The organism is Streptomyces sp. GMY02 (assembly GCF_019056675.1).
GTDB lineage: Bacteria > Actinomycetota > Actinomycetes > Streptomycetales > Streptomycetaceae > Streptomyces > Streptomyces odonnellii.
Genome location: NZ_CP077658.1, coordinates 8,108,475 through 8,166,145 on the forward strand (window position 1 = coordinate 8,108,475; position 57,671 = coordinate 8,166,145).

At 73.4% G+C, this 57,671-nt stretch carries 12 protein-coding genes (2 of these 12 cut by a window edge); 7 read left to right on the forward strand and 5 right to left on the reverse strand.

The genetic code is table 11. The annotated features are described in order from the left end of the window. The 3 genes in view from KQY30_RS34540 to KQY30_RS34550 are tightly spaced (at most 50 nt apart) and all read left to right on the forward strand, a layout consistent with a single transcriptional unit that may run on beyond the window. On the forward strand, positions 1-290 hold the end of the coding sequence (locus KQY30_RS34540) for an alpha/beta fold hydrolase (RefSeq protein ID WP_217310429.1). The gene continues 520 nt to the left of window position 1, outside the view; only the last 290 of its 810 coding nucleotides appear in the window; its start codon lies beyond the left edge, outside the window; its stop codon occupies positions 288-290. Next, positions 287-1,768 (forward strand): glycosyltransferase, encoded by a 1,482-nt coding sequence (locus KQY30_RS34545; RefSeq protein ID WP_217310430.1) that lies wholly within the window; start codon positions 287-289, stop codon positions 1,766-1,768. The genes KQY30_RS34540 and KQY30_RS34545 overlap by 4 nt, the downstream gene beginning before the upstream one ends. A 50-nt stretch (positions 1,769-1,818) precedes the next feature. Then, on the forward strand, positions 1,819-3,717 hold the full coding sequence (locus KQY30_RS34550) for an ABC transporter ATP-binding protein (protein ID WP_217310431.1): 1,899 nt from the start codon (positions 1,819-1,821) through the stop codon (positions 3,715-3,717). Between the two features lie 96 nt (positions 3,718-3,813). On the opposite strand, the gene KQY30_RS34555 is transcribed toward KQY30_RS34550, so the two are convergent. The 5 genes from KQY30_RS34555 to KQY30_RS34575 form a co-directional block, all read right to left on the reverse strand. Beyond that, positions 3,814-4,614 (reverse strand): SGNH/GDSL hydrolase family protein, encoded by an 801-nt coding sequence (locus KQY30_RS34555; protein WP_254407467.1) that lies wholly within the window; start codon positions 4,612-4,614, stop codon positions 3,814-3,816. Between the two features lie 85 nt (positions 4,615-4,699). Beyond that, entirely contained in the window at positions 4,700-5,395 is a 696-nt protein-coding gene (locus tag KQY30_RS34560; protein WP_254407468.1) for a 4'-phosphopantetheinyl transferase, read from the reverse strand. After that, positions 5,392-6,243, reverse strand: coding sequence for a metallophosphoesterase (locus tag KQY30_RS34565; RefSeq protein ID WP_217310433.1), 852 nt, complete (start codon positions 6,241-6,243; stop codon positions 5,392-5,394). Before KQY30_RS34565 ends, KQY30_RS34560 begins: the two co-directional genes overlap by 4 nt. 138 nt (positions 6,244-6,381) lie before the next feature. After that, positions 6,382-8,268 carry an ABC transporter ATP-binding protein gene (locus tag KQY30_RS34570; protein WP_217310434.1) on the reverse strand — a complete coding sequence of 629 codons (1,887 nt, stop codon included), beginning with the start codon at positions 8,266-8,268 and terminating at the stop codon, positions 6,382-6,384. Further along, complete coding sequence (locus KQY30_RS34575; RefSeq protein WP_217310435.1) at positions 8,246-10,000, reverse strand: ABC transporter ATP-binding protein; 1,755 nt, start codon at positions 9,998-10,000, stop codon at positions 8,246-8,248. Before KQY30_RS34575 ends, KQY30_RS34570 begins: the two co-directional genes overlap by 23 nt. Positions 10,001-10,274: 274 nt before the next feature. Here KQY30_RS34575 and KQY30_RS34580 point away from each other — a divergent pair, with 274 nt between their 5' ends. The 4 genes from KQY30_RS34580 to KQY30_RS34595 all read left to right on the forward strand — a co-directional run. Beyond that, a complete protein-coding gene (locus tag KQY30_RS34580; protein WP_046501325.1) occupies positions 10,275-11,309 on the forward strand; it encodes a GDP-mannose 4,6-dehydratase in 1,035 nt (344 codons plus the stop codon). A 199-nt stretch (positions 11,310-11,508) separates the two neighbouring features. Next, the gene (locus KQY30_RS34585) at positions 11,509-40,149 is read left to right on the forward strand and encodes a type I polyketide synthase (RefSeq protein WP_217310436.1); all 28,641 of its coding nucleotides are present in this window, start codon (positions 11,509-11,511) and stop codon (positions 40,147-40,149) included. Between the two features lie 28 nt (positions 40,150-40,177). Then, positions 40,178-56,806 carry a type I polyketide synthase gene (locus tag KQY30_RS34590; protein ID WP_254407469.1) on the forward strand — a complete coding sequence of 5,543 codons (16,629 nt, stop codon included), beginning with the start codon at positions 40,178-40,180 and terminating at the stop codon, positions 56,804-56,806. Positions 56,807-56,913: 107 nt separating this feature from the next. Continuing rightward, positions 56,914-57,671, forward strand: partial view of a type I polyketide synthase gene (locus KQY30_RS34595; protein ID WP_217310438.1) — the beginning only. It continues 5,428 nt past the right edge of the window; only the first 758 of its 6,186 coding nucleotides appear in the window; its start codon is at positions 56,914-56,916; its stop codon lies beyond the right edge, outside the window.

The window sequence follows — 57,671 nt, forward strand, 5'->3', positions numbered from 1 at the left end:
CCCGGGGCGCGAGCCGGATCCTCCGTACCACCACGCTCGCCGAGGACATCCCGGCCGGGCGGGTCATCGGCGACGACCTCGGTGCGCTCGGCTGTCCGGTGCTGGCGATCTTCGGCGACGAGTCCGGGCTCAGCGCCCAGGTGCCCGGCCTGGAGGCCAAGCTGGCGTCCTGCCGTACGGTCGTCCTCACCGAGCAGGGGCACTCCGTACTGGTCGAGCGGACCGAGGAGACCCGGGAACTGATCCTGGACTGGGTACGGGAACACACTCTGGCCGGTGCGGTGCTGTGACCCGTTTCCTACTGGTCGTCCCGCCGCTCGTCGGGCATGTCAACCCGCTGGTCGGGGTCGCGGACGAGCTGGTACGGCGCGGCCACGAGGTGGCGTGGGCCGGTCACGCCGGCCAGATCAGGCGGCTGGCGGGCGCGGAGGCCACGGTGTACGACTGCGTGGTGCCCGGCGGCGGACTGAGCCGGCCGCCGGGGCTGACCGGGCCCGCCGCGTTCCGCTTCCTGTGGGCGGAGTTCTTCGTACCGCTCGCGGACGCGATGGCGCCGGGTGTCGAGGCGGCGATCGACTCGTTCCGGCCGGACCTCGTCCTCACCGACCAGCACGCCGTGGCGGGCGCGCTGGTCGCCGAGCGGCGCGGGATCGTCCATGTCACCTCCGCGACCACCTCGGCCGAACTCGTCGACCCGCTGGGCGGGATGCCGAAGGTGGGGGCCTGGCTCCACGAGCTGCTGGGCGGACTGCGCTCGCGGATCGGTGATCCCGCGCGCACGGGCGATCCCCGGTTCTCGCCGCACGGCGTCATCGCGTTCACCGGACGCGAGCTGCTCGGCGACGCGCCGCTGCCGCACGAGCGGACGTATCTGGTCGGCCCGGCCATCGCGCCGCGCGCGGACCGCTCGGACTTCCCCTGGGACGAGCTGGATCCCGCGCGCTCCACGGTGCTCGTCTCGCTCGGTACGGCCAACGCGGACGCGGGCGGACGGTTCCTGGCCGAGGCGGTCACGGCGCTGGACCGCCTGCGTGACCGGGTGCAGGGCGTGGTGGTCGACCCGGGCCACACGCTGGCGTCGGTGCCGCCGGGCGTACTGGTCCGTGAGCACGTTCCCCAACTCGACCTGCTGGCACGGGTGGACGCCGTCGTCTGCCACGCCGGTCACAACACGGTCTGTGAGTCGCTCTGGCACGGCCTGCCTCTGGTCCTCGCCCCGATCCGCGACGACCAGCCCATCGTCGCCGGCCAGGTCGTTGACGCGGGCGCGGGTGTACGGGTCCGCTTCGGCCGAGTGGACGCGGAGCGGCTGGCCGCGGCGATCGAAACGGTCCTGGACCCGGCGGGCAGCCACCGCTCGGCGGCCGAGGCGATCGGCCGCTCACTGCGCGAGGCGGGCGGCCAGTCGGCCGCCGCCGACCACTTGGAACGGACAGCGGGGGAGGCCTTGGTCCTGGTGAGCGCGCGGAACGCGGCGCCGGTGGCACCCGAACAAGGCTCGGTACGACCGGAGTCCGCCCCTGTACGAGCCGAACCCGCCCCCGTACGGGGCGAACCCGTACCTGCGCGAGCCGAACACGTGCCTGTGCGGGCCGAGTCCGGGGTGGTCCGTGCCGAACCCGCCTCCGTACGAGCTGAACCTGCCAACGTGCGGGCCGAGTCCGGCGTGGTCCGTGCCGAAACCGCCGCTGTACGACCGGAGTCCGCGCCCGCTGTCGGACCCGGACCCGTGCCCGTACCGGCCGAACCCGCCCCCTCTTCCCGCTGAACCGCCCCGCCCCGCCGGAACATCTGCCCGCGACCCCCGGGATCCTCTCCATGACGACCGCTCCCCCACCCACCGCGGTACCCCCCACCGCCCCCGACGCGCCGCCCGAGACCGTCGCACCGCTGCGAGTCCTGCTTCGCTACGCGCGGCCCCATCGGGCCGTGCTGAGTGCGACCCTGCTGCTCGTGCTCGCGGCCAGTGCCGCCGGGCTGGTGCAGCCGCTGGTGGCTCAGCATGTGCTCGACGGGCTCAGTGACGGGCGCGGGGTGCTCGGGCCGGTGATCCTGCTCGCGGCGCTCGTGGTGCTCGGCGCCGGGCTCACCGGGCTCCAGTCGTGGTGGCAGCAGCGGACCTCGGAACGCGTGGTCCGGCAGATCCGCCGCGACCTGGTGTTCCGGCTGATCCGGCTGCGCGTGCCCGAGCTGGACCGCCGCCCGCCCGGCGACCTCATCGCCCGGGTGACCTCCGACAGCGCCCTGGTGCAGAACGCCGCCACCGAGGGCCTGGTGATGGTCGCCAACGGCGTGCTCAGCATCCTCGGCGCGGTGGTCCTGATGGGCGTGGTGCATCTCGGACTGCTCGGGGTGACCGCCGGTGTCCTGCTCGCCGTCGCCCTGGTCATGATGCTCGTCCTGCCCCGGATCCGGGAGGCGGTCGCCCGCTCGCAGGAGTCGGTCGGCGCCGTGGGCGCCGCGCTGGACCGTACGCTCGGCGCCGCCAGGACCGTGAAGGCCAACGGCGCGGAGGGCAGGGAGACCGCTCTCGCCGGCGAGGCGATCGAGGGCGCCTATCGCGCGGGCCTCACCGGCGCCCGCTATGTGGCGATGGTCAAGGTCCTGTCGGGGGTGTCCATCCAGGCCGCGTTCCTCGCCGTGCTCGGTGTCGGCGGCGCGCTGGTCGCCTCCGGCGGACTCGACGCGTCCGCGCTGATAGCCTTCCTGCTGTACGTCTTCTATCTGGCCAGCCCGGTCGGCTCGCTGGTCGCCGGGCTGAGCATGCTGCAACAGGGGCTCGGCGCCGTCGGCCGTATCGAGCAGGTCAAGCACATGCCGGTCGAGGACGACGTCGACACCGACACCGCCACCGACACCGGTAGCAACGCCGACACCGGCACCGGCAGTGAGCAGCAGGTCGAGGGAGCGCGTCCGTCCGCCGCGCCGCCGGTCGAGTTCCGCGACGTACGGTTCTCGTACCCCGGCCGGGCGCCCGCCCTGCGCGGCATCTCGTACACCGTGCCCGGCGGCACCCAGACCGCGCTGGTCGGACTCTCCGGCGCGGGCAAGACCACCATGTTCGCGCTGCTGCAACGCTTCCACGAGCCGGACTCCGGCCGGATCCTCATCGACGGCGTCGACATCGCCACCCTCCCCCGCGCCGAGGTGCGCCGGCGCATCGCGTATGTGGAGCAGGAGTCGCCCGTCATGGCGGGCACGATCGAGGACAACCTCCGTTACGCGGCCACCGGGGCCTCGGACGGGGAGATCGCCGAGGTCCTGCGGCTGACCAGGCTCGACACTCTGATCGACCGCCTTCCCGACGGGCTGCGCACCGCCGTCGGCAACCGCGGGGTGACCCTCTCCGGCGGTGAGCGGCAGCGGCTGGCGATCGCGCGGGCCCTGCTGCGCCGGCCCGAGGTGCTGCTGCTCGACGAGGCCACCGCCCAGCTCGACGCGAGCAATGAACGGGCACTGCGGGAGGCGGTGGACCAGGTGGCCCGGCGCTGCACGGTGATCCTGATCGCGCACCGGCTGTCCACGGTGACCGAGGCGGACCAGATCGTGGTGCTCGAACACGGTCTGGTGCGTGCCGCGGGAACCCACCGGGAACTGGTGGAGGCCGATGTGCTCTACCGCGAACTCGCCGCCTCCCAGATGCTCGTCAATGAGCCGGACGAATCGAGCGCCGACAGCGGCGGAATCGGCGGCGAACTCGTCGAAGCACCACACTGACCGCCGGTCGGCGTAAAACAGCGAGGGCGTTCCGCCGAAGTGGCGGAACGCCCTCACCTTGAGCTATGCGCTATTCGTTGAGGCCGGTGCTTCCGGTCAGCCGACGAGCGATTTCAGCGCCGCGAGATACCCGTCGCGGTGCCCCGCCGTATTCGGGTGGTAGGACTCATTGATCTTGTCCCATTCCAGGCTGGTCACCCACGGGGTGCCACCCGAGCAGAGCGTGTGCGGGTCGAATATCGGCCGGGCGTCCAGGAATGTGAAACCGGCCTCGGCCGCACGGGCGGACATGATGCTCGCCAGAGTGTCGGCGGCCGAGTTCATGGCCGAGCGCTCGGTGTCGCTCAATCCGAAAATTCCGCAGTTGCCGCGAATGGTGTAGAGCCGCGGATAACCGATGACGACGACTCTCGCGTTGGGCGCCTTGGCCCGTACCGCCGCGTAGGTCTGCGCGAGCGCCGGGGAGAGGTAGGCCTGCGCGGCCTGCTTCGCCAGCTCGACGCCGTTGACGCAGTCCCGGTCGTCGATGGTGAGGATGCAGTTCGCCAGGACATCGACGAAACCGACATCGTTGCCGCCGACCTGGAGCGTCACCAGCGTGGTGTCCGCCGTCAGTTGGGGGATCTGCGTACTGATCACATCAGCCGTGGTGGCGCCGGAGCACGACGCCTCCACGAACGCGACCGACGGGTGCTGGGCCGCCCAGAGCCGGGGGTAGGCCAGCGGGCCGCGGCGGCATTCGGCGTTCGGATCGTCGTACGTCCGGGTGCCGGGGGCGACGGCGTACGAGTCGCCGAGCGCCACGTACTTGCCGTCCGCGGCCTGTGCCGAGGTCGAAACCGTGACCGCCGCGACCAATGCCAGCAGGACGGTGAAAAGTGCCTTCAATGAACGCACGGAAATACGTCTCCAATGGTGGGGGCATGGACCCGTCATGGATAGCAGTCCAGAGCGTCATTTTGTTGGCGTGTTCATGAAAAGGTTATGACGTCTCAAGGGGCGCCTCAAGAGGCACATGGATAGCGGTCGCCACCAGCCCGCGTCCGGCGGTCCAGCGTCCCGAGAATTCATCGTGCCGGCGGTTTCCCACCACAGGACCCGGTACGAGAAGCCGTGCCGTAAAAGTCCGTTCGACCGGATTGATGTCGATGTCCGCCTCGGAGAAATCGAGTTCGCGGCCCATGAGCGGATACCACACCTTGAAAACGGTCTCCTTGGCGCTGAAAATCAGCCGGTCCCAGCTCACCTCGGGATGACGCTCCGTCAGCTTCGCTATCCGCTCCGCCTCGTACGGCAGCGTGACGACCTCCAGCACGCCCTCCGGCAGCGGCGCGTCGGGCTCCGCGTCGATGCCCAGCGCCGCCGTGGCGTCCTCGCCCGCCGACCGGGCCACCACCGCCGCGCGGTAGCCGTCGCAGTGGGTCATGCTGCCGACGATGCCTTCCGGCCACTGCGGCGCGCCCCGCTTGTTGGGCAGCAGCGGTACGGGCGGCTGCCCCAGCCGGTGCAGCGCCTGCCGGGCCAGGAACCGTACGGTGGTGAACTCCCGCTGCCGCTTGGGCACCGCCCGCGCCACATGGGCCCGCTCCTGCGGGAACAGCGCGTCAGCGGCCCCGGCCGCCATATCGTCGTACGCCGCCTCGGCCGCCACCGAGGCGGGCAGGATCTCCCCGATCACCAGGCACCCTCTCGGCCGGCCGGCACCGGCAGGATCTGCCGCAGCGGCTCCCGGGGCGGGCGTTTGCGCCACTCGCGCGGATAGCCCACCGACACCTCCTCGAAGCGGACACCGTCGTACCAGGTGACCCGGGGGATGTGCAGATGCCCGTACACCACCGTCGCGGCCCGGAACCGTACATGCCAGTCGGCGGTCAGTTCGGTGCCGCACCACTGCGCGAACTCCGGGTAGCGCAGGACCCGGGTGGGCTCGCGGACCAGCGGGAAGTGGTTGACGAGGACCGTACGCAGTGCCGGGTCCACGGCCGCGAGCCGGCGCTCGGTCTCCGCGACCCTGGCCCGGCACCAGGCGTCCCTTCCGTCGTACGGGTCCGGGTGCAGGAAGTGCTCGTCGGTGCAGACGATGCCCGCCTCGGTCGCCACCTTCAGCGACTCCTCCATGGTGGTCGCGCCGGGCGCCAGGAACGAGTAGTCGTACAGCACGAACAGCGGCGCCACCGCCACCGGACCGCCCGCGCCCCGCCACACCGGGTACGGGTCCTCGGGCGTGGAGATCCCCAGCTCCCGGCACAGCTCGACGAGATGGAGATAGCGCTTCTCGCCGCGCAGATCGCACGGGTCCTGGGGATGTGTCCACAGCTCGTGGTTGCCGGGAGCCCACACCACCCGGGCGAACCGGTCGCTGAGCAGCCGCAGCGCCCACTCGACATCGGCGTACTTCTCGGCGACATCGCCGGCGACGATCAGCCAGTCCTCGTCGGAGTCCGGCCGCAGCGCCTCGACCAGCGCGCGGTTCTCGTCGTACACGACATGCAGATCACTGACGGCAAGGAGCCTTCCGTCGGACACAGCACCGTCCCCCTCGTTGGTGTTCCCATCGGTCTTCGGGCGCCGGACCGGCCGGGCCGGCGCGCCCACCCTGCGAGATTACGCGGAAACACATGACGCGGCCCGGGATGCCGTGTTGCGGGCAGATGTCGGGCGGGGTCAGCCGCCGGCGGGCAGCGCGGCGGTACGCGGAGCCGCAGCGCGGGCCGAGTGCAGCCGGGCGTAGAGGCCCTGACGCCTGATCAGCTCGTCATGCGTGCCGCGCTCGGCGATCCGCCCCGACTCCATGACGACGATGAGATCCGCGTCCCGGATCGTGGACAGCCGGTGGGCGATCACAAAGCTGGTCCGGCCCGCGCGCAGGGTGTTCATGGCTCGCTGGATGAGGACCTCGGTGCGGGTGTCGACCGAACTCGTCGCCTCGTCGAGCACCAGGACCGCCGGGTCGGCGAGAAACGCCCGGGCGACCGTGATGAGCTGTTTCTCACCGGCGCTGACGCTCGACGACTCGTCGTCCAGCACGGTGTCGTAGCCGTCGGGCAGCGTACGGATGAAACGGTCCGCGCAGGTCGCGCGGGCGGCGGCGACGATCTCGTCACGGGTCGCGCCCTCGTGCCCGTACGCGATGTTCTCGGCGATCGTGCCGCCGAAGAGCCAGGTGTCCTGGAGCACCAGACCGAACCGCGACCGTAGATCATCCCGGGTCATCGACGCGGTGTCCGTACCGTCCAGCAGGATCCGGCCCCCGTCGACCTCGTAGAAGCGCATGAGGAGATTGCCGAGGGTGGTCTTGCCCGCGCCGGTCGGGCCGACGATCGCGACCGTACTGCCCGGCTCCACCGTCAGCGACAGATCCTCGATCAGCGGGGTCTCGGGGGAGTAGCGGAACGACACCCGGTCGAACCGCACCCGGCCCCTGACCTCGCCGGGCGTGGCCGGGCGTACGGGATCGGGGTCCTGCTCCTCCGCGTCGAGCAGGGCGAACACCCGGGCCGCGGAGGCGATGCCGGACTGGAGCCGGCCGGCCACACTCGCCACCTGGACGATCGGCTGGCTGAACTGCCGGGAGTACAGGATGAAGGCCTGGACGTCGCCCAGGGTCAGGGCGCCGCTGACGACCTTCCACGCGCCCACCACGGACACCACCACAAAGCCGAGGTTGGCGATGAACATCATGGCGGGCTCGATGGAGCCGGCGGCGAACTGGGCCTTCGCGCCCGCCCGGTACAGCGCCTCGTTCTGCGCGTCGAAGTCCCGCTCGGCCTCCTCGCGCCGGCCGAAGCCCTTGACCAGCGAGTGGCCCGTGAAGATCTCCTCGACATGCGCGTTCATCGAGCCGGTGGCGGCCCACTGATCCGCGAACCGGGGCTGGGCGCGCTTGCTGATCCAGGCCGCGAGCACCGCCGACACCGGCACGCTCGCCACCATGATCAGCGCCAGCGACGGGGAGAGGACCAGCATCAGGATCAGCATCGTCCCGATCGAGAGGACCGAGGTGATCAGCTCGGCGAGGGTCTGCTGAAGGGTCTGCTGGAGATTGTCGACATCGTTGGTCGTACGGCTCAGCACCTCGCCCGCCGGATGCCGGTCGAAGTAACTCAGCGGCAGCTTCCCGAGCTTCTCCTCCGCCCGCTCCCGGAGTCCGAAGACCACCCGCTGGACGACGGCCGCGACCAGCCGGCCCTGCACGAGCATGAAGAGCGAGGCCGCGACATACAGCGCGAGCAGGATCAGCAGCAGATCGCCGACGCGGCCGAAGTCCACCCCTGCCGCAGCGTTCTGACCGTCCGTCAGGAATCCTTCGACGATCAGGTCGGTGGCTTTGCCGAGCAGCAGCGGGCCGAAGGCGTTGCAGCCGATCCCGGCGATGCCCATGAGGAGAGCCATCGCGACACGGGAACGGTGCGGCCGGAGCAGTCCGAGGAGCCGACGGCCCGCCCCGGTGGGCTCCGGCGCCCCGGTGGACTCCGACGGGGCGGTGGACTCCGGCGGGACGGGGCCGGCCGGCGGGGAGTCCGGCTGGTCAGGGCTGTCCGGCGAGACCATGGACGGCCTCCTCCTCGGTGAGCTGGGAGAGCGCTATCTCGCGGTAGGTCGAACTGTCGCGCAGCAGCGCGTCATGGGTGCCGGTGGCGACGACGCGCCCCGCGTCGAGCACCACGATCCGGTCGGCGTGCCGCACCGTGGCGACACGCTGGGCGACGGTCAGCACGGCCGCCCCCGCCGTCTCGGGCGCCAGGGCGGTACGGAGCGCGGCGTCCGTGGCGTAGTCGAGCGCCGAGAAACAGTCGTCGAAGAGATAGACCGCAGGCCGGCGCAGCAGGGTGCGGGCGATGGCCAGCCGCTGGCGCTGGCCGCCGGAGACATTCGTACCGCCCCGGGCGACCGGTGCGCCGAGTCCGCCGGGCATGGCCTCGACGAAGTCCGCGGCCTGAGCGGTACGGAGGGCCTGCCACAGCTCCTCGTCGGTGGCGTCCGGATTCCCGAAACGCAGATTGCTGGCGACGGTCCCGGAGAACAGATACGCCCTCTGCGGTACGAACCCCACCGCGCGGCTCAGCACTCCGGGGTCCAGCTCCCGTACATCGGTGCCCTGGACCCGTACCGAGCCCCCGGTGACATCCATCAGCCGCAGGACCAGATTGAGCAGGGTCGTCTTGCCGCTGCCGGTGCTGCCGAGGATCGCCACGCTCTCGCCGGGCTCCGCGCGCAGATCGATCCCGTGGAGTATCGGCTTCTCGGCGCCCGGGTAGCGGAACTCGGCCCCCCGGATGTCGAGTCCGCCGGCCGGGCCCGAGGGCCGTACCGGAACGGCGGGCGGGAGCACGCTCGTCGGGGTCGCCACGATCTCCTGGATCCGCTCGGCGGACACCTTCGCGCGCGGCACCGACAGAAACACGAACGCGATCATCACGACCGACATCAGGATCAGCGAGAGATAGCTCAGGAACGCGCTGAGCGCGCCGATCCCCATCGTGCCGCTGTCGATCCGGTGGGCGCCGACCCACAGGATCGCCACCATGAAGCCGTTCATCAGCAGCAGGACCACCGGGAGCATCGACGCGATCAGCCGGCCCACCCGCCGTGACACATCGAAGAGTTCGGTATTCGTCCGGGTGAACCGCGCGCGCTCATGGGCGTCCCTGACGAAGGAGCGCACCACCCGCACCCCGGTGATCTGCTCGCGCAGCAGCCGGTTCAGCCGGTCGAGACATGTCTGCATCCGTTCGTAGAACAGCCCCATACGGGCCAGGAGCAGACCGAACGCGGCCCCGACGACCACCACCAGGACCACCAGGATCACCGCCAGCGGAACGTCCTGCTGGAGCGCCAGCACCACGCTGCCCAGGCACATCAGGGGCGCCGACACCACGATCCCGAACCCGGACTGGGCCAGCGTCTGCACCTGCTGCACATCGTGGACCGTGCGGGCCATCAGCGACGGCGTACCGAAGCCGCCCACCTCGCGGGCGGAGAAGTCCAGCACCCGGCGGAAGACCACCGAGCGGATGTCGCGCCCCATCGCCATCGCCGTACGGGCGCCCAGCGACACCGCGCCGACCGCCGCCGCGATCTGTACGACCGCCACCGCCACCATGACCGCGCCGGCCCGGGTGATGAAGCCGCTGTCCCCGGCGACCACCCCGCGGTCGATCAGCGCGGCACCGAGTGTCGGCAGCAGCAGGGTGCCGAGGATCTGCACGAGTTGCAGAAGAACCAGCAGGGCCGCCGACCGCCGATAGGGACGCACATGAGTTCGCAGAAGTCCGAACAGCACGGAAAGACACTCCGGTTGACAGAGCCGGCCCGGACGCCGACGCACACAGTGCACCGCATCCGGGGCCCGAAAATCCCTAGTGTTACCGGCGATCCGTCTTCGCCGCGGTACCCGCACTCGGGAATTCCCTAGTAAGCCCGGGTTTTCTTGACACCGGTGGCGGCGGCTTGCGAGCGTGCCGGTGTCTATCGTCCGGACAGAAGCGTATTCGATGCGAGGTCGTCGACCGAGCTCTGCGTTTGGGCGGTCTCTCCGTGGTCGAGAAGAGGTAGGTATGTCCAAGCGAGCGCTGATCACCGGAATTACCGGGCAGGACGGTTCTTATCTGGCCGAGCATCTGCTGTCCCGGGGCTATCAGGTCTGGGGATTGATCCGCGGTCAGGCCAACCCGCGGAAGTCCCGCGTCAGCAGGCTCGTATCCGAACTGTCGTTTGTGGACGGCGATCTGATGGACCAGGGCAGCCTGGTCTCGGCCGTCGACACCGTGCAGCCGGACGAGGTCTACAACCTCGGCGCGATCTCCTTCGTCCCCATGTCGTGGCAGCAGGCGGAGCTGGTCACCGAGGTCAACGGCATGGGCGTGCTGCGGGTCCTCGAAGCCATCCGGATGGTGAGCGGCCTCAACAGCTCGCGCACCGCCTCCGGCAGCGGCCAGATCCGCTTCTACCAGGCGTCGTCCTCGGAGATGTTCGGCAAGGCGGCCGAGACCCCGCAGCGCGAGACGACGCTCTTCCACCCGCGCAGCCCGTACGGCGTCGCCAAGGCGTACGGCCATTTCATCACCCGTAACTACCGCGAGTCCTTCGGGATGTACGCGGTCTCCGGCATGCTCTTCAACCACGAGTCGCCGCGCCGCGGTTCGGAGTTCGTGACCCGGAAGATCTCCCTCGCGGTCGCCCGGATCAAGCTCGGGCTCCAGGACAAGCTCCACCTCGGGAACCTCGACGCGGTCCGCGACTGGGGCTTCGCCGGCGACTACGTACGCGCCATGCACCTGATGCTCCAGCCGGACGAGCCGGACGACTACGTGATCGGCAGCGGCACCATGCACTCGGTCAGGGACGCGGTACGGATCGCCTTCGAGCATGTCGATCTGAACTGGCAGGACTATGTCGTCATCGACCCCGAACTGGTGCGTCCCGCCGAAGTCGAGGTGCTCTGCGCGGACAGCGACCACGCCCGTACCAAACTGGGCTGGAAGCCCACCGTCGACTTCTCGGAACTCATGCGGATGATGGTGGACGCCGACCTCAACCAGGTCTCCCGCGAACACGAATACGGAGACCTTCTGCTGGCTTCCAACTGGTAGCGGAACTCGCGGGGCCGGGGAAACTAGGGATTTCCCCGCCACGGTTCCCACGACACTCGCCACATGGCTTTCCTGAATCGGCTGCAAAGCCATGTGGCTTTCTTCTTGCCGCAAGCATGACGCCGCAATGCACAACGAGCGCGAGATGTCCGGCGTGATTCATGTTCGGCCGCTGGCTGTCGAGATGGGTTGAGTTGAGATGGACAACGAACAGAAGCTCCGGGACTACCTCAAGCTTGCGACCGCCGATCTCCGAAGGACGCGGCAGCGGGTCACCGAACTGGAGACGGCCGCTCAGGAGCCGATCGCCATCATCGGGATGACCTGCCGCTACCCCGGCGGGGTCAGCAGCCCGGAGGACCTGTGGCGCATGGTCGAGGCCGGCGGGAACGGCATCTCGGCGTTCCCCGCCGACCGGGGCTGGGACACCGAGGCACTGGCCGGCTCGGCGACCGCCTCCGGCGGATTCCTCCATGACGCGCCCGACTTCGACGCCGAATTCTTCGGCATCTCGCCGCGCGAGGCCGTGGCCATGGACCCGCAGCAGCGGATCGTCCTCGAATCCGCCTGGGAGGCCTTCGAGCGCGCCGGGATCGACCCGGCCTCCGTCAAGGGCAGCCAGACCGGTGTCTTCATGGGCGCCATGGCCCAGGACTACCGGGTCGGGCCCGCCGACGGCGCCGAGGGATTCCAGCTCACCGGCAACACCGGCAGCGTCCTGTCCGGCCGTATCTCCTACACCTTCGGTACGGTCGGACCCGCCGTCACCGTCGACACCGCCTGCTCCTCCTCCCTGGTGGCCGTCCATCTCGCCACCCAGGCGCTGCGCTCCGGCGAATGCTCCCTGGCACTCGCCGGCGGTGTCACCGTGATGTCGAGTCCCGGGACCTTCATCGAGATGGGCCGTCAGGGCGGACTCTCCGCCGACGGGCGCTGCCGCTCCTTCGGCGACTCCGCCGACGGCACCGGCTGGGCCGAGGGCGTCGGTGTCCTCGTCCTGGAGCGGCTCTCCGACGCCCGGCGCAACGGGCACGAGATCCTGGCCGTCGTACGCGGCAGCGCCGTCAACCAGGACGGCGCCTCCAACGGCCTGACCGCGCCCAACGGCCCGTCCCAGCAGGACGTCATCCACCAGGCCCTGATCAACTCCCGCCTCTCGGCGGGGCAGATCGACGCGGTCGAGGCCCATGGCACCGGCACCACCCTCGGCGACCCCGTCGAGGCACAGGCGCTGCTCGCCACCTACGGCCAGGGCCGCGACCGGGACCGCCCGCTGCTGCTGGGCTCCGTCAAGTCGAACATCAGCCACACCCAGGCCGCCGCCGGGGTCGCCGGTGTGATCAAGATGGTCATGGCGATGCGGCACGGAGTGCTGCCCAGGACCCTGCTCGCCGACGAGCCCTCCTCGCACGTCGACTGGGACCAGGGCGCGGTCCGCCTGCTGAGCGAGAACACCGCCTGGCCCGAGACGGGAGAGCCCCGGCGGGCCGCCGTCTCCTCCTTCGGCATCAGCGGCACCAACGCGCACACCATCATCGAACAGGCCCCGCCCGCCCCCGAGAGCACCGACGAGGGCGAGGACCCGGCGGAGCCCCCGTACACCGCGGAGCCCGGCACCGTACCCCTGCTGCTCTCGGGACGGACCAGGGACGCGCTGCGCGCCCAGGCCGCCGCACTGCTGGCGGCGCTGGAGGCCGCCCCCGCGACCGGCGTCCTCGACACCGCCCACTCGCTGGCCACCACCCGGGCCGGCTTCGAACACCGCGCGGTGCTCCTCGCCGACGACCGGCCCACCGCGCTCGCCGGACTGGCCGCGCTCGCCGAGGACCGCGTCCCGGCCGGCCTCGTCCAGGGCACCGCTCGGGGCGACGGCAAACTCGCGTTCCTCTTCACCGGCCAGGGCTCGCAGCGCCTCGGCATGGGCCGTGAACTCCACGCCCGCTTCCCGGTGTTCGCCCAGGCCCTGGACGAAGTGATCGACGCGCTCGACCCGCTGCTCGACCGGCCGCTGCGCGAGGTCCTCTGGGGCGAGGACGCCGACGAGCTGAACCGTACGGAGTACGCGCAGCCCGCGCTCTTCGCCGTCGAGACCGCCCTCTACCGCCTTGTCGAGTCCTGGGGCCTCAAGCCCGACTACCTCACCGGCCACTCGGTCGGCGAGATCACCGCCGCCCATGTCGCCGGAGTCCTCTCGCTCGCCGACGCCGCCGCGCTCGTCGCCGCCCGCGGCCGGCTGATGGGGGCCCTGCCCGCGGGCGGCGCCATGATCGCCGTACAGGCCACCGAGGACGAGGTCGCCCCGCTGCTCGACGGACACGAGGACACCGTGTCCGTCGCCGCCGTCAACGGCCCCTCCGCGCTCGTCCTCGCCGGCGAGGAGGACGCCGTCACCCGCATCGCGGCACGCCTGGCGGAGGACGGCCGCAAGACCAGGCGGCTCCGTGTCTCGCACGCCTTCCACTCCCCGCTGATGGAGCCGGTGCTCGACGAGTTCCGCGCCGTCGTCGCGGGCCTGACCCTCCAGGCCCCGCTCCTGCCGTTCGTCTCCAATGTCACCGGCGAGCCCGCGACGGTCGCCCAGGTCACCTCCGCCGACTACTGGGTGGAGCATGTCCGCAGGGCCGTACGGTACGCGGACGGCGTCGCCTGGCTGCTCGGCCACGGCGTCACCGACTTCCTCGAACTCGGCCCCGACGGCGTGCTCTCCGCGATGACCCAGGATTGCGTCGAGGCCGCGGACACCGCCGGGGACCCGGTCGTGCTTCCCGCGCTGCGCGCAGGCCGCCGCGAGATCCACACCCTCACCGCGGCCCTGGCCGGACTCCAGGTGCGCGGGGCCGCCGTCCGCTGGGACGCGTACTTCGCCGCCACCGGAGCGCGCCGTACCGACCTGCCCACCTACGCCTTCCAGCGCCGCAGGTACTGGCCCAAGGGAGTCCAGGGCCACACCGCCGACCTGCGGGCCGCGGGGCTCGGCGCCGCCCACCACCCGCTGCTCTCCGCCGCCGTCTCCCTCGCCGGCTCCGAGGGCGTCCTGCTCACCGGCCGGCTCTCGCTCCGGTCCCACCCCTGGCTCGCCGACCATGCCGTGGGCGGCACCACCCTGCTCCCCGGCACCGCCTTCCTCGAACTCGCCGTGCGCGCCGGGGACGAGGTCGGCTGCGACCGTGTCGAGGAACTCACCCTGGCCGCCCCGCTGGTCCTCCCCGAGCACGGCGGTGTGCAGGTCCAGCTCTGGGCGGGCAGCCCCGACGACTCCGGCCGCCGCACCGTCCATGTCTACTCCCGCCCCGACGACGGCGACGACACCGCCGCATGGACCCCGCACGCCACCGGTGTGCTCGCGCTGAGCGAGGCGAGCACCGGGTTCGACGCCTCCGTCTGGCCCCCGGCCGGAGCCGAACCGGTCGACACCGACGGGCTGTACGAGCGGCTCGCCGACGACGGATTCGCGTACGGCCCGGTCTTCCGCGGTCTGCGCTCCGTCTGGCGGCGCGACGGCGAGGTGTACGCCGAGGTCGCCCTGCCCGAGGGCGGCGAGGCCGACGCCGAGGCCTTCGGGCTGCACCCCGCGCTGCTCGACGCGGCCCTGCACGCCTCGTCCTTCATAGAACTCGGCGCGGAGAGCCGGGGCGGGCTGCCCTTCTCCTGGGAGGGCGTCTCGCTGTACGCGACGGGCGCCACCGCGCTGCGGGTACGGCTCGCCCCGGTTGCCGAGGACGCGGTCTCCCTCACCGTGGTCGACCCCGCCGGCGAGCCCGTCGTCTCCGTGGACTCGCTGGTGCTGCGTCCTGTCGCGGGACAGCCGCTCGGGGGCGCCGCCCGGGACGCGCTGTTCGCGCTGGACTGGGTGGCGCCGAGGAGCACCGCGCCCGCGCCCGCGTCGATCGCCCTCGTGGGCCCCGACGCGTTCGGACTCGCCGGGGACCCGGCGCTCGCGGCGGCCGGGAACCACCAGGACCTGGTGTCACTGGCCGCGCAGAGCACGGTCCCCGAAACCGTCCTGATGACCCTCTCCGGCGAGCCCGGCGCCGCCGCGGCCCACACCCTGACGGCGGACGCCCTCGCGGCGGCGCGGACCTGGCTCGCCGAGGAGCGGTTCGCCGGATCCCGGCTGGTCTTCGTGACGCGCGGCGCGGTCGGCGGGCACGACCCGGCGGCGGCCGCCGTCTGGGGCCTGGTGCGCTCCGCGCAGTCCGAACACCCGGGCGCCTTCCGGCTCCTGGACCTGGATCCCGAGGGAACGGCCGGGCTGCCGCCGGCGGCCCTCGCCTCTGACGAACCCCAACTGATCGTCCGCGGCGGTGAGATCCGCGCCGGACGCCTGGTCCGCAGGGTCCCCGGCGACACCCCGGCCGCCCCCGTCCGGTACGGCGACGGCAGGGTTCTGATCACCGGCGGTACGGGCGGTCTCGGCGCGGTCCTCGCCCGGCATCTCGTCGCCGAGCACGGCGTACGGAAGCTCCTGCTGGTCAGCCGCCGGGGGCCCGCCGCCGAGGGCGCCGGTGAACTCGTCGCCGAACTGACCGCGCAGGGCGCCGATGTGGCCGTCGCCGCCTGCGACGCGGCGGACCGCGAGGCCCTGGCGGACCTGCTCGCCGCGCACACCGTCTCCGCCGTCGTGCACACCGCGGGCGTCCTGGACGACGGAGTGATCGGCTCGCTCACCCCGGAGCGGCTGGACACCGTGCTGCGCCCCAAGGCCGACGCGGCCTGGCATCTGCACGAACTGACCCGTGATCTCGGCCTGACCGCCTTTGTCCTCTTCTCCTCCCTCGCCGGAGTCCTCGGCAGCGCGGGACAGGGCAACTACGCGGCAGGCAACGCCTTCCTGGACGCCCTGGCCGAGCGCCGCCGGGCCGAAGGGCTGCCCGGCACCTCGCTGGCCTGGGGCCCCTGGGACCGTACCGGCGGTATGACCGGCACCCTCGCCGACACCGAGGCCGAGCGGCTGGCCCGCTCCGGGGTCCCGCCGCTGTCCGTGGAGCAGGGCACGGCGCTGTTCGACACGGCGCTGGCGACCGGCGAGGCCGCCCTCGTCCCCGTACGGCTCGATCTGCCGGCCCTGCGCGCCGCGGGCGAGGTCCCCCCGGTGCTGCGGTCGTTGATCCGTACCCGCTCCCGCAGGGCCGCGGTCTCCGGCTCCGCCACCGCGGGCGGTCTGGTCCAGCGGCTCGGCCGGCTCGACGAGACCGACCGCGCCGATCTGCTGCTCGACCTGGTCCGCGGACAGGTCGCCCTCGTCCTCGGCCACGCCGGCGGCGAGGACATCGACGCGGGCCGCGCCTTCCGCGAGCTGGGCTTCGACTCCCTCACGGCGGTCGAACTGCGCAACCGGCTCACCACCGTGACCGGGCTCCGGCTGCCCGCCACCCTGGTCTTCGACTACCCGACCGTACGCCACCTCGCCACCTACATCCTGGACGAACTGCTCGGCGCGGACAGCGCGTCGGCCGCCCCCGCGCCGGCGCGCAGCGCCGCCGTGGCCGACGACCCGATCGTGGTCGTGGGCATGGCCTGCCGCTATCCGGGCGGGGTGGAGTCGCCGGAGGACCTGTGGCGGCTGGTCACCGAGGGCACGGACGCGATCTCCGGCTTCCCCGCCAACCGCGGCTGGGACCTGGACTCCCTCTACCACCCGGACCCGGACCACTCCGGTACGGCGTACACCCGCTCCGGCGGATTCCTGCACGAGGCGGGCGAGTTCGACCCCGGGTTCTTCGGGATGAGCCCGCGCGAGGCACTGGCGACGGACTCGCAGCAGCGGCTGCTGCTGGAGGCGTCCTGGGAGGCCGTCGAGCGGGCCGGTGTGGATCCGCTGTCGCTGCGCGGCAGCGCGACGGGCGTGTTCGCCGGGGTGATGTACAGCGACTACAGCGCGGTCCTCGCGAGCCCCGAGTTCGAGGGCTTCCAGGGCAGCGGCAGCTCACCGAGCCTGGCCTCCGGCCGGGTCTCGTACACCCTGGGCCTGGAGGGCCCGGCCGTGACCGTCGACACGGCGTGCTCGTCGTCGCTGGTCGCCATGCACTGGGCGATGCAGGCGCTGCGCAGCGGTGAGTGCTCGCTGGCACTGGCCGGCGGGGTGACCGTCATGTCGACACCGTCGGTGTTCGTGGACTTCTCGCGGCAGCGCGGGCTCTCGCCCGACGGCCGCTGCAAGGCCTTCTCCGACGCGGCCGACGGGGTCGGCTGGGCCGAGGGCGTCGGCATGCTCGTCCTGGAGCGGCTCTCCGACGCCCGGCGCAACGGGCACGAGATCCTGGCCGTGGTGCGCGGCAGCGCCGTCAACCAGGACGGCGCGTCGAACGGCCTCACCGCCCCCAACGGTCCCTCCCAGCAGCGGGTCATCCGGCAGGCTCTCGCGTCCGGCGGGCTGACGCCGGAGGAGGTCGACGCGGTCGAGGCCCATGGCACGGGCACCACCCTCGGCGACCCCATCGAGGCACAGGCACTGCTCGCCGCGTACGGGCGTGACCGCGACCCGGAGCGGCCGCTGCTCCTCGGCTCGGTCAAGTCCAACATCGGGCACACCCAGGCGGCGGCCGGTGTCGCGGGCGTCATCAAGATGATCATGGCGATGCGGTACGGCACGCTGCCCAGGACCCTGCACGCCGGGATTCCCTCCTCGCACGTCGACTGGTCCGAGGGCGCGGTGGAACTGCTGACCGAGCAGACGCCCTGGCCCGAGACCGGCCGCCCGCGCCGCGCCGGGATCTCCTCCTTCGGCATCAGCGGCACCAATGTCCACACCATCATCGAGCAGGCCCCGGGGACCGCGCGGGCAAAGACCCCCGCGCCCGCCGGACCGCGCCCCGCCGCCGTTCCGTGGCTGATCTCCGGCCGTACCCGGGACGCCCTGCGCGGCCAGGCGGCGCGGCTGCTCTCGTACGTACGGGAGCGCCCCGGACTCGACCTGCTCGACGGTGCCTTCTCGCTCGCCACCACCCGCTCGCAGTTCGACCAGCGCGCCGCCGTCGTCGCCACCGACCGCGACACCCTGCTCAGGTCACTGGCCGCGCTGGCCACCGACCGCCCCGACGCCGCGCTCGTCGAGGGCGAGGCGGCCGGGCGCGGCAGGACGGCGTTCCTGTTCACCGGCCAGGGCAGCCAGCGGCCCGCCATGGGACGCGAACTGTACGAGCGCCACCCGGTGTTCGCCGAGGCGCTCGACGAGATCGCCGCCGTACTCGATCCACTGCTGGACCGCCCGCTGCGCGAGGTGCTGTTCGCCGCTCCGGACACCGCTGAGGCGGCACTGCTCGACGAGACCGGCTGGACCCAGCCGGCCCTGTTCGCGGTCGAGGTCGCGCTGTTCCGGCTCGTACGGTCCTGGGGTGTCAGGCCGGACTACGTGGCGGGCCACTCGATCGGTGAACTCGCCGCCGCCCATGCCTCGGGCGTGCTGTCGCTCGCCGACGCCTGCGCCCTGGTCGCGGCCCGCGCCAGGCTGATGCAGGCACTGCCCTCCGGCGGCGCGATGGTCGCCGTACAGGCGGGCGAGGAGGAGATCACCCCGCTGCTGGCCGGACTGTCCGAGCAGGTGTCGGTCGCCGCCGTCAACGGCCCGGAGTCCGTCGTCCTCTCCGGGGACGAGGACGCCGTCCTGGAGCTCGCCGCCTCCTTCAAGGCCCAGGGGCGCAAGACCAAGCGCCTGCGGGTGAGCCATGCCTTCCACTCGCCGCGCATGGCCGGGATGCTCGACGCGTTCCGTGACGTCGCCGCAGGACTCACCTACTCCGCGCCCGAGATCCCCCTGATCTCGAATCTGACCGGCGCTCTCGCCACCGCCGAGCAGGTCGGCTCCCCGGAGTACTGGACCGCCCATGTCCGGGAAGCGGTCCGCTTCGCCGACTGCGTGAGGACCCTGCGCGACGCGGGCGTGACCACTTTCCTGGAGCTGGGCCCCGGCGGGGCGCTCTCCGCGATGGCACGGGACACCCTCGGCGACTCCGACGACGCGGCGCTCGTCCCGCTGCTCCGGGCCGACCGTACGGAGGAAGTCGCCGTCACCACCGCGCTGGCCCTGCTCCAGACACACGGGGCCGCACCGGACTGGCGGGCCTACTTCGCGGACAGCGGCGCCCGCCGGGTGGACCTGCCGACGTACGCCTTCCAGCACGAGTTCTACTGGCCGCAGCTCAACCGGCCGGGCCTCGCCGGGATCCCGGCGGACCCCGGGGACCAGCGCCTGTGGGCCGCCGTGGAGCGCGGCGACGCCGACGAACTCGCCACGATCCTCGGCCTCGGCGAGCAGGAGCACGACTCGCTCGGCTCCCTGCTGCCCGCGCTGACCTCCTGGCGGCGCGGCGCGAAGGAGAAGACCCTCCTCGACTCCCTGCGCTACCGCGCCGAATGGACCGCGCTGCGCAGGCCCGCCGCCCCCGTCCTGGACGGCACCTGGCTCCTCGTCACCACCGACGCCGTCGACGAGACCCTCTGCGACGAGCTGACCGGCGCGCTCGGCGCGCACGGCGCCCGCGTACGCCGGCTGGTCCTCGACGCCTCCTGCGCCGACCGGGCCGTCCTCGCCGAACGGCTGCTCGCCGTCGAGGAGTACGACGGCACGGCCAGCGTGCTGTCCGTCCTGCCGCTCGACGAGCGGCCGAGCGCCGCGCACCCGCCGCTCACCGACGGTCTCGCCCTGACGGTCGCGCTCGTCCAGGCACTGGGCGACACCTCCGCGCGGGGCCGGCTCTGGACCGCCACCCGGGGTGCCGTGTCCACCGGGCCCGGCGACCCGCTCACCCACCCCGCCCAGGCCACCGCCTGGGGCCTCGGCAGGACCGTCGCGCTGGAATACCCCCGGCTGTGGGGCGGCCTGGTCGACCTGCCGGAGACCTTCGACCAGCGGGCCGCGCAGCGCCTGGCCGGACTGCTCGCCACCAAGGACGCCCCCGACGGCGAGGACCAGGTGGCGCTGCGCGCCTCGGGCGTCAGCGGCCGCAGGCTCGTCCGCCACGCCGTCGAAGAGCTGCCCGCCGCCCGCGAGTTCACCGCACGCGGCACCGTCCTCGTCACCGGCGGCACCGGCGGCCTCGGCGCCGAGGTGGGCCGCTGGCTGGCCCGTTCCGGCGCCGAGCACCTCGTACTGATCAGCAGGCGCGGCCCGGACGCGCCCGGCGCGGCGGAACTCCGCGCCGAACTGGAGGAACTGGGCGCCCGCGTCACCATCACCGCCTGCGACGCCGCCGACCGCGACGCGCTCGCCGCCGTACTCGCCGCCGTCCCCGACGGACTCCCGCTCACCGGAGTGGTGCACACCGCGGGCGTCGGCCAGTACGGGCCGCTGGCCGACACGGGACTCGCCGAATTCGCGGACCTGACCTCGGCGAAACTCGCCGGGGCCGCCCATCTCGACGCCCTCCTCGGCGACCGGGACCTCGACTTCTTCGTCCTCTTCGGCTCCATCGCCGGAGTCTGGGGCAGCGGCGGCCAGAGCGCCTACGGAGCGGCCAACGCCTATCTCGACGCGCTCGCCGAGCACCGCCGCGCCCGCGGTCTCACCGCCACCTCGGTGGCCTGGGGCCCCTGGGCCGAAGCCGGTATGGCCGCCGACGAGTCCGTCTCCGGCACCTTCAGGCGCCAGGGCCTCGGCTTCCTGGAGCCCGGCCCCGCCCTCACCGAACTGCGCCGCGCCGTCCTGGCCCAGGACACCACCGTCACGGTCGCCGACATCGACTGGGACCGCTACGCACCGGTCTTCACCTCCGCCCGACCCAGCGCCCTGCTCGCCGGTCTGCCCGAGGTACGGGCACTCGCCGAGGCCGCCGGGGACCGGGCCGCCGACACCGGCAGCGCCTCGGAGTTCGCCATCCGGGTACGCGCCCTGGCCGAGCCCGAGCAGACCCGCCTCCTCACCGATCTCGTACGGTCCGAGGCCGCGGCCGTCCTGGGCCACAGCTCCGCCGACGGTGTCCCGGAGTCCCGTGCCTTCCGCGACATCGGCTTCGACTCGCTCACCGCCGTCGAACTGCGCAAGCGCCTGGCCGGAGTCACCGGTCTCACCCTGCCCAGCACCATGGTCTTCGACTACCCGACCCCCGTGGAGCTGGCGCACTATCTGCGGGCCGAGATCCTCGGCGCCGTCCTGGAGGTGGCGGGCCCCGTCGCCACCGGCGCCGCCGACGACGAACCCATCGCCATCATCGGCATGAGCTGCCGCTTCCCCGGCGGGGCGGGCTCGCCCGAGCAGCTCTGGGACCTGGTCGTGCGGGGTGGAGACGCGGTCAGCGAGTTCCCGGTCAACCGCGGCTGGGACGCCGAGGCGCTCTTCGACCCGGACCCGGACCGGCAGGGCCGTACGTACTCGACACGCGGCGGATTCCTGCACGAGGCCGACGCGTTCGACCCCGCCTTCTTCGGTATCTCCCCGCGCGAGGCCCTGGTGATGGACCCCCAGCAGCGGCTGCTGCTGGAGACCACCTGGGAGACCTTCGAGCGCGCCGGAATCGACCCGGCGGCCGTACGGGGCAGCCTCACCGGCACCTTCATCGGCTCCAGCTACCAGGAGTACGGGCTCGGCGCGGGCGACGGCGCCGAGGGCCACATGGTCACCGGCAGCAGCCCCAGCGTCCTGTCGGGCCGGCTCTCCTATGTCTTCGGTCTGGAGGGCCCCGCCGTCACCGTCGACACGGCCTGCTCGTCGTCGCTGGTCGCCCTGCACCTCGCCTGCCAGTCCCTGCGCAACGGCGAGTCCACGATGGCCGTCGCGGGCGGCGCCACGATCATGACGACTCCCGCGCCCTTTGTCGCCTTCAGCAGGCAGCGGGCCCTCGCCCAGGACGGCCGCTGCAAGGCCTTCTCCGACGACGCGGACGGCATGACCCTCGCCGAGGGCATCGGCATTTTGCTGGTCGAGCGTCTCTCCGACGCCCGGCGCAACGGACACCCGGTCCTCGCGGTGATCCGGGGCTCGGCGATCAACCAGGACGGCGCGTCCAACGGTCTGACCGCCCCCAACGGCCCGTCCCAGCAGCGGGTCATCCGCCAGGCCCTCGCCAACGCCGGACTGTCGCCCGACGAGGTGGACGCCCTGGAGGCGCACGGCACCGGCACCCCCCTCGGCGACCCCATCGAGGCCCAGGCGCTGATGGCCACGTACGGCAGGGAGCGCGACCCCGAGCACGCCCTGCTGCTCGGCTCGGTCAAGTCGAACATCGGGCACGCCCAGTCCGCCGCCGGTGTCGCCAGTGTGATCAAGATGGTGATGGCGCTGCGGAACGGTGTTCTGCCGAGGACGCTGCATGCGGAGGTTCCGTCGTCGCATGTGGACTGGTCGTCGGGTGCGGTGCGGCTGCTGTCGGAGGCGGTGGAGTGGCCGGACACGGGCCGTCCGCGCCGCTGCGCGGTCTCGTCCTTCGGCATCAGCGGAACGAACGCCCACACCCTGCTCGAACAGGCCCCGGAGGACGAAGAGCCGGCGGAGTCCGCGCCCGCCGTCGAGCCGGTGCCGGTGGCGGGCGGCGCGCTGCCCTGGGTCGTATCGGGCCGGAGCGGTGCGGCCCTGCGCGAACAGGCCGCGCGGCTCCTCTCGTACATCGAGACCCAGGACCCCGGCCCGAGGCCGCTCGACGTCGCCCACACGCTGGTGGCGTCGCGCGCCGCCTTCGAGCACCGCGCGGTGCTCGTCCCCGCCGGGGACCAGGACCATGTGGCGGCGCTGCGCGCGATCGCGACGGACGGACCGTCGGCCGCGGTCGCCCGGGGTGTGGCCGATGTCGAGGGCAAGACGGTGTTCGTCTTCCCGGGGCAGGGTTCGCAGTGGGCGGGCATGGGTGCCCAACTCCTTGACGAGTCCCCGGTTTTCGCCGAGCGGATTGCCGAATGCGCGGCGGCTTTGAGCGAGTTCGTGGACTGGTCGCTGGTGGATGTGCTGCGCGGGGCCGAGGGTGCTCCGACGCTGGAGCGGGTCGATGTGGTGCAGCCCGCCTCGTTCGCGGTGATGGTGTCGCTGGCGGCGGTGTGGCGCTCGTACGGTGTGGAGCCCGCGGCGGTCGTCGCCCACTCGCAGGGCGAGATCGCCGCCGCCGTGGTGTCCGGGGCGCTCTCGCTCCAGGACGGCGCGCGGGTGGTGGCGCTGCGGAGCCAGGCGATCGGGCGCCGACTGGCGGGGCGTGGCGGGATGATGTCGGTTCCGTTGCCGGCCGGAGAGGTCGAGAGCAGGCTGGAGGCCTGGCCGGAACGGATCTCCATCGCCGCTGTGAACGGCCCGCGCTCCGTGGTCGTGTCGGGTGAACCGGAGGCGCTGGACGAGCTGTTCGGTGAACTGACCGCTCAGGAGGTACGGGTCCGGCGGATCGCGGTGGACTACGCGTCGCACTCGGCGCAGGTGGAGGATCTGCGGGACGAGCTTCTCGATGTGCTGGGTCCGGTGCGTCCTCGTGCGTCGCGGGTGCCGTTCTTCTCGACGATGACCGGTGGGTGGCTGGACACCGAGGTCATGGACGCGGGCTACTGGTTCCGCAACTTGCGGCAGCGCGTCCTCTTCGCCGACGCCGTCCGTGAGCTGCTGGGCGCGGGACACCGTACGTTCGTCGAGGTCAGCTCGCACCCCGTACTGGCCATGTCCGTACAGGACATGATCGACGAGACCGGCGAACCGGGTGTCGCCGGCGGGACGCTGCGCCGTGACCACGGCGGTTTCGCGCGCTTCCTGCTCTCGGCCGCCGAGCTGTATGTCCGCGGGGCCGGGTTCGACTGGAGCCTGCTCTTCGCCGGTACCGGCGCACGGCGGGTGGATCTGCCCACCTATGCCTTCCAGCGCGAACAGCTCTGGGCCGTAGCGCCGGAGCCGGAGCGGGCGCTCGCCTCGGACCCCGCCGACGAGGAGTTCTGGGCGGCGGTCGAGCAGGAGGACGTCTCCGCGCTGACCTCGGCGCTCGGCGCGGACGAGGGTTCGGTGGCGGCCGTGCTGCCCGCGCTGTCGTCGTGGCGCAGGTCGCGCAAGGACCGTACGACCGTCGACTCCTGGCGCTACCGGGAGTCCTGGAACCCGGTGACCAGCCTGCCGCGCGCCGCATTGACCGGCACCTGGCTGGTGGTGTCCGCCGAGGGAACCGACGACACCGAGACCGTGGCCGCGCTGAGCGGCCGGGGCGCCGAGGTACGGCGGCTGGTCCTGGACGAGCCGTGCGTGGACCGCGAGATCCTCGCCGCGCATCTGACCGGGCTCGAAGACCTCGAAGACATCGCCGGGATCAGCGGGATCGTCTCGACGCTCGCCGCCGCCGAAGAGCCGGGCACCCTCCACCCCGGTCTGTCCCTCGGTCTTGCCCTGACCGTCTCGCTGGTGCAGGCGCTGGGCGATGCCGGAGTGGACGCGCCGCTCTGGTTCCTGACCCGGGGCGCCGTCTCCACCGGCCGCTCCGACGAGATCACCTCGCCGGTGCAGGCCCAGGTCGCCGGGGTGGGCTGGACGGCCGCGCTGGAACACCCGCAGCGCTGGGGCGGTGTCGTCGATCTGCCGCCCGCGCTGGACGACCGCGCCGCGGACCGGCTCGTATCCGTACTGGCCGGAGCCCTGGGCGAGGAGGACCAGCTCGCTATCCGGTCCTCCGGTGTGTTCACCCGTCGTATCGTCCGCGCCGCCGCCGGCGAGCGGGCACCCGCCCGCGACTGGCAGCCGCGCGGCACCACCCTGATCACCGGCGGCTCCGGAACCCTCGCCCCGCACCTCGCGCGCTGGCTCGCCGCCCAGGGCGCCGGACATCTCGTACTGACCAGCCGCCGCGGCATGGACGCGCCGGGCGCGGCCGAACTCGTCGCGGAACTCGCCGAGTCGGGCACCGAGGCGACCGTCGCCGCCTGCGATGTCACGGACCGGGACGCGGTCGCCGCACTGCTGGCGGACCTCAGGGCCGAAGGCCGTACGGTACGGACCGTCGTCCACACCGCCGCGCTGATCGAGCTGTACCCGCTGGCCGAGACCACCCTCGACGCCTTCGCCCGGGTCATGCACGCCAAGGTGGCGGGCGCCCAGGTGCTGCACGAACTCCTCGACGACGAGGAACTGGACGACCTCGTTCTCTACTCGTCGACGGCCGGCATGTGGGGCACCGGCGCGCACGCCGCCTATGTGGCGGGCAATGCCTATCTCGCCGCGCTGGCCGCCCACCGCCGCGCCCGCGGTCTGCGCGCCCTCTCCCTCTCCTGGGGCATCTGGGCCGACGACCTCAAGCTCGGCCGGGTCGACCCGCAGTCGATCCGGCGCAGCGGCCTGGAGTTCATGGACCCGCAGCTCGCCCTCAGCGGGCTCAAGCGGGCCCTGGACGACGACGAGACCGTGCTCGCGGTCGCCGACATCGACTGGGACACCTACTACCCCGTCTACACCTCCGGCCGCCCCACCACGCTCTTCACCGAGGTGCCCGAGGTACGGAGGATCACCGAGGCCGCCGAGCGGTCCACCGGCACGGCCGCCGAAGGGGAGTTCGTGGCGCGGCTGCGCGGGCTCTCCGGCGCCGAGCAGGAACGGCTCCTGCTGGAGACGGTCCGCACGGAGGCCGTCGCCGTCCTGGGCCTCTCGTCCGCCGACGCCCTGCCGGACCAGCGCGCGTTCCGCGACGTCGGTTTCGACTCGCTCACCGCGGTCGGGCTGCGCAACCGTCTGGCGTCGGTGACCGGGCTGACCCTGCCCACCACCATGGTGTTCGACCACCCCAGCCCCGCCGCGCTGGCCGCCTTCCTCAGGTCCGAGATCGCGGGCGCCGGGACGGCCGCCGGGGACGCGGGCGCGACCGCCGCGCTCTCCGCTGCCGACGACGACCCCATCGCCGTCATCGGCATGAGCTGCCGCTACCCCGGCGGTGTCACCTCCTCCGCGGAGCTGTGGCGGCTGGTCAGGGAGGGCGGCGACGCCATCTCCGGCTTCCCCGCCGACCGCGGCTGGGACGCCGAGAAGCTGTACGACCCGGACCCCGACCGGCAGGGCAAGACCTACTCCGTGCAGGGCGGATTCCTGCGCGACGTCGCCGACTTCGACCCCGGCTTCTTCGGGATCTCGCCGCGCGAGGCGGTCTCCATGGACCCGCAGCAGCGGCTTCTCCTGGAGACCGCCTGGGAGGCCTTCGAGCACGCCGGGATCGACCCGCTGGCCCAGCGCGGCAGCATGACCGGCACCTTCGTCGGCGCCAGCTACCAGGACTACGCCTCGGCCGTGCCCAACACCGCCGAGGGCTCCGAGGGCCACGCCATCACCGGCACCCTCTCCAGCGTCCTGTCCGGCCGCGTCTCGTACCTCTTCGGCTTCGAGGGCCCGGCGGTCACCCTCGACACCGCCTGCTCGTCCTCGCTCGTCGCGATGCATCTCGCCTGCCAGTCGCTGCGCGACGGCGAGAGCTCCCTCGCGCTGGCCGGCGGGGTGAGCATCATGTCCACCCCGCTGTCCTTCGTCGGCTTCAGCCGGCAGCGGGCCCTCGCCACGGACGGGCGCTGCAAGGCGTACGCCGACTCCGCCGACGGCATGACCCTCGCCGAGGGCGTCGGTCTGGTCCTGCTGGAGCGTCTCTCCGACGCCCGCCGCAACGGACACCAGGTGCTGGCCGTGGTGCGCGGCAGCGCCGTCAACCAGGACGGCGCCTCCAACGGGCTCACCGCCCCCAACGGCCCCTCCCAGCAGCGGGTCATCCGCCAGGCGCTCGCCAACGCCGGGCTGCGGCCCGCCGAGGTCGATGTGATCGAGGGCCACGGCACCGGCACCGCGCTGGGCGACCCCATCGAGGCGCAGGCCCTGCTCACCACCTACGGGCAGGACAGGGACCCGGAGCGCCCGCTGCTCCTCGGCTCGGTCAAGTCCAACATCGGCCACACCCAGATGGCCTCCGGCGCCGCCAGTGTGATCAAGATGGTGATGGCGCTCCAGGAGGGCGTCGTACCGAAGTCCCTCCACATCGACACCCCGTCCTCGCACGTCGACTGGTCGTCGGGCGCCATCGGCCTGCTGACCGAGGAGACCGCCTGGCCGGAGACCGGACGTCCCCGCCGCGGCGCCATCTCCTCGTTCGGTCTCAGCGGCACCAACGCGCACGCCATCCTGGAGCAGGCCCCGGCCGCCGATCCGGCGCCCGCCGGAGCACCCGGACCAGAAGCCGTGCCGGGCGCCGTACCCGTACTGGTCTCGGCCCGGAGCGAAGCGGCGCTGCGCGCCCAGGCGGGCCGGCTGCTCGCCCTGGTGGAGGAGCGGCCCGGCACCCGCCTCGTCGACCTCGCCCACTCGCTGGCCACCTCGCGGGCGAGCCTGGACCACCGGGCCGCCGTCGTGGCGGAGGAGCGCGACGAACTGCTGCGCGGACTGCTGGCCCTGCGCGACGGACTGCCGGGACCCGGGGTGGTCCAGGGCGGTACGGGCCGTGGCCGTACGGCGTTCCTGTTCACCGGCCAGGGCAGTCAGCGCCCCGGCATGGGACGCGAACTGTACGACCGGTTCCCCGTGTTCGCCGACGCGCTCGACGCCGTACTGGCCCATGTGGACGGCGAGCTGGACCGCCCGCTGCGCGAGATCATGTTCGCCGCCGAGGGCTCGCCCGAGGCCGCGCTGCTGGACCGGACCGGGTACGCCCAGCCCGCGCTGTTCGCCATCGAGGTCGCGCTGTTCCGCCTCGCCGAGTCGTGGGGCCTCACCCCCGACTATCTCGCCGGGCACTCCATCGGCGAACTCGCCGCCGCCCACGCCGCGGGCGTGCTCTCCCTGGCGGACGCCTGCACCCTGGTGGCCGCACGCGGCCGGCTGATGCAGGCGCTGCCCGAGGGCGGCGCGATGATCGCGGTCCAGGCTACCGAGGAGGAGGTCCTGCCGCTGCTCGCGGAGGCCGAAGGCCAGGTCTCGGTCGCGGCCGTCAACGGGCCCGCCTCGGTGGTCGTCGCCGGTGCCGAGGACCCCGTCCTGGACATCGCCGCGGCCCTCGGGGCCGAGGGCCGCAAGACCAAGCGGCTGCGGGTCTCGCACGCCTTCCACTCGCCGCTGATGGACGCCATGCTCGACGACTTCGCGCAGGTCGCGCGGAGCGTCACCTACCATCCGCCGGTCATCCCGTTTGTGTCGAACGTGACCGGAGCGCTCGCCGCCGCCGACCAGGTGTGCACCCCCGAGTACTGGGTCCGCCATGTCCGTACGGCCGTACGCTTCGGCGACGGGATCGCCTGGCTGACGGAGCGGGGCGGCGTACGGACCTTCCTGGAACTCGGCCCGGACGGTGTCCTGTGCGGCATGGCCCGCGAGAGCCTGGCCGACGGCTCCCGCACCGCCCTGCTGCCGCTGCTGCGGGCCGGCCGCCCCGAGGTCCGTGCCCTCACCACCGCGCTGGCGGGCGCCCAGGCCAACGGTGCGGACATCGACTGGCACGCGTTCTTCGCGGACAGCGGAGCGCGCCGGGTCGAGCTGCCGACCTACGCCTTCCAGCGCGAGCGCTACTGGCCCGAGGCCGCGGCCGACGACGCCACCGGCCCGGGGACCGGCGCGAACGCGCTGGACGCGGAGTTCTGGTCGGCGGTGGAACGCGACGACGTGACCGAACTGGCCGCCACGCTCGGCCTGGACGACACCACGGTCACCGCGATGGTCCCCGCCCTCACCGCCTGGCGCCGCCGCCGCGGCGAGCAGTCCGCCGTGGACGGCTGGCGCTACCGGGTCACCTGGAAACCGAGGTCCGGCTCCACCGCGCCCGCCGTCCTGTCCGGCCGCTGGCTGGTCCTGGCCCCGGCGCGTACGGAGGACGCCGCGTGGGCCGCCGAGGTCGTCGCCGCGCTCGGTACGGAGACCGTCCTCGTCGAGGTCACCGGCACCGACGACCGGGCCGCGCTCGCCGCGCGACTGGCCGGACTGCGCGGCGAGGGTGCCGAGTTCACGGGCGCCCTGTCGCTGCTGGCCCTCGTCGGCCACGACGGCGCCGCCCACCCCGAGGTGCCCGCCGCCCTGACCCTGACGGCCCTCGGCGCCCAGGCCCTCGGCGACGCCGGGATCGAGGCGCCGCTGTGGAGCGTCACCCGGGGCGCGGTGTCCGTGGGCCGCTCCGAGCATGTGATCAGCCTCGACCAGGCCGCCGTCTGGGGGCTCGGCCGTACCGTCGCCCTGGAGCGGCCCGGCCGCTGGGGCGGCTCCGTCGATCTGCCCGAGCGGCTCGACACCCAGGCCGCCCGCCGGTTCAGGAGCGTCCTGGCCGGAACCGACGGCGAGAACGAGACCGCCGTACGCGCCTCCGGCGTCTTCGTACGGCGCCTCGTCCACAGCCCCGCCCCCGACCGCTCGCCGGCCGGACCCGCGGGCGGGCGGAGCCCGTTCGGCCCCGGGGGCACCGTCCTGATCACCGGCGGTCTCGGCGGTCTCGGCGGACATGTCGCCCGGCGGCTCGCCCAGGACGGAGCCGGCCATCTGCTGCTCGCAGGACGGCGCGGCGAGGCCGCCCCCGGCGCCCCGGAACTCCGCGCCGAACTGGAGGAGCTGGGCGCCCGTGTCACCGTGGCCGCCTGCGATGTCGCGGACCGCGACGCCCTGGCCGCCCTGCTCGCCGCCGTCCCCGACGACGCCCCGCTCACCGCCGTGATCCACACGGCCGGAGTCGTCGAGGACACCACCGTGGACGCGCTGACCCCGGACGCCTTCACCGCCGTACTCCGCTCCAAGGTCGTCGCGGCCCGCCACCTCCATGAGCTGACCGCAGACCTGGACCTCGCGGCGTTCGTCCTCTTCTCCTCCACCGCCGGGGTCATCGGCGCGGCGGGCCAGGGCAACTACGCCGCCGCCAACGCCTATCTGGACGCCCTCGCCGAATACCGGCGCGCCCACGGCCTCACCGCGCTCTCCCTCGCCTGGGGCCCCTGGGCCGGATCCGGCATGGTCGCCGAGGCCGCCGGGATCGAGAGCCGGGTACGGCGCGGCGGATTCGAACCCCTCGCGCCCGAACCCGCCGTACGCGCCCTGCTCCTGGCGGTCGAGCACGACGACACGGCCCTCGCCGTCGCCGACATCGACTGGAGCCGGTTCGCGCGCGCGTTCGCCGCGACCGGGCCGCTACCGCTCGTCGCCGATCTGCCCGAGGTACGGAGGGCCGCCCCGTCCGCCGACGGCACCGCCGGGGAGACCGAGCTGCGGCAGCGGCTCGCCGCGCTGCCCGAGGCCGAGCGCGCCGGACATGTCCTCGATCTGCTGCGTACCCAGGTGGCCGCCGTCCTCGGCCACGCCGACGCACGGGCCGTCGACGACGACCGGGCCTTCCGTGATCTGGGCTTCGACTCGCTGACCACCCTCGAACTCCGCAACGGACTCGCCGCGTCGACCGGGCTGAGTCTGCCCGCGTCCCTCGTCTACGACCTGCCCACCCCGCGCGAACTCGCGGACCATCTGCTCGCCGAACTGCTCGGCTCGCTGCCCGAGACCGCCGCGCCCGTGCCGGCGGGCATGTCCCGGTCCCGGGCGGGCCACGACGACGACCCGATCGCCGTCGTCGGCATGGCCTGCCGCTTCCCCGGCGGCGCCGACTCGCCCGAGGAGCTGTGGCGGCTGCTCGACGAGGGCAGGGACGGCATCACCGCCTTCCCGGCCGACCGGGGCTGGGACATCGAGGCCCTCGGCGCGGGCGCCTCGGACACCCTCGAAGGCGGATTCCTCACCGGGGTCGCCGACTTCGACGCCCGTTTCTTCGGGATCTCCCCGCGCGAGGCCCTCGCGATGGACCCGCAGCAGCGGCTTCTCCTGGAGACCACCTGGGAGGCGCTGGAGCGGGCCGGGATCGACCCCTCCGCGCTGCGCGGCTCGGCCACAGGCGTCTTCGTCGGCACCAACGGCCAGGACTACGTGGACGTCCTGCGCCGCTCCGCCTCGGACGTACGGGGCTACGCGGCCACCGGCAACACCGCCAGCGTCATGTCGGGCCGGCTCTCCTACGCGCTCGGCCTGGAAGGTCCGGCCGTCACCGTCGACACCGCCTGCTCGTCCTCACTGGTCGCCATGCACTGGGCCGGCAGGGCGCTGAGCGCGGGGGAGTGCTCGCTGGTGATCGCGGGCGGAGTCTCCGTGATGTCGAGCCCCGACTCCTTCGTCGAGTTCTCCACCCAGGGCGGGCTCGCTCCCGACGGGCGGTGCAAGGCGTTCTCCGACAGCGCCGACGGCACCGCCTGGTCCGAGGGTGTCGGCATCCTGGTGCTGGAGCGGCTCTCCGACGCCGTACGGAACGGGCACGAGGTCCGTGGCATCATCCGCTCCACCGCGGTCAACCAGGACGGCGCGTCCAACGGGCTCACCGCCCCCAACGGCCCCTCCCAGCAGCGGGTCATCCGCCAGGCCCTCGCCGACGCCGGACTGACCCCCGCCGACATCGACGCCGTCGAGGCGCACGGCACCGGCACCACCCTCGGCGACCCGATCGAGGCACAGGCCCTGCTCACCACCTATGGCCGCGACCGGGAACGCCCGCTGCTGCTCGGCACGGTCAAGTCGAACATCGGACACACCCAGGCGGCCGCCGGCGTCGCGGGCGTCATCAAGATGCTGCTCGCCATGCGGCACGGCACCCTGCCCAAGTCCCTGCACATCGGCACCCCTTCGGCACATGTCGACTGGTCGGCGGGCCAGGTCGAGCTGCTCACCGAGGCCCACGCATGGCCGGAGACCGGCCGCCCGCGCCGGGCCGGGGTCTCCGCCTTCGGCGTCAGCGGTACGAACGCGCATGTCATCGTCGAGCAGGCACCGACCGCCGAACCGGCCCCCGAGCGGAGCACGACCCCCGGCACCGCTCCGGCGGTTGTGCCCTGGATCGTCTCCGGCCGTACCCGCGAGGCGCTCCAGGCGCAGATCGACCGGCTCACCTCCTTCGCCGCCCACCACCCCGGACTGTCCCCGCTGGACATCGGCCGCTCCCTCGCCACCGACCGTACGGTCTTCCCGCACCGCGCGGTGCTGCTCGCCGGCGCCGACGGCGTACGGGAGAGCGCGCGCGGAGCGGCGGGCCGGGCGCCCGGCAGGTCCGCGTTCCTCTTCTCCGGCCAGGGCAGCCAGCGCGGCGCGATGGGCCGGGAGCTGTACGACAGGTTCCCGGTCTTCGCCGAGGCACTGGACGCGGTCCTCGCGCATCTCGACACCGAGCTGGAATTCCCGCTGCGCGAAGTGCTGTTCGCCGATCCCGGCACCTTCGAGTCGGAACTGCTCGACGAGACCGGCTGGACCCAGCCCGCGCTCTTCGCCGTCGAGGTGGCGCTCTTCCGCCTCGCCGAATCATGGGGCCTGACCCCGGACTTCGTGGCCGGGCACTCCATCGGAGAGATCACCGCGGCCCATGTGGCGGGGGTGTTCTCGCTGGCGGACGCCTGCCGTCTGGTGGCCGCGCGGGCCTCCCTGATGCAGGCCCTTCCGCAGGGCGGCGCGATGGTCGCCGTCCAGGCCACCGAGGACGAGATCACCCCCCTGCTCGGCGAGAACGTGTCGATCGCGGCGCTCAACGGCCCCGAGGCGCTGGTCGTCGCCGGAGCGGAGGACGCCGTCCTGGAGATCGCCGAGCGCCTTGCCGCCGACGGCCGCAGGACCAGGAGGCTGCGGGTCTCGCACGCCTTCCACTCCCCGCTGATGGACCCGATGCTCGCGGACTTCGCCCGGGTCACCGAGACCCTCATGTACCACGAGCCCCTGCTTCCCGTGGTGTCGAACCTCACCGGTGAGCTGGCCACCGCGGACGAACTGCGCTCGCCCGCCTACTGGGTACGGCATGTCCGGGAGGCCGTACGGTTCGCCGACGGGGTACGGACCCTGCGCGACGCGGGAGTCACGGCCTTTGTGGAGCTGGGGCCCGACGGAGTGCTGTGCGCCATGGCCGGTCAGAGCCTGGACGGAGCCGATCCGGCGCCCGTGCTGGTGCCGCTGCTGCGTGCGCGCCGGAGCGAGGAAGAGGCTGTGGTCGCGGCCCTCGCCACCCTGCACACGCATGGTGCGGGACCGCGCTGGTCCGCGTTCTTCGAGGACACCGGAGCGCGCCGGGTCGAGCTGCCGACGTACGCGTTCCAGCGCGAGCGGTACTGGCCGCAGGCCGCCGTGCCGCCGGCGGGCGCGGGCGGTACCGGACGCGGCGCGCCGGACCCGGTGGACGCCGAGTTCTGGTCGGCGGTGGAGCGGGAGGACCTGGAGTCGCTGGCCGTCTCGCTGGACCTGGACGGCGAGACCGTGACCACGATGGTGCCCGCGCTCTCCGCGTGGCGCCGCCGCAGGAACGAGCGGACCGCCGGGGCGAACTGGCGCTACCAGGAAGGCTGGACCGGGCTGCCGGAGCTGCCCGGACCGCTCGCCGCCGGACCGCTGGGCGCCTGGCTGGTGCTCGTACCGGCCGGTGCGCGGGACGAGTGGACGGCCGCCGCCGTCGAGGCGCTGGGCCCGGATGCCCTACGGGTGGAAGTGGACCTCACCGCAGACGGCCAAGCGGCCCTGCGGGAGCGGCTGGCGTCGGCTGCCTCGGCGGCGGTCATGGAGGCGGGCGCGGAGCCGGACTCCGAGGAGGTCTCCGGGCGCCCGGACGGAACCGGTTTCGCCGGGGTCGTCTCCCTGCTCGCCACCGGAGCGGACGACCTGCCCGCCGTCCCGGCGACGCCCGCCGCGCTGCTGTCGGCCCTCGACGCGGCGGGTATCGACGCCCCGCTGTGGTGCGTCACTCGGGGAGCCGTCTCCGTGACCCCGTCCGAGCCGGTGCGCAACCCGGCACAGGCCACCGTCTGGGGCCGGGGCCGGGTCGCCGCGCTCGAACACCCGGACCGCTGGGGCGGACTGATCGATCTTCCGGAGTCGCTGGACGAGCCGACGGGGGCCGCCTTCGCCGCCGTTCTGGCAGGACGGGACGGCGAGGACCAGATCGCGGTCCGCGCCACCGGCGCCTTCGGCCGACGCCTGGTCCGTACGGCACCTGAAGCACCTGAAGCGCCGGCGGAATCCGGTGCGTCCGGCGCATTCGCCGAGGGCGGCTTCTGGCGGCCCTCCGGCACGGTGCTCGTCGTCGGCGGTACGGGGACGATGGGCGCCCGGGCCGCCCGTCGGCTGGCCCGTGACGGCGCCCGGCATCTCGTACTGACCGGCCGTCACCCCTCCGACCTCGCCGGGTCCGAAGCGCTCGAAGCCGAGCTGAAGCAGCTCGGCGCCACGGCCGCCGTCGCCCTCTGCGACCCGGCCGACCGGGACGCGCTGACCGCGCTGCTCGCCACCGTCCCGGAGGACGCGCCGCTCACCGCCGTGATCCACGCCCAGGAGCCGGCGGACGATTCCGAGGCCGCGCTCGCCTCGGCACTGGCCGGAGTGGTCCAGCTCGACGCGGTCCTCGGCGACCGGCCGCTGGACGCCTTCGTCCTGTTCGGCTCGATCGCGGGAGTCTGGGGCGTACGGGGCCGGGACACCGAAGCCGCGCTCGGCGCCTTCCTGGACGCCTTCGCCCGGCAGCGCCGCGTGCGGGGCGCCACCGCCCTCTCGGTCGCCTGGGGCGCCTGGACGGATGCCGTCGACCACTCCATGGCCGCGCATCTGCGGATGAACGGGCTGCCCGTCATGGACACCGACGCGGCGCTCACCGCCCTCGGCCGGGCCGTCGCCGACGGCGGGGCCGCGGTCACCCTGGCCGATGTGCGCTGGGAGACCTTCGCACCCGCCTTCACCGAGGCCCGTCGCAGCCCGCTGTTCGCGGACCTGCCCGAGGCCCGTACCGCCATCGGGACGGCGGCCCGCGACCGGGCGGAGGAACTGCCGGAGTCCGGGGCCGGTACGTACCGGCAGTGGCTGCTCGGCCTGCCCGCGACCGAGCGCGCCGACGCGCTGCTCACCCTGGTCACCGAGAAGGCCGCCGTCGTCCTGGGCCACCCGGACACCACCGCGGTCGAGTCCGATCTGCCCTTCCGGGACCTCGGCTTCGACTCGCTGACCGCCGTCGACCTGCGCAACCAGCTCAGGGAGGCGACCGGGCTCAGCCTGCCCGCGACCCTGGTCTTCGACCACCCCACGCCCGCCGAACTCGCGGCGGAGCTGCGGGCGTCGCTGCTCGGAGAGGTCACCGCCACCGTCGCACCCGTCGCGGCTTCGGTCCGTACGGACGACGACCCGGTCGTCATCGTCGGCATGGCCTGCCGCTACCCCGGCGGCGTCGGTTCCCCCGAGGACCTGTGGCGGCTCGTCACCGAAGGCACCGACGCCGTCGGCGACTTCCCCACCGACCGCGGCTGGGACCTCGACACCCTGCTCGGGGGCCCGCCCGAGGGCGGACGCGGGCGCAGCGCCACCGGCCGGGGCGGATTCCTCTACGACGCGGCCGACTTCGACCCGGGCCTGTTCGGTATCTCGCCGCGCGAGGCGATCGTGATGGACCCGCAGCAGCGCATCGTCCTCGAAGCCGCCTGGGAGGCGCTGGAGCGCGCGGGTATCGACGCGGCGACCCTGCGGGGCAGCACCACCGGCGTCTATGTCGGCGGCCGCAGCGGCGACTACCGGCCGCCCGCCGAGGCGGGCCAGTGGGAGACCGCGCAGTCGGCGAGCCTGCTGTCCGGCCGGCTCGCGTACTCCTTCGGACTCCAGGGCCCCACGGTCTCCGTGGACACCGCGTGCTCCTCGTCGCTGGTCGCGCTGCATCTCGCGGCCCAGGCCCTGCGCTCCGGCGAGTGCTCGATCGCGCTGGCCGGCGGGGTGACCGTGATGGCGACCCCGGCGGGCTTCGTCGAGTTCAGCGCGCAGGGCGCGCTCTCCGCCGACGGCCGCTGCAAGGCGTTCTCCGAGGCGGCGGACGGCACGGGATGGTCCGAGGGCGTGGGCATGCTCGTCGTCGAGCGCCTCTCCGACGCCCGTCGCAACGGCCACCGGGTACTGGCGGTCCTGCGCGGCAGCGCGATCAACCAGGACGGCGCCTCCAACGGGCTGACCGCGCCCAGCGGCCCCGCCCAGCAGCGGGTGATCCGGCAGGCCCTCGCCAACTCCGGCCTGTCGCCCGCCGATGTGGACGCCGTCGAGGCGCACGGTACGGGGACGAAGCTCGGCGACCCGATCGAGGCACAGGCGCTGCTCGCCACCTACGGCCAGGACCGCGACCCGGAGCGCCCGGTGCTCCTCGGCTCGCTCAAGACCAACATCGGTCACACCCAGGCGGCTTCGGGTGTCGCGGGCGTGATCAAGATGGTCATGGCGATGCGGCACGGCACCCTGCCGAAGTCGCTGTACGCCGAGACCCCGACCTCCCATGTCGACTGGACGGCGGGCGCGGCCCGGCTGCTCACCGAGCCGGTCGCCTGGCCGGACTCGGGTCGCCCGCGCCGCGCCGGCGTCTCCTCGTTCGGCGCCAGCGGTACGAACGCGCACCTGATCCTGGAACAGGCACCGGACCCCGGGCCCGACGCCCCGTCGGGGAGCCGCGAGGCGGCCACGCTGCCGATGCTGCTCTCCGGCCGGACCGAGAACGCGCTGCGCGCCCAGGCCCGCCGACTGCTCGCCCACATCACCGAGCGCCCCGGTCTCGACCTGACCGACCTCGCCTTCTCGCTCGCCACGACCCGCTCGGTCTTCGAGCACCGGGCCGCCGTGACCGTCACCGGACGCGACGCCCTGCTCGACGGTCTCGCCGCCCTGGCCGAGGGCAACACCCTCGCCCAGCTCGCGGAGCACCGGGTGGAGAAGACCGGCAAGCGCGCCGTCCTCTTCTCCGGCCAGGGCTCGCAGCGGCTCGGGATGGGCCGTGAGCTGTACGAGCGGTTCCCGGTCTTCGCCGAGGCCCTGGACTCCGTACTGGCGGTGCTGGACGGCCAGTTGGAGCGCCCGCTGCGCGACGTGATCTGGGGCGAGGACGCCGAGGCCCTCAATGACACGGGCTTCACCCAGCCCGCGCTTTTCGCCGTCGAGGTCGCGCTCTTCCGGCTGGTGGAGTCCTGGGGGGTGACCCCGGACTTTGTGGCCGGGCACTCGATCGGCGAGATCGCCGCCGCGCATGTGGCCGGGGTGTTCTCGCTGGCCGACGCCGGCCGGCTGGTCACGGCCCGCGCGAAGCTGATGCGGGCACTGCCCGCGGGCGGCGCGATGGCCGCCGTCCAGGCCACCGAGGACGAGATCGCTCCGTTCCTCACCGACCGGGCCGACCGGGTGTCGATCGCCGCGCTCAACGGTCCGACGTCGGTGGTGATCTCCGGTGACGAGGACACTGTGCTGGAGGTCGCGGCCGAACTGGAGAAGCGGGGCCGCAAGACCAGCAGGCTGCGGGTCTCGCACGCCTTCCACTCCCCGCTGATGGACCCGATGCTGGACGGCTTCCGCGCGGTCGCCGAGGGGCTCGCGTACCAGACGCCCCGGATCCCGGTGATCTCGAATGTGAGCGGTGCTCTCGCCACCGCCGGGGAGCTGGGCACGCCCGAGTACTGGGTACGGCATGTCCGCGAGGCCGTACGGTTCGCCGACGGCGTCCGGACGATGGCCGCGCGCGGGGTGACCGCCTTCCTGGAGCTGGGCCCCGACGGGGTGCTCGCCGCACTGGCCCAGGAGTCGGCCCCGCCCGCCGCCCTGGCCGTACCGGTCCTGCGCAAGGGCAGGGACGAGGAGACCACCCTGGTCACCGCGCTGGCCCGGCTGCATGTGCACGGTGCGGGACCGCGCTGGTCCGCGTTCTTCGCGGACACCGGGGCGCGATGGGCCGATCTGCCGACATACGCCTTCCAGCACGGCCGGTTCTGGCCGGACACCCCGCCGGCTGCCGCGGCGGCACCGGAGACCGCCGCGACGGACAAGGCGTTCTGGGAAGCCGTGGAGCGGGAGGACTTCGCCTCGCTCGAATCCGCCCTGGACGTCGAGGGCGACGCCCTGTCGAAGGTGCTCCCCGCGCTGCTGGACTGGCGCCGGCAGCGCGACGACGAATCGGTCGTGGAGGGCTGGCGGCACCGGGTCGTCTGGAAGCCGGTGGCCGGTGCCTCCCTCGCACACCGCAAGCCGCTGACGGGCACCTGGCTCGCCGTCGTCCCGCAGGAACTGGCCGAGGACGCCTGGGTGTCGGCGGCGCTCGACGCGCTGGGCACCTCGGTCGTACGGGCCCCGGTCGGCGCCCCCGACCGGGCGGAACTGGCCGACGGACTCCGGGCCCTGGCCGACAGCGCCCGTACCGAAGGCACCGGGACCGACGGCGCGCCCTTCGCCGGAGTCGTCTCGCTGCTCGCCCTGCGGGACTCCCCGGCGGGCGGCGTGCCCGCGGGAACGGCCCTCACCGCCGTACTGCTCCAGGCCCTGGGCGACGCCGGAATCGGCGCCCCGCTCTGGTGCCTGACCCGGGGCGCGGTCTCCACGCACCGTACGGACGAACCCCGCCACCCGCTCCAGGCCGCCGTCTGGGGTCTGGGCCGGGTCGCCGCGCTGGAGTACCCGGAGCGCTGGGGCGGGCTGATCGACCTGCCCGAGGCCCTGGACGAGCGGACGGCCGCCGGGCTCACCGGGGTGCTGGCCGGACTCGACGGCGAGGACCAGGTGGCCGTACGGGCCTCCGCCGTCCTCGCCCGGCGCCTGGTCCGGGCACCCGGCAACCGCCCGGCCCGTACCTGGGACCCGGCCGGCACCGTACTGATCACCGGCGGCACCGGAGCCCTCGGCGCCCATGTCGCCCGCAGGCTCGCCCGCGACGGAGTCCGGCACCTGGTGCTGCTCAGCCGCCGCGGCCCGGAGGCACCCGGCGCGGACGCGCTCCGCGCCGAGCTCGAAGGACTCGGCGCCCGAGTCACCCTCACCGCCTGCGACGCCGCCGACCGCGGCCAACTGACCGCCGCACTCGCGGACATCCCCGACGAGCACCCGCTGACCGGCGTGGTGCACACCGCCGGAGTCCTCGACGACGGAGTGCTCGACCGGCTCACCCCGGAGCGGTTCGCGCCGGTCTTCCGCGCCAAGGTCACCTCGGCCCTGCTGCTCGACGAGCTGACACGCGGCCTGGACCTCACGGCCTTCGTCCTCTTCTCGTCCGCCTCCGCGGCCGTGGGCAACCTCGGCCAGGCCAACTACGCGGCGGCCAACGCGGTCCTCGACGCCCTCGCCGAGCGGCGGCGGGCGCTGGACCTCCCGGCCACCTCGATCGCCTGGGGAGCCTGGGGCGGCGGCGGAATGGCCGGGGGCGCGGGGGCCGACGAGGCCGCCAGGCGCGCCGGAATCGGCGCCATGGATCCCGAGCTGGCCTGTGAGGCGCTGCTGCGGCTGGTCATGGAGGCCGAACCGACCGCGGTGGTCGCCGAAGTGGCCCTGGAGCACTTCGTCGGCGCCTTCGGCGCGAACCGCCCGAGCGCCCTGCTGCGCGAGTTCCCCGGCTACCGCGACATGGTCGCCGCCCAGGCAGCGGCCCCCGCCGCCGGCGCGGACGGGGGCGGCCTGCGGGACCGGCTCCTGGCCATGACCGCGAACCGGCGCCTCGAAACCGTCGTGGAACTGGTCCGTACCCGGGCCGCCCAGGTCCTGGGCTACCCGGACACGGACGCCGTCGGCGCCGAACGGTCCTTCCGGGACCTCGGAGTCGACTCGCTCGGAGCCGTGGAACTGCGCAACCAGCTCAACACGGTCACCGGACTGAGCCTGTCCGCGACGCTCGTCTTCGACCACCCCACCCCCACGGCCCTCGCCGAGCACGTCCTGCGGCAGCTTCTCCCCGACGACACCGCCGCCTCCGGGGACGGCACCGGGACCGATGCCGAGGAGGCGGAGATCCGGGCCCTGCTCGCCTCCGTGCCCCTGGCCCGGCTCCGGGACATCGGCGTACTGGAGCCGCTGCTCCAGCTCGCCGGCCGGGGCGGCACGGCCCCGGCCGAGACCGAGGAATCCGGCGAGGCCATCGACTCGATGGCCGTGGCAGACCTGGTGCGGGCCGCGCTCAACGGCCAGTCCGACCTGTAGCGCGAGTGACGGAGCGATGGAGCAGACGATGAATGCCCCCACCGAGAACGCCCCTACGGACAACTCCCAGAGCAACAGCGTGGTGGAAGCGCTGCGCGCCGCGATGAAGGAGGCCGAGCGGCTGCGACGGCAGAACAGGATGTTCGTCGCCGCCGCCAGCGAGCCGATCGCCATCGTGGGCATGGCCTGCCGCTTCCCCGGCGATGTCGCCTCGCCCGAAGGGCTCTGGGACCTGGTCGCGTCCGGCACCGACGCCATCTCCGCGTTCCCCGCCGACCGCGGCTGGGACCTGGACGCGCTGCGCGACAGCGGCACCGACGCCCGCGACACCTCGGTCAGCCAGCAGGGCGGCTTCCTCGACTGCGTCGCCGACTTCGACCCCGGCTTCTTCGGTATCTCGCCCCGCGAGGCGGTCACCATGGACCCCCAGCAGCGCCTGCTGCTGGAGACCGCCTGGGAGGCCATCGAACGCTCCGGGATCGACGCCACCCGGCTCCGCTCCACCAGGACCGGCGCGTTCATCGGCACCAACGGGCAGGACTACGCGTATCTCCTGGTCAGGTCGCTGGACGACGCGACCGGCGATGTCGGCACCGGGATCGCCGCCAGCGCCGCGTCGGGGCGTCTCTCGTACACGTTCGGCCTGGAGGGACCCGCGATCACGGTCGACACGGCGTGCTCGTCCTCGCTGGTCGCCCTCCATCTCGCCGTACAGTCGCTGCGCAACGGCGAGTGCGGGCTCGCGCTCGCCGGCGGCGTCAATGTGATGTCCACCCCCGGCTCGCTGGTCGAGTTCAGCAGGCAGGGCGGCCTCGCGCGGGACGGCCGGTGCAAGGCGTTCTCCGACGCGGCCGACGGCACCGGATGGTCCGAGGGCGCCGGGATCCTGATGCTGGAGCGGCTCTCCGACGCGCAGCGCAACGGGCATCCCGTCCTCGCGGTGGTACGCGGCTCCGCCGTCAACCAGGACGGCGCCTCCAACGGCTTCACCGCGCCCAACGGCCCCTCGCAGCAGCGCGTCATCCGGCAGGCCCTGGCCAACGCGGGTCTCACCCCCGCCGAGGTGGACGCGGTCGAGGCGCACGGCACCGGCACCCCGCTGGGCGACCCCATCGAGGCACAGAGCCTGCTCGCCGGGTACGGCCAGGACCGCGAGCAGCCGCTGTTCCTCGGCTCGGTCAAGTCCAACATCGGGCACACCCAGGCGGCCTCGGGTGTCGCGGGCGTCATCAAGATGGTCATGGCGATGCGGCACGGAGTGCTGCCGCGGACCCTGCACGCCGAGCAGCCGTCCTCGCACGTCGACTGGTCGGCGGGCAAGGTCGAGCTGCTCACCGAGGCCCGCGCCTGGCCGGACGCCGGCAGGCCGCGCCGTACGGGTGTCTCCTCGTTCGGGGTCAGCGGCACCAACGCGCATGTGATCATCGAGCAGGCTCCGGAGACCCCTGCCCCGGAGGCGACCGCCACCACTCAGGCGCGGGCGCTGCCCTGGGTGATCTCGGGCCGGACTCCGGAGGCGCTGCGCGAGCAGGCGGCCCGTCTGCTCGACCGGCTGGAGCGCGAACCCGGACTGCGCCCCGCCGATGTGGCGCTCTCCCTGGCCACCACCAGAGCGAGCCTGGAACACCGGCTCGCCGTGATCGCGGACGAGGACGGCGCCGCCGGGCGGGCCGCTCTGGCGGCCTGGACCGAGCACGGCACGGCACCCGGGACCGTCGAGGGCACGGTCGTGGGCCGTACTCCCTGCGCGGTGCTGTTCTCGGGTCAGGGCTCGCAGCGGCTGGGCATGGGCCGGGAGCTGTACGGGCGGTTCCCGGTGTTCGCCGAGGCCTTCGATTCCGTACTGGCCCTGCTGGACGGGGAGTTGGGGTGCTCGCTGCGGGAGGTCGTCTGGGGTGAGGACGCGGACCGGCTGAACGGGACGGGCTTCACTCAGCCGGCGCTCTTCGCGGTGGAGGTGGCGCTGTTCCGGCTGGTGGAGTCATGGGGTGTGACTCCGGACTTTGTGGCGGGTCATTCGATCGGTGAGATCGCGGCGGCTCATGTCGCGGGCGTGTTCTCGCTGGCGGACGCCTGCCGGCTGGTGGCGGCGCGCGCCTCGCTGATGCAGGCGCTGCCGGCCGGCGGCGCGATGATCGCCGTACGCGCGACCGAGGACGAGATCCGGCCGCTGCTGTCCGGGCGGGTGTCGATCGCCGCGGTCAACGGACCGTCCTCGGTGGTGATTTCGGGCGACGAGGACGCGGCGCTGGAGGTGGCGGCCGAGCTGGAGGCGCTGGGCCGCAAGACCAGCCGGCTGCGGGTCTCGCACGCCTTCCACTCGCCGCTGATGGATCCGATGCTGGACGGCTTCCGGGCGGTGACGGAAGGACTGTCCTACGCCGAGCCGTCGATTCCGGTGATCTCGAATGTGAGCGGTGCTCTCGCATCGGCCGGGGAGCTGTCCTCGCCGGAGTATTGGGTACGGCATGTCCGGGAGGCTGTCCGGTTCGCGGACGGTGTACGGGTGCTGGGGGAGCGGGGCGTACGGACGTTCCTGGAGCTGGGCCCCGACGGCGTGCTCTCGGCACTGGCCCAGGAGTCGGCACCGGGCGGCTCGGTGACCGTACCGCTGCTCCGGAAGGACCGCCCCGAGGAGGCCTCGGCCGTCACCGCGCTGGCCCAACTCCATGTGCGCGGTACGGGTGTCGAGTGGCCGGCCTTCTTCGCGGGCACCGGCGCCCGCCCGGTGGACCTTCCCACGTACGCTTTCCAGCACGAGCGGTTCTGGCCCAAGACGACCCACCGGCCCGCGGACGCCGCCGGTCTCGGCCTGACGTCCGCCGACCACCCGCTGCTCGGCGCCGCCATGTCGGTCGCGGGCTCCGACGAACTGCTGCTCACCGGAACGCTGTCCCTGGCCACCCACCCCTGGCTGGCCGGCCATGTCGTGGGCGGCATGGTGTTCTTCCCCGGCACCGGATTCCTCGAACTCGCGATCCGCGCCGCCGACCAGGCCGGCTGCGACCGCGTCGACGATCTGATGCTGGCCGCCCCGCTCATCCTGCCCCGTACCGGCGCGGTCCACGTGCAGATCGCCGTCGGCGGAGCGGACGACGACGGCCGCCGTGAGCTGCGCTTCTACTCCCGCGCCGCCGACGCGCCTGACGACGAGTGGACCCTGCACGCTTCGGGCCGCATCGGCAGCGGCGAGCACGTACTCGGCTTCGACACCACCGTATGGCCGCCCAAGGGCGCGACCGTCGTCGATGTCGAGGGGCTCTACGACCGGTACGCGGGCAACGGCCTCGAATACGGGCCCGCCTTCCGCGGACTCCGTGCCGTCTGGCGCCGTGGCGAGGAGATCTTCGCCGAGGTCGCGCTGGACCGCGAGGTCGAGGACGCCGACGCGTACGGGGTGCACCCCGCGCTCCTTGACTCCGTCCTGCACAGTACGGTCTTCGCCAGTGCGGACGGCGACGACAGAAGCCTGCTGCCCTTCGCCTGGAACGGTGTCTCCCTGCACGCCTCGGGCGCTTCGACCCTGCGGGTACGCGTCACCAGCGAGGGCCGGGACGCGGTACGGATCGCCGCCGTCGACATCCAGGGCGAGCCGGTCGTCTCGGTGGAGTCGCTGGCCCTCAGGGCCGCCGCTCCGCCGTCCGCGGTCGACACCCGCCGCGAAGCGGTGAACTCGCTGTTCCGGGTCGACTGGGTCCCGGCGGCCTCCGACGGCCCGGCCGCGGACAGCGAGTGGGTGGTGCTCGGCACCGATGAACTGGGCCTGACCGGAGCGCTCGCCTCGGTCGGCGCCGCCCGGCTGCGCGCCCCCGCGCGTACCCTCGCCGACCTCCTGGAACGCACCGGTCCGTCCGGCCCCGACGACGAGGGCGTGCCGGACTCCGTGCTCGTACCGCTCACGGGCGACCCCGCGCGCAGCGCCGAGTCCTCCCATGAACTCGCCCGGCACGTACTGGAGTTGATCCAGGAGTGGCTCGCCGAGGAGCGGTTCGCCAACTCCCGGCTGGTCTTTGTCACCCGGGGCGCGGTCGAGGACCCTGCCCACGGGGTCACCGATACGGCCGCCGCCTCGGTGTGGGGTCTGGTCCGCTCGGCGCAGGCGGAGAACCCGGGCCGGTTCCTGCTGGTGGATCTCGACGCGGACGATTCGGCGGACCCGGCCGCCGCCCTGCCGCACCTGCCCGGCCTCGCCGCCTCCGACGAGCCGCAGGCCGTGGTGCGCTCGGGCGCCCTGCGCGTCGGCCGTCTCGCGCGCCTGGAGTCCGGTACGGGCCTGATGCCGCCGGCCGGAGTGCCCTGGCGGCTCGGCAGCCGGGCCAAGGGCAGTCTGGACGGTCTGGCCCTGGACCCCTTCCCCGAGGTGCTCGATCGGCTGACCGGCCGCGAGGTGCGGATCGAGGTCCGTGCGGCCGGAGTGAATTTCCGCGATGTCCTCAACGCCCTGGGCATGTACCCCGGCGACGCCGGGCTGTTCGGCTCCGAGGCGGCAGGCGTGGTGGTCGAGACGGGGCCCGAGGCGTCCCTGCTCCGGGTCGGCGACCGGGTCACCGGCATGCTCTTCGGCGGCTTCGGCACCCATGTGGTCGGCGACGAGCGCCGCTTGGTCCCCGTACCCGAGGAGTGGTCGTGGGAGACGGCGGCCTCGATGCCGCTGGTGTTCCTGACGGCCTATCACGCCCTCATCGAGCTGGCCGAGTTGCGCCAGGGCGAAAAGGTCCTGATCCATGCCGGCGCGGGCGGTGTGGGCATGGCCGCCATTCAGATCGCGCGTCATCTGGGTGCTGAGGTGTTCGCGACGGCGAGCGAGGGCAAGTGGGACGTCCTGCGCGGGCTCGGTGTCGCCGAGGATCACATCGCGTCGTCCCGTACCACCGACTTCGAAGCGGCCTTCTCCCAGGTCACCGACGGGGTCGATGTCGTTCTGAACTCGCTGGCCGGTGAGTTCGTGGACGCGTCGCTGCGGCTGATGAGCCCCGGCGGCCGGTTCCTGGAGATGGGCAAGACCGACATCCGCGAGGCAGCCGATCTGCCCGAAAGGGTGAACTACCGGTCGTTCGACCTCGGTTGGGTGGATCCGGCCGGCATCCAGCGGATGCTCCAGGCCCTGATGGGTCTGTTCGACCTGGGTGTGCTGGAGCCGTTGCCGGTGCGGTCGTGGGATGTGCGGCGGGCGCGGGACGCGTTCCGTTTCATGAGTATGGCCCGGCATGTGGGCAAGATCGTGCTGACCATGCCGCGGGTGTGGGATCCGGAGGGTACGGTCCTGATCACCGGCGGCACGGGTGGCCTGGGCGGTCTGCTGGCCCGGCACCTGGTGCGGGAGCGCGGTGTCCGGCATCTGCTGCTGACCAGCCGTCGAGGCCCGGCCGCCGAGGGCGCGGAGCAACTCGCCGCCGAACTGCGGGAGTCGGGCGCCGACGTCGCCGTTGCCGCCTGCGACGCGGCCGACCGGGAAGCACTGGCCGGACTGCTCGCGTCGATCCCCGCCGGCCACCCCCTGACCGCCGTGGTGCATACGGCCGGTGTCCTCGACGACGGTGTCATCGGCTCGCTGACCCCCGAGCGCCTCGACTCCGTACTCCGCCCCAAGGTCGACGCCGCCTGGCACCTTCATGAACTGACCCGCGATCTCGACCTGGCCGCCTTCGTGGTCTATTCGTCCACCGCCGGAGTCATGGGCAGCCCCGGACAGGCCAACTACGCCGGCGGCAACACCTTCCTCGATGCCCTGGCCGCCCACCGGCGCGCCCTCGGCCTGCCTGGTCTCTCGCTGGCCTGGGGCGCCTGGGAACAGGGCGCGGGCATGACCAGCACCCTGGAGGACCACGATGTGCGCCGGGTCAGCGGCTCCGGCATGCCGCTGCTCTCCGTCGAGCAGGGCCTCGCCCTCTTCGACGCCGCCACCCTGAGCGACGAGGCACTGGTGGTGCCGCTCGGAATCGGCAGCGGCTCCATCCCCTCGTCGGCCGGGGTCCCGGCCCTGCTCCGGGGTCTCGTACGGACCGGCCGCCGCGCCGCCAAGAGCGGCGCCGCGAGCGTGTCCCGGGCGGGGCTCGTCGAACGGCTGGCCGCACTGCGCGAGACCGAGCGTCCACGGCTGCTCACCGAACTCGTCCGTACCGAGGCCGCCGTGGTCCTCGCGCACTCCTCGCCCGAGGCCATCGCCGTGGAGCGGGAGTTCCGGCAGCTCGGCTTCGACTCGCTGACGGCCGTCGAACTGCGCAACCGGCTCTCCTCCGCCACCGGCCTGACCCTGCCCGCCACCCTGATCTTCGACTACCCCACCCCCGCCCGCCTCGCCGCCTTCCTGCTCGGCGAACTGGTCGGCGCGGACGACATCGAGGCCGCCGTCACCGCACGCGAGACGGCCGACGACGGCACCACCGCCGGCGATCCCATCGCGATCGTCGGCATGAGCTGCCGCTTCCCTGGCGGGGTCGAGTCCCCCGAAGGCCTCTGGGAGCTGGTCCTTTCCGGCGAGGACGCCATCACAGGCTTCCCCGCCGACCGCGGCTGGCAGGCCGACCCGTCCATCGGCGCCGTCGAGGGCCAGGGCGGATTCCTGCGGGACGTCGCCGACTTCGACGCGGACTTCTTCGGCATCTCCCCGCGCGAAGCCCTCGCGATGGACCCGCAGCAGCGCGTCCTCCTCGAAGTCTCCTGGGAGGCGGCGGAACGCGCCGGAATCGACCCGGCGGCCCTGCGCGGCAGCCGCACCGGTGTCTTCGTCGGAGTCAGCGGCCAGGACTACGCCGGACTCGTCATGCGCTCCAAGGACGACATGGCGGGCCACGCGACCACCGGCCTCGCGGTCAGCGTGGTCTCGGGACGGCTCGCGTACGCGCTCGGCCTCGAAGGCCCGGCGATGTCCGTCGACACAGCCTGCTCTTCGTCCCTCGTCTCCCTCCACCTCGCCTCCCAGGCGCTGCGCGGCGGCGAGTGCTCGCTCGCTCTCGCGGGCGGGGTGACGGTGATGACGACCTCGGCGAACTTCGCGGGCTTCTCCCGGATGGGCGGACTGGCGGGCGACGGCCGGTGCAAGGCGTTCTCCGACTCGGCCGACGGCACCGGCTGGTCGGAGGGCGCGGCGATGCTGGTGCTGGAGCGGCTGTCGGACGCCCGGCGCAACGGACACCAGGTCCTGGCGGTGGTACGCGGCTCCGCCGTCAACCAGGACGGCGCCTCCAACGGTCTCACCGCGCCCAACGGACCCGCTCAGCAGCGGGTCATCCGGCAGGCCCTGGCCAACGCCGGACTCTCGCCCACCGAGGTGGACGCGGTCGAGGCGCACGGCACCGGCACCCCGCTCGGCGACCCGATCGAGGCGCAGGCGCTGCTCGCCACGTACGGCCAGGACCGCGACGCGGACCGGCCGCTGCTGCTGGGCTCGGTGAAGTCCAACATCGGCCACACCCAGGCCGCCGCCGGCGCCGCGGGGCTGGTCAAGATGGTGATGGCGCTCCGCCACGGCACCCTGCCGCGTACGCTCCACCTCACCGAGCCGTCCACCCACGTCGACTGGTCGGCCGGCGCCGTCGAGCTGCTGGCCGACACGACCGCCTGGCCGGAGACCGGCCGCGCCCGGCGTGCCGGAGTCTCGTCCTTCGGTATCAGCGGCACCAACGCCCATGTGGTCCTGGAGCAAGGCCCGACTGAGACCGCGAGCGGTTCCGGTCCGGCCACCGTCGCACGGGACGGGGCGCCGGGCGCCGTGCCCTGGCTCGTGTCGGCCAAGAGCGAAGCGGCGCTGGACGGCCAGATCGCCCGTATCAGGGAATTCGCCGAAGACGGGAGCGGGAACGGACACGGGAACGGGTACGCGCCCGCGCTGCCGGTGGACATCGGTTTCTCGCTGGCCACGAGCCGGTCGCTGTTCGAGCACCGTGCGGTGCTGCTGGCGACGGACGACGGTGTCCCGGAAATCGCCCGGGGCCTCGCGGCCGAGCGGCCGACGGCGGTGCTGTTCTCGGGGCAGGGTTCGCAGCGGCTGGGCATGGGCCGGGAGTTGTACGGGCGGTTCCCGGTGTTCGCGGAGGCGCTGGACTCCGTACTGGTGCTGCTGGACGGGGAGTTGGGGCGTCCGGTACGCGACGTGATCTGGGGCGGGGACGCCGCGCCGCTGAACGAGACGGGGCTTGCTCAGCCCGCGTTGTTCGCGATCGAGGTGGCGCTGTTCCGGTTGGTGGAGTCGTGGGGGGTGCGGCCCGATTTTGTCGCCGGGCATTCGATCGGTGAGATCGCCGCCGCCCATGTGGCCGGGGTGTTCTCGCTGGCGGACGCCTGCCGGCTGGTGGCGGCGCGCGCTTCGTTGATGCAGGCGCTGCCTGCCGGTGGCGCGATGGTCGCGGTCCAGGCGACCGAGGAGGAGGTGGCCCCGTATCTCTCCGGCCATGTGTCCGTCGCGGCTGTGAACGGCCCCTCCTCCGTGGTGCTTTCGGGCGCCGAGGACGCGGTGCTGGAGGCCGCCGCCCAACTGGAGGCACTCGGCCGCAGGACCACCCGTCTCCGGGTCTCGCACGCCTTCCACTCGCCGCTGATGGACCCGATGCTGGACGACTTCCGGGCGGTGGTGGGGACCCTGGCGTTCCAGGAGCCCGCCATCCCGGTGATCTCGAATGTGAGCGGTGCTCTCGCTTCCGTCGACGAGCTGTGCTCGCCCGAGTACTGGGTACGGCATGTCCGTGAGGCGGTCCGGTTCGCGGACGGCATCCGTACGCTCGCCGGCCAGGGCGTCACCGTATTCCTGGAGCTGGGCCCCGACGGGGTGCTGTCCGCGCCGGCCCGGGAGTCCCTGCCCGCCGACGCCGTCGTGGTTCCCGCGCTCCGCAAGGACCGCGGCGAGGAGACCGCGCTCGTCACCGCGCTGGCCCGGCTCCATGTGGCCGGGGCGGCCGTGGACTGGCCGGCCTTCTTCGCGGGCACCGGCGCCCGGCGCGTGGACCTGCCGACATACGCCTTCCAGCGCGAGCGCTTCTGGCCCGAGGTGGCCGTGGCGGCGGAGACCGCGGCCGGTACGGACCCGGTCGACGCGGAGTTCTGGGCGGCCGTCGAACGGGAGGACCTGGAGTCCCTGGCGTCCCGGCTCGACGTGGACGGTGGTTCGCTCGGTGCCGTACTGCCCGCCCTGTCGTCGTGGCGTACCCGGCGCAGGCTCCGCTCGACGGTGGACGCGTGGCGCCACCGGGAGTCCTGGCAGCCGCTGGCCCTCACCGCCTCCCCGGGCGCCCCGCCCGGAACCTGGCTGGTCCTCGCCCCGGCGGCCGGAGCCGCCGACGCCTGGGCGGCCTGGGCGGACACGCTGACCGGCGCACTCGGCAGCGCCGCGGTACGGGTGGACATCGACGGCGCCGACCCCGTCGCTCTGCGGGAGCGGCTCTCCGCCGCGGTCGCGGACATCGAGACCCTCGCCGGTGTGGTGTCCCTGCTCGCCCTGGACGAGTCGTCCGGTACGGCCGGTGTGCCCGCCGGACTGGTCGCCACCGCCACCCTTGTCCAGGCCCTTGCGGACGCCGGAGTGACCGCCCCGCTCTGGGCCGTCACCCGTGGCGCGGTCGCCCCCGTACCCTCCGGGCCGCCGCCCGTACCCGCGCAGGCCGCCGTCTGGGGTCTCGGGCGGGTCGCCGCACTGGAGCATCCGCGCCAGTGGGGCGGGCTCGTCGACCTCCCCGAAGAACTGGACGAGCACGCCGTACGCCGGTTCGTCGCCGTCCTCACCGGCACCACCGGCGAGGACCAGCTCGCGATCCGCGCCTCGGGCGTCTTCGGCCGGCGGATGCTGCCCGCGCCCGCCCCCGACACAGCGGCTGGAAGCGAGGCACGCTGGGAGCCGTCCGGCACCGTCCTGATCACCGGCGGCACCGGCGCGCTCGGCGCGCGGGTCGCCCGCCGGCTGGCCGGCGAGGGCACCCGGCATCTCGTCCTGCTGAGCCGGCGCGGTCTGGCGGCGCCCGGCGCGCCCGAACTGCTCGCGGAGCTGACCGGTCTCGGCGCACAGGTCACCGTCACCGCGTGCGACGCCGCCGACCGGGGCGAGCTGGAGCGGGTGCTCAAGGCCATTCCCGCGGACTGCCCGCTGACCGGAGTGGTGCACACGGCGGGCGTGCTGGACGACGGCGTCCTGGCCGGGCTGACCGCCGAGCGGTTCGAGACGGTCTTCCACGCGAAGGTCGCCTCCGCCCTGCTCCTCGACGAACTGACCCGCGATCTCGGGCTGTCGGCCTTTGTGCTCTTCTCCTCGGTGGCCGGCTCGGTCGGCAACCCCGGCCAGGCCAACTACGCGGCTGCGAACGCGGTGCTCGACGCGCTGGCCGAACGGCGCGCGGCGCTCGGGCTCCCGGCCACCTCGATCGCCTGGGGCGCGTGGGACGGCGCGGGCATGGCGGGCGGCGCGGAGCAATCCGGTACCACCGGTTCCCGGGCACACGACCGCAGGCGGGCGTCCGGCGCGCTCGACCCCGAACTGGCGGTCTCCGCGCTGTTCCGGGTGGTGGCCGAGCCCGAGCCGACCGTCGTCCTCGCCGACCTCGGGCGCCCCGAACTGCTCACCGCCCTGCTGAGCCTGCGTCCCAGCCCGCTCCTGGCCGAACTGCCCGCCGCCCGCAGTGCGCTGACGGTGCTTCAGGAAACCCGGCGGGAGACCGGAACAGCGGCTTCGGAGCTACGGGAGCGCCTTCTCGCGGTCCCGGACGCCTCGGGGGACGAGCGCGCCGCGGTGCTGCTGGACGTCGTCCGTACGCACTGCGCCGCGGTCCTCGGACACACCGGAGCCGAGGCGATCAGGGGCGACAAGGCATTCCGGGACCTCGGCTTCGACTCGCTGACCGCCGTCGAGCTGAGCAACCGGCTCACCGGCGCGACAGGGCTGACGCTCCCCGCCAGCCTGGTCTTCGACTACCCCACCCCGGGCGCCCTCGCCGACCACCTGCTCGCCGAACTGCTCGGCGAGGACGCCCTCGCCGGCGCCGCACCCGTCCGGGCGGACACCCGGTCCGCAGACGACGACCCGATCGTCGTCGTCGGTATGGCCTGCCGCTTCCCGGGCGGGGTGCGCTCGCCCGAGGACCTCTGGCGGCTGCTCGCCGAGGGCCGCGACGGCATCGACGCGTTCCCCACCGACCGCGGCTGGGACCTCGATGTCCTGGCGGGCGACGGCCAGGGCCACAGCGCCACCCGGGTGGGCGGATTCCTGTACGAGGCGGCGGAGTTCGATCCGGGCTTCTTCGGGATCTCGCCGCGCGAGGCGCTCGCCATGGACCCGCAGCAGCGGCTGCTGCTGGAGGTGAGCTGGGAGGCGGTCGAGCGTACCGGCACCGACCCGGCATCGCTGCGCGGCAGCCGTACCGGAGTCTTCGTCGGCACCAACGGTCAGGACTACGCCCATCTCGTCCTCCGGGCGAACGAGGACGTGGAGGGCCACGCGGGTACAGGACTCGCAGCCAGCGTCATCTCCGGCAGGCTGTCCTACGCCTTCGGCTTCGAGGGCCCGGCCGTCACCGTGGACACCGCCTGTTCCTCCTCCCTGGTCGCCCTGCACTGGGCCGCCCAGGCGCTGCGTGGCGGCGAGTGCTCGATGGCGCTGGTCGGCGGGGTCACCGTGATGTCCACCGCGACGAGCTTCGCCGGATTCACCCGGCAGGGCGGCCTCGCGCCCGACGGCCACTGCAAGGCGTTCTCCGACTCGGCCGACGGCACCGGTTGGTCGGAGGGTGTCGGAGTGGTCGTCGTCGAGCGGCTGTCGGACGCGCGGCGCAACGGCCATGAGGTCCTGGCGGTGGTGCGGGGCAGTGCGGTGAATCAGGATGGCGCTTCGAATGGTTTGACGGCGCCGAATGGTCCGTCGCAGCAGCGGGTGATCCGGCAGGCTTTGGCCAGTGGTGGTCTGTCGCCGGCGGATGTGGATGCGGTGGAGGCGCACGGTACGGGTACGACGCTGGGTGACCCGATCGAGGCACAGGCGCTGCTCGCGACCTACGGGCGCGACCGGGACCCGGAGCGCCCCCTGCTGCTCGGCTCGGTGAAGTCGAACATCGGGCACACCCAGGCGGCGGCAGGGGTCGCGGGTGTGATGAAGATGATCCTCGCGCTCCGGCACGGCGAACTGCCGAAGACCCTTCATGTGACCGAGCCCTCGACCCGGGTGAACTGGGCTTCCGGCGCGGTGGAGTTGCTCACCGAGCAGACCGTGTGGCCGGACGCCGGCCGCCCGAGGCGCGCGGCTGTGTCGTCCTTCGGGATCAGCGGCACCAACGCCCATGTGGTGCTGGAGCAGGCCCCGACGGAGCAGGCCCCGACGGAGCAGGCCCCGACGGAGCAGGCCCCGACGGAGCAGGCCCCGACGCAGAGCGCGGGCACCGCCCCGGCCAATGGGATTCCCGCCCGGGCCGACGGAACCCTCGCCCCGGCCCAAGGGACTTCCGTCCCGGCCGTGGTGCCCTGGCCGGTCTCCGCCAGGAGCGAGACCGCGCTGGACGGACAGATCGAGCGGCTGCGATCCTTCGCGGCCGAACACCCCGGACTCTCCCCGGCCGACATCGCACACTCGCTCGCCACGACCCGCTCGCTGTTCGAGCACCGGGCGGTGCTGCTGGCGACCGGGCAGGGCCTGCCGGAGATCGCCAGGGGAGAGGCGGCCGGGCAGTCCCTGGCGATGCTCTTCTCCGGTCAGGGCTCCCAACGGCTCGGCATGGGGAGGGAGTTGTACGACCGGTTCCCGGTCTTCGCGGACGCCCTCGACTCCGTACTGGCCCATCTCGACGCCGAGTCCGCAGGCCGGGACCGCCCGCTGCGCGAGGTGATCTGGGGAGACGACGCCGGGGCACTGAACCGGACCGCCGTCACCCAGCCCGCCCTCTTCGCCATCGAGGTGGCGCTCTTCCGGCTGGTCCGGTCCTGGGGAATCGCACCGGACTTCGTGGCGGGCCACTCGATCGGTGAGATCGCCGCCGCCCACGCCGCCGGGGTGTTCCCGCTCGCCGACGCCTGCCGGCTGGTCGCGGCCAGGGCCCGGCTGATGGACGCGCTGCCCGAGGGCGGCGCCATGATCGCGGTGCAGGCCGCCGAGGACGAGGTCAGCGGGCTGCTGCTGTCCGAGGACGTGGCGATCGCCGCGGTCAACGGACCGCGCTCGGTGGTGCTCTCGGGCGACGAGGAGCAGGTCGGGAACATCGCCGGATTCCTCGCGGCCGACGGACGCAGGACCTCCCGGCTCACGGTCAGCCACGCCTTCCACTCCCCGCTGATGGACCCGATGCTGGCGGAGTTCCGCGAGATCGCCGAAGGGCTCGGCTACGAGGAGCCCGCGATTCCGGTGATCTCGAATGTGAGCGGTGCTCTCGCGTCGGCGGACGAGCTGTGCTCGCCCGAGTACTGGGTACGCCATGTCCGCGAGACCGTCCGGTTCGCCGACGGTGTACGGACCCTGGCCGAGCGGGGCGTGAAGGTCTTCCTGGAGCTGGGCCCGGACGGTGTGCTCTCCGCCATGGCCCGCGAGTCCGTCCCGGACAGCGCGGTCGTGGTGCCCGTCCTGCGCAAGGACCGGCCGGAGGAGCTGACCGCGGTCACCGCGCTGGCCCAGGCACACGCCCACGGTGCTCAGGCCGACTGGAGTGCGGTCTTCGCGGGGACCGCCACCCGCAGGGTGGAGCTCCCTACGTACGCGTTCCAGCGCGAGCGGTACTGGCCGTCGCTCTCGGCGGCCCCGGGCGATGCCTCGGGCCTCGGCCTCGAATCGGCCCGGCACCCGCTGCTGGGCGCGGCGATGACCGTGGCGGGCTCGGACGAGGTGGTGCTCACGGGACGTCTGTCCGCGCGGACGCATCCCTGGCTGACGGGCCGTCCGGTGCCCGGAGGCGCGGTGCTTCCCGAGGCCGCCTTCGTCGAACTGGCCGTACGGGCCGGGGACGAGACCGGCTGTGACGCGGTCGAGGAACTGACCCTCGCCACCGGGCTCGTCGTGCCCGACGACGGCGCGGTACGGGTGCAGGTGCGAGTGGCCGCCCCCGACCGGACCGGCCGCCGCGTGCTGACCGTGCACGCCCGCCCCGACGGCGCCGACCAGCCGTGGACCCTGCACGCGGCCGGGGTGCTGAGCGCCGCCGGACATCAGGCGCCGGACATGGCGCCGGTCACCGAACTGGGTACGGAGGCCTGGCCGCCGGCCGGGGCCGTGTCCCTGGACCTGCCCCCGGACCTGGACGCGGACGCGGATTCCGGCGCGGCCGGTCTCCGGGCCGCCTGGCTCCAGGACGGCGAGGTCTTCGCCGAAGTCGCGCTCGAAGAAGACGAACAGGCCGTCGCACAGGGGGCGTTCGCGCTGCACCCGGCGCTGCTGACCGCCGCCGTCAACGCGGCGGGACTGCTCCACACCGAGACGACCGAGACGCCCGGGGCCACCGAAGCCAACGGCACCACCGGCACTTCCGACGGCTCGGGCGCCGGTCCGCTCGCCGGAACCGTTCCGGTCGAGTGGCGCGGGCTGACCCTGTACGCGGGCGCCGCCACGGCCCTGCGGGTACGTCTCACCCCGGCCGGCCCCGACACCGTCGAGCTGGCCGCCGTCGACGAGGAGGGCGCGCCGGTGCTCTCGGTGCGCTCGCTGACCCTGCGCCCGGCCTCCGTGACAGGGGTCGCGGCCGGGTCCGCCGAGCCCACGCCGGGTCCGCTGTTCGGACTCGACTGGGTGCCCGCTCCCACCACTTCCGCGCCCACCACTCCCGCACCGGCCACTCCCGCGTCCCCCACCGGCCGGCGCTGGGCGGTCCTGGGAGACACCCTGGCCGCGCCGGACGACATCTCCCTCGTACGGGCGGCGTCGCTGCGCGAACTCCTCGACTCCGGGGAACCGCTGCCCGACCTCGTACTGGCCCCGGCCGTCAGCGATCTGACGGACGATCAGCCGGACCGTCAGGATCAGCGGGCAACCCTGCCCACCCGGGTACGGGCCGTGATGGGGACCGTGCTGGACCTGCTGCGCACCTGGTCGGCCGACCCGCGGACCACCGGATCACGGCTGGTGTTCGTCACCCGGAGCGCGGTCGCCACCGGCACCGGGGACGGTGTCCGGGATCTCGCGGCGGCCCCGGTCTGGGGCCTGGTCCGCTCCGCCCAGTCGGAGAACCCCGGAGCCTTCCTGCTGCTCGATCTGGAGGACCTCCACGACACCACCGCCCTGCGCACCGTCCTGCCCACGCTGCCCTCCCTCCTCGACACCGGGGAGACCCAGGCGGCCGTCCGCGGCGGCGGGATCCAGGTGGCCCGGCTGGCACGGCTCGCCCAGGCACAGACCCGGTCGCCCGGCAGCGGCGTCCGGTCCTGGGACCGCGACGGTACGGTCCTGATCACCGGCGGCACCGGTGGCCTCGGCGCCGAACTCGCCCGCCATCTCGTCACCGGCCACGGCATCAAGCACCTGCTGCTCGTCAGCCGGCGCGGCCCCGACGCCCCCGGAGCCAAGGAACTCCGCGCCGAACTGACCGCCCAGGGTGCCGAAGTGACCGTCGCGGCCTGCGATGTCGCCGAGCGCCCGGCCCTGGACGGGCTGCTCGCCGGCGTACCGGCCGAACACCCGCTGACCGCCGTGGTGCACACCGCCGGTGTGCTGGGCGACGCCACCATCGGCTCGCTGACCCCGGCGCTGGTCGACCGGATACTGCGTCCGAAGGCGGACGCGGCCTGGCATCTGCACGAGGCGACCCGCGATCTCGGCCTGGCCGGGTTCGTCCTCTACTCCTCGGTCGCCGGTATCACCGGAGGCCCCGGCCAGGGCAACTACGCCGCCGCCAACACCTTCCTGGACGCCCTGGCCCTGCACCGCGCCGCCCTCGGACTGCCCGCGGTGTCCCTGGCCTGGGGCCCCTGGGCGCGGACCGGCGGCGGAATGACCAGCGGTCTCAGCGACGCCGACATGGGACGCATGACCCGCTCGGACCTGGCACTGCTCCCGGTGGACACGGGCCTCGCGCTGTTCGACGCCGCGACCGCACGCGACGAGGCGCTGCTCGTACCGGTCCTGATCGCCGAGGGCGCGGGCGCGCGGGCCGGCGGGACCACGGCGGAGATCCCGGCGATCCTGCGCGGACTGCTCCGCAGGCGGCGCCGCACGGCCGCTGCGGGGCGCGGGCGCGCCACCGGTCTCGCCCAGCGCCTGGAAGGGCTGGCCCCGGAAGAGGCGGAAGCCCGGCTGGTCGAGCTGGTACGGGCGGAGACCGCCGCCGTGCTGGGGCACACCGACGCGGACGCGATCCCCGCCGACCGGGACTTCAGCAGGCTGGGCTTCGACTCGCTGATGGCGGTGGAGCTGCGCACCCGGCTGACCGGGGCCACCGGGGTACGGCTCTCCGCCACGCTCGTGTTCGACCATCCCACCCCGGCCGCCGTCGCCCGGCACCTGGCGTCGGAGCTGCTCGGCGACTCCGCGCCGGGCGAGGGCCCGTCGCCGCTGGCCGCGCTCGGCACGCTGGAGGAGGCGCTCGCCGCGGGCACGCTCGACGAGGTCACCAGGAACGGCGTCGCCGGACGGCTGCGGCAGCTCCTCGCGCGATGGGACGCACCGGGCCCGGAGACCGGCGGACTCGTCGTCACGGAACGGATCGAGGCCGCCAGCGCCGAAGAGGTGCTGGCCTTCATCGACAACGAGCTGGGCCGGTCGGCGGAGTTCTGATCCCCCGTGCGGGCCTCGGCGCCCGGACTCCGCCCCGGCCCCCGCCCCCGACCATCCCCGCCGCCGCACTCCCTTCGCACGCGATACATCCCAGGAAGGTTCGGACCATGCCGGACGAAAAGAAGCTCGTCGATTACCTGAAGTGGGTCACGGCGGATCTGCACCAGACCCGCCAACGGGCCCAAGAAGCCGAATCCGGCCGCCACGAACCCGTGGCGATCGTCGGGATGGGATGCAGGTTCCCCGGCGGGGTCCGGTCCCCGGAGGACCTGTGGGAGCTGCTCGCCTCCGGCCGCAGCGCCATCTCCGGCTTCCCCGCCGACCGCGGCTGGGACCTGGAGGCCCTCGCCGGGGACGGCCCCGGCGGCAGTGCCACCCAGGAGGGCGGCTTCGTCCACGAGGCACCGGACTTCGACCCGGGATTCTTCGGGATCTCACCGCGCGAGGCCCTCGCCACGGACCCGCAGCAGCGGCTCCTCCTCGAAGTGTCCTGGGAGGCGTTCGAGCGCGCCGGTATCGACCCCGGCGGGCTGCGCGGCAGCAGGACCGGCGTGTTCGTCGGCACCAACTCCCAGGACTACGCGCATCTCGTCCTCGCCTCGCGGGACGACATGGGCGGCTACGCGAGCAACGGTCTCGCCGCGAGCGTCCTGTCCGGCAGGCTCTCCTTCGTCCTCGGACTTGAAGGGCCCGCGGTCACGCTCGACACCGCCTGTTCGTCGTCGCTGGTGACCCTCCATCTCGCCGCGCAGGCCGTACGGAACGGCGAGTGCGCGCTGGCGCTGGCCGGCGGGGTGACCCTGATGGCCACCCCGGCGAGCTTCGCCGGGTTCAGTGTCCAGGGCGGACTCGCCGCCGACGGACG

Coding starts and splice junctions, on each gene's coding strand:
- KQY30_RS34550 (WP_217310431.1), top strand. CDS start 1,819: ATGACGACCGCTCCCCCACCCACCGCGGTACCCCCCACCGCCCCCGAC.
- KQY30_RS34570 (WP_217310434.1), bottom strand. CDS start 8,268: ATGGTCTCGCCGGACAGCCCTGACCAGCCGGACTCCCCGCCGGCCGGC.
- KQY30_RS34580 (WP_046501325.1), top strand. CDS start 10,275: ATGTCCAAGCGAGCGCTGATCACCGGAATTACCGGGCAGGACGGTTCT.
- KQY30_RS34585 (WP_217310436.1), top strand. CDS start 11,509: ATGGACAACGAACAGAAGCTCCGGGACTACCTCAAGCTTGCGACCGCC.
- KQY30_RS34590 (WP_254407469.1), top strand. CDS start 40,178: ATGAATGCCCCCACCGAGAACGCCCCTACGGACAACTCCCAGAGCAAC.